The 56,470-nt window shown below is 68.7% G+C and carries 48 protein-coding genes (2 of these 48 only partly in view); 20 read left to right on the top strand and 28 right to left on the bottom strand.

The annotated features are described in order from the left end of the window. The 5 genes from pelF to CBM2586_RS27415 all read left to right on the top strand — a co-directional run. Positions 1-618, top strand: partial view of a GT4 family glycosyltransferase PelF gene (pelF, locus tag CBM2586_RS27435; protein WP_115690988.1) — the 3' portion only. The gene continues 975 nt to the left of window position 1, outside the view; 618 of the gene's 1,593 nt are visible here — the last part of the coding sequence; the start codon falls outside the window, past its left edge; it ends in the stop codon at positions 616-618. 2 nt (positions 619-620) lie between these two features. Further along, the gene (gene pelG / locus CBM2586_RS27430; RefSeq protein ID WP_115690986.1) at positions 621-1,991 is read left to right on the top strand and encodes an exopolysaccharide Pel transporter PelG; all 1,371 of its coding nucleotides are present in this window, start codon (positions 621-623) and stop codon (positions 1,989-1,991) included. A gap of 229 nt (positions 1,992-2,220) precedes the next feature. Further along, positions 2,221-2,946, top strand: coding sequence for a response regulator transcription factor (locus CBM2586_RS27425; protein WP_115666183.1), 726 nt, complete (start codon positions 2,221-2,223; stop codon positions 2,944-2,946). Next, entirely contained in the window at positions 2,939-4,624 is a 1,686-nt protein-coding gene (locus tag CBM2586_RS27420) for a FecR family protein (RefSeq protein ID WP_115690984.1), read from the top strand. Before CBM2586_RS27425 ends, CBM2586_RS27420 begins: the two co-directional genes overlap by 8 nt. After that, complete coding sequence (locus tag CBM2586_RS27415; protein ID WP_115690982.1) at positions 4,557-7,034, top strand: CHASE2 domain-containing protein; 2,478 nt, start codon at positions 4,557-4,559, stop codon at positions 7,032-7,034. Before CBM2586_RS27420 ends, CBM2586_RS27415 begins: the two co-directional genes overlap by 68 nt. A 216-nt stretch (positions 7,035-7,250) precedes the next feature. On the opposite strand, the gene CBM2586_RS27410 is transcribed toward CBM2586_RS27415, so the two are convergent. After that, positions 7,251-8,636: a heavy metal sensor histidine kinase gene (locus CBM2586_RS27410; RefSeq protein WP_115666186.1), complete on the bottom strand. Its 1,386-nt coding sequence runs from the start codon at positions 8,634-8,636 to the stop codon at positions 7,251-7,253. Next, positions 8,633-9,367, bottom strand: coding sequence for a heavy metal response regulator transcription factor (locus tag CBM2586_RS27405; protein WP_115690979.1), 735 nt, complete (start codon positions 9,365-9,367; stop codon positions 8,633-8,635). Before CBM2586_RS27405 ends, CBM2586_RS27410 begins: the two co-directional genes overlap by 4 nt. Before the next feature lie 189 nt (positions 9,368-9,556). On the opposite strand from CBM2586_RS27405, the gene CBM2586_RS27400 reads away from it, so the two are divergent. From CBM2586_RS27400 to copD, 4 genes are read left to right on the top strand one after another with little or no spacing between them, the layout of a single operon-like run. Next, entirely contained in the window at positions 9,557-11,470 is a 1,914-nt protein-coding gene (locus tag CBM2586_RS27400; RefSeq protein WP_240988040.1) for a copper resistance system multicopper oxidase, read from the top strand. A 26-nt stretch (positions 11,471-11,496) separates the two neighbouring features. Then, positions 11,497-12,549 carry a copper resistance protein B gene (locus tag CBM2586_RS27395; RefSeq protein ID WP_115691520.1) on the top strand — a complete coding sequence of 351 codons (1,053 nt, stop codon included), beginning with the start codon at positions 11,497-11,499 and terminating at the stop codon, positions 12,547-12,549. Positions 12,550-12,598: 49 nt separating this feature from the next. Further along, positions 12,599-12,985, top strand: a complete 387-nt coding sequence (gene copC, locus CBM2586_RS27390; protein ID WP_115666189.1) for a copper homeostasis periplasmic binding protein CopC — start codon at positions 12,599-12,601, stop codon at positions 12,983-12,985. Between the two features lie 3 nt (positions 12,986-12,988). Continuing rightward, positions 12,989-13,945 (top strand): copper homeostasis membrane protein CopD, encoded by a 957-nt coding sequence (copD, locus tag CBM2586_RS27385; protein ID WP_373424293.1) that lies wholly within the window; start codon positions 12,989-12,991, stop codon positions 13,943-13,945. Between the two features lie 39 nt (positions 13,946-13,984). Here the strand turns inward: copD and CBM2586_RS27380 are convergent, their stop codons facing one another. The 3 genes from CBM2586_RS27380 to CBM2586_RS27370 form a co-directional block, all read right to left on the bottom strand. After that, on the bottom strand, positions 13,985-14,497 hold the full coding sequence (locus CBM2586_RS27380; RefSeq protein ID WP_115666191.1) for a DUF6644 family protein: 513 nt from the start codon (positions 14,495-14,497) through the stop codon (positions 13,985-13,987). A 13-nt stretch (positions 14,498-14,510) separates the two neighbouring features. Then, positions 14,511-14,903, bottom strand: a complete 393-nt coding sequence (locus CBM2586_RS27375) for a DUF6152 family protein (RefSeq protein WP_115690975.1) — start codon at positions 14,901-14,903, stop codon at positions 14,511-14,513. Between the two features lie 90 nt (positions 14,904-14,993). After that, positions 14,994-16,328 (bottom strand): tetratricopeptide repeat protein, encoded by a 1,335-nt coding sequence (locus CBM2586_RS27370; protein WP_115690973.1) that lies wholly within the window; start codon positions 16,326-16,328, stop codon positions 14,994-14,996. A gap of 208 nt (positions 16,329-16,536) precedes the next feature. Between CBM2586_RS27370 and CBM2586_RS27365 the strand changes: the two genes are divergently transcribed. After that, positions 16,537-16,992, top strand: coding sequence for an FKBP-type peptidyl-prolyl cis-trans isomerase (locus tag CBM2586_RS27365; RefSeq protein WP_115690971.1), 456 nt, complete (start codon positions 16,537-16,539; stop codon positions 16,990-16,992). A gap of 47 nt (positions 16,993-17,039) precedes the next feature. Here CBM2586_RS27365 and CBM2586_RS27360 read toward each other — a convergent pair whose 3' ends face one another. The 7 genes from CBM2586_RS27360 to ispH all read right to left on the bottom strand — a co-directional run bounded on the left by CBM2586_RS27360 (position 17,040) and on the right by ispH (position 26,594). Continuing rightward, positions 17,040-19,688 (bottom strand): MMPL family transporter, encoded by a 2,649-nt coding sequence (locus tag CBM2586_RS27360; protein WP_115691518.1) that lies wholly within the window; start codon positions 19,686-19,688, stop codon positions 17,040-17,042. 207 nt (positions 19,689-19,895) lie between these two features. Then, positions 19,896-20,888, bottom strand: coding sequence for a lysylphosphatidylglycerol synthase domain-containing protein (locus CBM2586_RS27355; RefSeq protein WP_115666558.1), 993 nt, complete (start codon positions 20,886-20,888; stop codon positions 19,896-19,898). Positions 20,889-20,905: 17 nt separating this feature from the next. Then, positions 20,906-21,721 (bottom strand): hopanoid biosynthesis-associated protein HpnK, encoded by an 816-nt coding sequence (gene hpnK, locus CBM2586_RS27350; RefSeq protein ID WP_115690969.1) that lies wholly within the window; start codon positions 21,719-21,721, stop codon positions 20,906-20,908. 38 nt (positions 21,722-21,759) lie between these two features. Next, entirely contained in the window at positions 21,760-23,184 is a 1,425-nt protein-coding gene (gene hpnJ, locus CBM2586_RS27345; protein WP_115666197.1) for a hopanoid biosynthesis associated radical SAM protein HpnJ, read from the bottom strand. Beyond that, the gene (gene hpnI / locus CBM2586_RS27340) at positions 23,181-24,392 is read right to left on the bottom strand and encodes a bacteriohopanetetrol glucosamine biosynthesis glycosyltransferase HpnI (RefSeq protein ID WP_115690967.1); all 1,212 of its coding nucleotides are present in this window, start codon (positions 24,390-24,392) and stop codon (positions 23,181-23,183) included. Before hpnI ends, hpnJ begins: the two co-directional genes overlap by 4 nt. 10 nt (positions 24,393-24,402) lie before the next feature. After that, a complete protein-coding gene (gene hpnH / locus CBM2586_RS27335) occupies positions 24,403-25,575 on the bottom strand; it encodes an adenosyl-hopene transferase HpnH (protein ID WP_115690965.1) in 1,173 nt (390 codons plus the stop codon). A gap of 20 nt (positions 25,576-25,595) precedes the next feature. After that, positions 25,596-26,594 (bottom strand): 4-hydroxy-3-methylbut-2-enyl diphosphate reductase, encoded by a 999-nt coding sequence (gene ispH, locus CBM2586_RS27330; protein WP_115666200.1) that lies wholly within the window; start codon positions 26,592-26,594, stop codon positions 25,596-25,598. 258 nt (positions 26,595-26,852) lie between these two features. Between ispH and hpnA the strand changes: the two genes are divergently transcribed. Beyond that, positions 26,853-27,860, top strand: a complete 1,008-nt coding sequence (hpnA, locus tag CBM2586_RS27325) for a hopanoid-associated sugar epimerase (protein ID WP_115666201.1) — start codon at positions 26,853-26,855, stop codon at positions 27,858-27,860. Positions 27,861-27,873: 13 nt separating this feature from the next. Here the strand turns inward: hpnA and CBM2586_RS27320 are convergent, their stop codons facing one another. The 6 genes from CBM2586_RS27320 to CBM2586_RS27295 all read right to left on the bottom strand — a co-directional run bounded on the left by CBM2586_RS27320 (position 27,874) and on the right by CBM2586_RS27295 (position 34,512). Continuing rightward, the gene (locus tag CBM2586_RS27320) at positions 27,874-29,016 is read right to left on the bottom strand and encodes a glycosyltransferase (RefSeq protein ID WP_115690963.1); all 1,143 of its coding nucleotides are present in this window, start codon (positions 29,014-29,016) and stop codon (positions 27,874-27,876) included. Positions 29,017-29,026: 10 nt separating this feature from the next. Beyond that, positions 29,027-29,881, bottom strand: coding sequence for a ferritin-like domain-containing protein (locus CBM2586_RS27315; protein WP_115666559.1), 855 nt, complete (start codon positions 29,879-29,881; stop codon positions 29,027-29,029). A 217-nt stretch (positions 29,882-30,098) separates the two neighbouring features. Beyond that, positions 30,099-31,478, bottom strand: a complete 1,380-nt coding sequence (locus CBM2586_RS27310) for an amino acid permease (RefSeq protein WP_115666203.1) — start codon at positions 31,476-31,478, stop codon at positions 30,099-30,101. Positions 31,479-31,911: 433 nt separating this feature from the next. Beyond that, positions 31,912-32,856: a DUF808 domain-containing protein gene (locus CBM2586_RS27305; RefSeq protein WP_115666204.1), complete on the bottom strand. Its 945-nt coding sequence runs from the start codon at positions 32,854-32,856 to the stop codon at positions 31,912-31,914. Positions 32,857-33,225: 369 nt separating this feature from the next. Continuing rightward, positions 33,226-33,567: a YciI family protein gene (locus CBM2586_RS27300; RefSeq protein ID WP_172583415.1), complete on the bottom strand. Its 342-nt coding sequence runs from the start codon at positions 33,565-33,567 to the stop codon at positions 33,226-33,228. A gap of 27 nt (positions 33,568-33,594) precedes the next feature. Next, entirely contained in the window at positions 33,595-34,512 is a 918-nt protein-coding gene (locus tag CBM2586_RS27295) for a LysR substrate-binding domain-containing protein (RefSeq protein WP_115690961.1), read from the bottom strand. A 314-nt stretch (positions 34,513-34,826) separates the two neighbouring features. On the opposite strand from CBM2586_RS27295, the gene CBM2586_RS27290 reads away from it, so the two are divergent. Together CBM2586_RS27290 and wrbA are read left to right on the top strand one after the other, a co-directional pair. Next, a complete protein-coding gene (locus CBM2586_RS27290) occupies positions 34,827-35,777 on the top strand; it encodes a ring-cleaving dioxygenase (protein WP_115690959.1) in 951 nt (316 codons plus the stop codon). Between the two features lie 17 nt (positions 35,778-35,794). Beyond that, positions 35,795-36,421 carry an NAD(P)H:quinone oxidoreductase gene (wrbA, locus tag CBM2586_RS27285; protein WP_115666207.1) on the top strand — a complete coding sequence of 209 codons (627 nt, stop codon included), beginning with the start codon at positions 35,795-35,797 and terminating at the stop codon, positions 36,419-36,421. Between the two features lie 91 nt (positions 36,422-36,512). Here wrbA and CBM2586_RS27280 read toward each other — a convergent pair whose 3' ends face one another. From CBM2586_RS27280 to CBM2586_RS27265, 4 genes are read right to left on the bottom strand one after another with little or no spacing between them, the layout of a single operon-like run. Next, the gene (locus CBM2586_RS27280; RefSeq protein ID WP_115690957.1) at positions 36,513-37,559 is read right to left on the bottom strand and encodes a glutathione S-transferase family protein; all 1,047 of its coding nucleotides are present in this window, start codon (positions 37,557-37,559) and stop codon (positions 36,513-36,515) included. Between the two features lie 25 nt (positions 37,560-37,584). Further along, positions 37,585-38,499 (bottom strand): tryptophan 2,3-dioxygenase, encoded by a 915-nt coding sequence (locus CBM2586_RS27275; RefSeq protein WP_115666209.1) that lies wholly within the window; start codon positions 38,497-38,499, stop codon positions 37,585-37,587. Beyond that, positions 38,496-39,914, bottom strand: a complete 1,419-nt coding sequence (locus CBM2586_RS27270; protein ID WP_115690955.1) for an amidase — start codon at positions 39,912-39,914, stop codon at positions 38,496-38,498. The genes CBM2586_RS27275 and CBM2586_RS27270 overlap by 4 nt, the downstream gene beginning before the upstream one ends. Beyond that, the gene (locus CBM2586_RS27265; protein ID WP_115690953.1) at positions 39,914-41,032 is read right to left on the bottom strand and encodes an iron-containing alcohol dehydrogenase; all 1,119 of its coding nucleotides are present in this window, start codon (positions 41,030-41,032) and stop codon (positions 39,914-39,916) included. Before CBM2586_RS27265 ends, CBM2586_RS27270 begins: the two co-directional genes overlap by 1 nt. Before the next feature lie 256 nt (positions 41,033-41,288). Between CBM2586_RS27265 and CBM2586_RS27260 the strand changes: the two genes are divergently transcribed. Continuing rightward, positions 41,289-41,972: a nitroreductase gene (locus CBM2586_RS27260; RefSeq protein WP_115666212.1), complete on the top strand. Its 684-nt coding sequence runs from the start codon at positions 41,289-41,291 to the stop codon at positions 41,970-41,972. Positions 41,973-42,022: 50 nt separating this feature from the next. On the opposite strand, the gene CBM2586_RS27255 is transcribed toward CBM2586_RS27260, so the two are convergent. Next, positions 42,023-42,736: a GntR family transcriptional regulator gene (locus tag CBM2586_RS27255; RefSeq protein ID WP_115666213.1), complete on the bottom strand. Its 714-nt coding sequence runs from the start codon at positions 42,734-42,736 to the stop codon at positions 42,023-42,025. 137 nt (positions 42,737-42,873) lie between these two features. Here CBM2586_RS27255 and CBM2586_RS27250 point away from each other — a divergent pair, with 137 nt between their 5' ends. The 4 genes from CBM2586_RS27250 to CBM2586_RS27235 all read left to right on the top strand — a co-directional run bounded on the left by CBM2586_RS27250 (position 42,874) and on the right by CBM2586_RS27235 (position 47,374). Beyond that, positions 42,874-43,599, top strand: a complete 726-nt coding sequence (locus tag CBM2586_RS27250; protein ID WP_115690951.1) for an alpha/beta fold hydrolase — start codon at positions 42,874-42,876, stop codon at positions 43,597-43,599. A 36-nt stretch (positions 43,600-43,635) separates the two neighbouring features. Next, on the top strand, positions 43,636-44,910 hold the full coding sequence (locus tag CBM2586_RS27245; protein WP_115666215.1) for an iron-containing alcohol dehydrogenase: 1,275 nt from the start codon (positions 43,636-43,638) through the stop codon (positions 44,908-44,910). 148 nt (positions 44,911-45,058) lie between these two features. Next, entirely contained in the window at positions 45,059-46,438 is a 1,380-nt protein-coding gene (locus CBM2586_RS27240) for an MFS transporter (protein ID WP_115690949.1), read from the top strand. Between the two features lie 129 nt (positions 46,439-46,567). Continuing rightward, positions 46,568-47,374 (top strand): fatty acid hydroxylase family protein, encoded by an 807-nt coding sequence (locus tag CBM2586_RS27235; RefSeq protein WP_115666217.1) that lies wholly within the window; start codon positions 46,568-46,570, stop codon positions 47,372-47,374. A gap of 30 nt (positions 47,375-47,404) precedes the next feature. Here CBM2586_RS27235 and CBM2586_RS27230 read toward each other — a convergent pair whose 3' ends face one another. From CBM2586_RS27230 to CBM2586_RS27210, 5 genes are all read right to left on the bottom strand, one after another. Beyond that, entirely contained in the window at positions 47,405-49,261 is a 1,857-nt protein-coding gene (locus CBM2586_RS27230) for an ABC transporter ATP-binding protein (protein WP_115666218.1), read from the bottom strand. Between the two features lie 124 nt (positions 49,262-49,385). Further along, a complete protein-coding gene (locus CBM2586_RS27225; RefSeq protein WP_115666219.1) occupies positions 49,386-50,414 on the bottom strand; it encodes a tripartite tricarboxylate transporter substrate-binding protein in 1,029 nt (342 codons plus the stop codon). 106 nt (positions 50,415-50,520) lie between these two features. Beyond that, positions 50,521-50,892, bottom strand: coding sequence for a DUF4387 domain-containing protein (locus CBM2586_RS27220; protein WP_115666220.1), 372 nt, complete (start codon positions 50,890-50,892; stop codon positions 50,521-50,523). Between the two features lie 26 nt (positions 50,893-50,918). After that, complete coding sequence (locus CBM2586_RS27215) at positions 50,919-52,280, bottom strand: acyclic terpene utilization AtuA family protein (protein ID WP_115666221.1); 1,362 nt, start codon at positions 52,278-52,280, stop codon at positions 50,919-50,921. Between the two features lie 194 nt (positions 52,281-52,474). Continuing rightward, on the bottom strand, positions 52,475-53,479 hold the full coding sequence (locus CBM2586_RS27210) for a sigma-54 interaction domain-containing protein (RefSeq protein WP_115691514.1): 1,005 nt from the start codon (positions 53,477-53,479) through the stop codon (positions 52,475-52,477). A gap of 454 nt (positions 53,480-53,933) precedes the next feature. On the opposite strand from CBM2586_RS27210, the gene CBM2586_RS27205 reads away from it, so the two are divergent. Both CBM2586_RS27205 and bcsS read left to right on the top strand, forming a co-directional pair. Beyond that, a complete protein-coding gene (locus CBM2586_RS27205) occupies positions 53,934-56,078 on the top strand; it encodes a glycosyltransferase (RefSeq protein WP_115691512.1) in 2,145 nt (714 codons plus the stop codon). Positions 56,079-56,094: 16 nt separating this feature from the next. Continuing rightward, positions 56,095-56,470: the 5' portion of a cellulose biosynthesis protein BcsS gene (gene bcsS, locus CBM2586_RS27200; RefSeq protein WP_115691510.1), read on the top strand. It continues 347 nt past the right edge of the window; only the first 376 of its 723 coding nucleotides appear in the window; it begins with the start codon at positions 56,095-56,097; its stop codon lies beyond the right edge, outside the window.

Here is a 56,470-nt window from a genome sequence, read left to right as displayed (position 1 = left end):
GTGGTGCCGATCAAGGACGTCAAGACCTTTATCCGCGCGATGCTGACGGTGGTGCGCGAATACCCCGAGGCCGAGGGCTGGATCGCCGGCCCGGAGGACGAAGACCCCGAATACGCACGCGAATGCCGCAGCCTGGCCGAAAGCCTGGGGTTGGGCAAGAAGGTGAAATTCCTCGGCTTCCAGCGCATCGACGCGCTGCTGCCGCAGGTTGGCGTGCTGGTGCTCAGTTCGATCAGCGAGGCGCTGCCGCTGGTGGTGCTGGAAGGCTTTGCCGCGGGCGTGCCGTGCGTGACCACCGACGTGGGCTCGTGCCGCGAGCTGCTGTTCGGCCTGCCCGGCGAGGACGCCGCGCTGGGCGCGGCCGGCGAGGTGGTGCGCATTGCCGACCCCGCCGCGCTGGCCGCGGCCGCGCTCGGGCTGCTGCGCGACCCGGCGCGCTGGCAGGCGGCGCAGGCCGCCGGCGTGGCGCGCGTGGAGCGCTACTACACCCAGGAGCGCATGGTGGGCAGCTACCGCGAACTGTATCAACGGCTGATGGCGCAGGCCGGCGGCGCCGCGCCTGACGGAGCCCGGGGCGGCGGCAATCCCGCGCGCTGCCCGGTCCACGGAGGAGCCTGAGCATGGCTGGCATTGGATTCGAGCTGCGCAAGATGCTGCGGCGGGACAACCTGTCGGGCATGCTGAGCGCCTATGCGTATGCCGGCATCATCAGCTCGGGCCCGTGGATCCTGTCGATCGTCGGCATCCTGCTGATCGGCATGCTGAGCCTGCCGTTCGTGGTGCCGGGCACGCTGATCACGCAGTTCCAGGTCTCGGTGACCTACCTGATCGCGAGCAGCCTGATCCTGACCGGGCCGATGCAGCTGTCGTTCACGCGCTTTACCTCCGACCGGCTGTTCGAGAAGCGCGACCACCTGATCCTGAGCAACTACCACGCGGTGGCGCTGCTGGCCACGGGGCTGTCGGGCGGAATCGGCGTGGCCTGCGCGGTGTTCAGCTTCGGCGAGCAGTCGGTGCTGTACCGGCTGCTGATGGTGGCCGGCTTCGTGGTGCTGAGCAACATCTGGATCGCCGCGATCTTTCTGTCGGGCATGAAGCAGTACAAGGCGATCGTTTGGACCTTCCTGCTGGGCTACGCGGTCTCGGTGGCGGCCGCGCTGGGGCTGCGCGGCTACGGCATGGAAGGGCTGCTGGGCGGGTTCGTCGCGGGCCAGCTGTGCCTGCTGACCGGCATGGTGACGCTGATCTACCGCAACTACACCAGCCGCCAGTTCATCTCGTTCGAGGTGTTCCAGCGCCGCTATGCCTACCCCAGCCTGGTGGCGATCGGCCTGCTCTACAACCTGGGCATCTGGATCGACAAGTTCATGTTCTGGTACGCGCCGTCCACCGGTCACCAGGTGATCGGCCCGCTGCACGCGTCGATCATCTACGACATCCCGGTGTTCCTGGCCTACCTTGCCATCATTCCCGGCATGGCGGTGTTCCTGGTACGCATCGAGACCGATTTCGTCGAGTACTACGACGCGTTCTACGATGCGGTGCGCGGCGGCAGCTCGCTCGAGCATATCGAGGACATGCGCAACACCATGGTCCAGACCATCCGGCTGGGGCTGTACGAGATCGTCAAGGTGCAGGCCATCGCCGCGCTGCTGCTGTTCGCGGTGGGTACTTGGGTGCTGCGGCTGCTGGGCATTTCCGAGCTGTACCTGCCGCTGCTGTACGTCGACGTGATCGGCGCCAGCCTGCAGGTGGTGCTGCTGGGCGTGCTCAACATCTATTTCTACCTGGACCGGCGCCGCGAGGTGCTGCTGCTGACCGCGCTGTTCGTGGTGCTGAACTTCGCCCTGACGCTGGTAACGCTGCAGCTGGGGCCCGCCTGGTACGGCTATGGCTTCGCGGTGTCGCTGCTGGTGGTGGTGGCGCTGGCGCTGGCCATGCTCGACCACAAGCTCGAGCGGCTGGAGTACGAGACCTACATGCTGCAATAGCGTCCGGGAGCACGCCGGCGCACCCCTCGTCGGGGCGTCTCGACGGAACGGGCCGCGATTGGGTAACATTGCGGCAGCCGGCGGGCTTCGGCCTGGCCCGCCGGTTCAGATCGACGGCCGCGCCCCCTTGCCAGGGTGAAATACAAAGAATGACTTGCCGGCCGGGCCGTCGACACGCCGTGGCAAAGACCGCAGTTGCAGTCGGAAGCTGGCAGAAGGGTGTAGAGGTATGCGAATTGCATCCGTGGAGGATGATCCGGATCAGGCCGAACTGATCCGTCAGATTTTGGGCGAAGCCGGTTTCGAGTGCGAATCCTTCGCCAACGGCGCCGACCTGCTGCGCGCGCTGCGCGAGCGCGCTTACGACCTGCTGCTGGTCGACTGGCAGCTGCCGGGCACCAGCGGCTATGAACTGGTCAGCTGGGTGCGGCAGAAGTCCGGCAACATGCCGCCGATCCTGTTCGTCACCAGCCGCACCGCCGAAGCCGATATCGTCGACGGCCTGACGGTGGGCGCCGACGACTACATGCTCAAGCCCATCCGCGCCGGCGAGCTGGTCGCGCGCGTGCGCTCGCTGCTGCGCCGTGCCTACCCCGAGGCCGCGCAGGAAGTCGAGCTGATCCGGCGCGGCAACTACACCGTCGACACCCACGCGCGCACCATCACCGTCGGCGACGCAGCGGCGGTGCTGTCGCCGCGCGAATATGAGCTGGCCCTGTTCCTGTTCCGCAATACCGGGCGCCTGCTGGCGCGCGAGGTGATGGAACAGGCGGTGTGGGGCCGCGCCATGGGAGCGGGCTCGCGCACGCTCGACACGCATATCTCCCGCTTGCGCCTGAAGCTGGCGCTGCGCCCCGAGAACGGGGTGCGGCTGACCTCGGTGTATTCGCACGGCTATCGTTTCGAAGAGATTTCCGCGGCCGAAGCGCAGGCGGACGAGCACCGCGATGCGTAGGGTCGTGCGCGGTATCGCGCTGGCCCTGCTGGCCGGTGCGGCGGTGCCGGCGCAGGCCGGGCCCGCCGGCGCGCAGGGCGCCGACTTCATCTACGTGGTCGAGCCGGGCGATACGCTGATCGGGCTGGCCTCGCGCTACATGGCCTCGGAACAGGGCTGGCGCACGCTGCAGCGCCTCAACGGCGTGGCCGATCCGTACCGGCTGGTGCCGGGCTCGCGCGTGCGCATCCCGCTCAGCCAGATCCCGGAACAGGCGGCGTCGGCGCGCGTGGTCTACGTGAGCGGCGCGGTGCGCGCCAATGGCCGGCCGGTGCAGGTCGGCATGAACCTGGACGAGGCCGCGCGCATCGAGACCCCCGCCGGCGCCTCGGTCACGCTCGAGCTGCCGGACCGCACCCGCGTCACCTTGCCGCCCGCGACCACGGTGGCGGTGAAGCGGCTGCGCACCTTCGCGCGCAGCGGCCTGGTCGACACCGTGATCGGCATCGACCAGGGCGCGGCCGAGACCCGCGTCGCGCCCGAGGGCGGCGGCGTCGGCCGCTTCGAGATGCATACGCCGATGATGGTGACCGGTGTGCGCGGCACCCGCTATCGCGTTTCGGCCGACGCGGGCGGCAGCCGCAGCGAGGTGCTGCAGGGCCGGGTCGGCGTCAGCGCCGCGCGCGCACGGTCCGCAGCGGCACCGCAGCGCGCCATGACCGCGGCGGCGTCGCTCGAGGCCGGCTATGGCATGGGCGTGTCGGCCGGCGGCAAGCTGTCGCAACCGGTGGCGCTGTTGCCTGCGCCGGCCTTGTTGCCGCCCGATGAAACCGTGCTGGGGCGGTCGTTCGAGGCGGCCTGGCAACCGGTGCCGGGCGCGGTGGCCTACCGCGTGCGGGTGGCGCGCGATGCGGCGCTGAGCGAACTGGTCTGGACCGGCACCGCCAGCGGCGCCGATGCCGCCAGGGTGCGCGTCGATGGCCTGCCGGAAGGCACGCTGCACCTGAGCGTCAGCGCCATCGACCGGCACCAGCTGACCGGCCACGAGGCGCAGGCGCCGGTGTCGGTGCGGCTGAACCCGCCGGCACCGTTCACGCAGCAGCCCGCCGCGGATGCGGTGCGCTATGCCGATGCCGTGAGCTTCGAATGGGCCACGGTGCCGGGCGCGGCCCGCTACGAGCTGGCGCTTGCCACCGATGCCGCCTTTACCCGCGACGCCGCGCTCCACGCCGCCGCCGCGTCGCCCGCCGCGCAGGCGCTGGCGCCGGGCCGCTGGTGGTGGCGCGTGCGCAGCGTCGATGCGGCGGGACTGCCGGGGCCGTGGTCGGACGCGGTGCCGTTCCGCGTCGAGCCCAAGCCGCCGGTGCCGAGCCTGCAGGACCACGGCGGCGCGTTGCACATCGGCTGGCCCGATGGCGGCGGCGGCCCCGGCTACCGGGTGCAGCTGGCGGCCGACGCGGGCTTCGCCACGCTGCTGGCGGACGAACACACCGCCAGCAACGCCATCGACCTGCCGCGCCCCGCGCCGGGGGTCTATTTCATCCGGGTGGCGCGCGCCGCGCCCGGCGTGGCGCCCGAGCCCGCCGCGTTCTCGGCGCCGCAGCGCATCGACGTCATCGCCTTGCTGCGCGATGGGCAGGGCGGCGCAATCGGCTCGGGCGACCGGCCGGACGGCGGTGGCCGCGTCCGGCTCCGCTGACGCAAGCCGCCGGCCGGGCGTGCGCGCGGAGTCGCGCGCGACGGGACGCGCCTTCGGCCGGCGCACGCTGGTCGAATGGTGCCTGCTGGCCGCCGCGGTACTGGCGCTGGTGATGCTGGCGGCGCGCCAGGGCTGGACCGAACGCGCCGACCTGGCCGCCTACGACATCGCCATCGGCGCCCAGCACCATCCCGCCCGCAACGACATCGTCATCGTCGGCATCGACGATGCCAGCATCACCGCGATCGGCCGCTGGCCGTGGCGCCGCGCGGTGCTGGCGCAGCTGATCGAACGCATCGCCGCCGGCGGCCCGCGCGTGATCGGCGTCGACGTGATCCTGTCGGAGCGCGATACCCGTTATCCGCATGACGACGCCGTGCTGGCGCGCAGCATGGCGCTGGCCGGCAACGTGGTGCTGCCGGTGCTGGCCGAGCCCGGCCCCGCCGGCATGCTGGTGCGCTACCCGCTGGCCGGACTGGGTGCCGCCGTCGGCCATATCAACATGGTGGTCGATACCGACGGCGTGGCGCGCCAGGTCTACCTGCGCGAGGGCCCCCACCCGGTCGCCGCCGCAGGCGTGCCGCACCTGGCCGCGGTGATGGCGGGCTTCGGTCGCGCCGGCGCGCTGCCCGACGGCGTGCGCCACGAGCCGGCCGTGGTCACCGAGGCCAATGGCTGGGAACGCAGCGGCCGCCTGCGCATTCCCTATGCCGGCCCGCCCGGCACCTTTGCCCGCGTGTCGGTGCGCGACGTGCTGGAAGGCCACATCGATCCGGCCAGGTTTGCCGGCAAGGCGGTGCTGATCGGCGCGCTCGCCACCGGCATGGGCGACGTGCTGCCCACGCCGGTCTCGCGCGATGGCCGCGGCATGAGCGGCGTCGAGATCCTGGCCAACACCGTGCAGGCGGTGAGCGACGGCGATGCCATTGTCGCGGTAAGTCCGGCATGGCAGGCCGGCGGCACGCTGCTGGCGGTGCTGCTGGCGGCGCTGGCCGCGCTGCGGCTGCCGCCACGCGGCGCCCTGCTGGCCACCGGGCTGCTGCTGGCGGGCCTGCTGCTGGGCTCGCTGGCGATGCTGGCGCTGGCGCGGCTATGGTTCGCCCCGGCCGCCGCGGTGCTGGGCTGCGTGCTGTTCTATCCGTTGTGGAGCTGGCTGCGCCAGGAGGCGGCGCTGCGCTTCCTGAGCGACGAGCTGGCGCGGCTGGAGCGCGAGCCCGGCGTGATGCCCGCGCCGCGCCATCCGGGCGCCACGCTCGACAGCCGCATGCGCGCGGTCTACGCCATGAGCGCACAGCTGCGCGGCCTGCGCCGCTTTCTTTCCGACGGGCTGGAAAGCCTGCCCGATGCCACCGCCATCTGCGACCTGGACGGCGGCGTGCTGCTGGCCAACCGGCGCTGTGTGGCGCTGGCCCCGGCGGTGCTGGCGCAAGGATCGCCGCGCCCCGGCATCCGCGCCCTGATCGAGGCGGTGTGCCCGGCGCCGGCGTCGGCGCTGGCCTACTGGCAGGCGCTGCACGAGCGCTACGCCGGCGCGCCGGTGGTGCCGGTGCCGGTGCCCGAGGGCGGCATCGAAGTGTCCGGGCGCGGCGACCGCCGCTACCTGCTGCATGGCGCGCCGCTGCACGGCGAATCCGGCGCCGTGGCGGGCCTGATCGTCAGCGTCATCGATATCACCGCGATCCGCCTGGCGGAGCGCCAGCGCGAGCAGATGCTGCGCTTCCTGTCGCACGACATGCGCTCGCCGCAGGCGTCGATCCTGGCGCTGATCGAACTGGAACAGCGCCGCGCGCAGCTTGCCGGCGCAGGCCCCGGCGATGCGGCCGCGGAGCGCGGCGTGCTGGTGCGCATCGCCGCGCATGCGCGCCGCACCCTGACGCTGGCCGACGATTTCATCAGCGTCGCGCGCGCGGAGTCGAAGGCGCTGGCGTTCATGGAGGTGGAGCTCGGCGGACTGGTGCTCGACGCCACCGACCAGCTGTGGGCGCTGGCCAAGGCACGCGAGTTGTCCTTGCAGATCGACCTGCCCGACGATCCCGCGGTGCTGCAGGGCGAACCCGCGTTGCTGGTGCGCGCCATCGCCAACCTGGTCAGCAATGCGATCAAGTTCAGCCCGGCGGGCGCGACCGTGACGGTCTCGCTGACGCGCGAGGCGGAGTGCTTCGTGGTGGCCGTGCAGGACCATGGGCCAGGCATTGCCGAGGCAGACCAGGCCCGGCTGTTCGAGCCGTTCGCGCGGCTGCACCAGGGCCCGCAGGGCGCGCCGGAAGGGACCGGGCTGGGCCTGGTGCTGGTGCGCGCGGTGGCCGAGCGGCATGGCGGCCGGGCCAGCGTGCGCAGCCGGTCCGGCATGGGTGCGGTGTTCCGCCTCGAGCTGCCGTTTTCCCGGGCCGCGCAGCCCACTCCGCAATGATCGCGGCGCAGCGTGGGACGCGTTCAGGGGCATTGCCTGTTACGGCCACCGACACAATTGTTGGCAGTCGCAAACGGGGCATTTGCGTAGCATCGGAGCACCGCTGGAGCCGCATCCGGCGGTCTTCTCGCCCACGCCAGCTCCCCCACGGCTGTAACTGGCGTGGGCGGCTTTTTTGCCCCAGGCGCGAAACCGAGGGCAGAACCAGGCCCAGCCCTAAGCGCGCAATGTCAGGGTAAAGCGCGTCTTGCCCGCCTCTGACGACACGCCGATTGCGCCACCGTGCGCGGCGACGATGGCCTGCGTGATCGCCAGCCCCAGCCCCAGTCCCGCGCCATCGGACTCGGGCCGCGCGCGCGACTTGTCGGCGCGGAAGAAGCGATCGAACAGCACCGGCAGCAGCTCCGGCCGGATGGTCTCGCCTTCGTTCTCGACCACCACCTGCACCGCGTCGGCACCGGGCGTGATTTCCACCACGATGCCCTTGCCCGCGGGTGTATGCCGGAGCGCATTCGACAACAGGTTGCTCAGCGCGCGGCGCAGCATCAGCCGGTCGCCGGTGATGCGGCCGCGGCCGCGCAGCGTGAGCCGCACGTCCTTGTCCTCGGCGAGCGCATCGTAGAAATCGAACAGCGCCGCGACTTCGTCCGCCACCTCGATCGGTTCCGCGCTGGGCAGCGTGATGCCGTGCTCGGTCTTGGCCAGGTACAGCATGTCCGAGACCATGCGCGAGAGCCGCTGCAACTCTTCCACGTTCGAAGCCAGCACGTCGCGGTAGCGCGCGGCATCGCGCGGTTGCGACAGCACCACCTGGGTCTGGGTCATCAGGTTGGTGATCGGCGTGCGCAGCTCGTGCGCCAGGTCTGACGAGAATTCCGACAGGCGGGCGAAGTCGCGCTGCAGGCGCTCCAGCATCGCGTTGAGGGTGGCGGCGAGGTCCGCCATCTCCACCGGCACGGCGTCGACCGGCATGCGTTCGTCCAGCTTGTGCGCGGTCACGGCGCGCGCGCGCGAGGCCATGGTGCGCAGCGGCGACAGCCCGCGGCGCGCCGCCCACCAGCCCAGCAGCCCGCTCGCCAGCGCCGCCAGCGTGCCGTAGAAGGCCAGCGTGCTGCGGAACGCGTGCAGGAAGTGGTCATGCAGCGCCGTGTCCATGCCGACCAGCACCTGCAGCGCGCCCGGCTGGCTGCCGGCCGGCGCCACCGACAGCTGCGCGCGCAGGCCGCGGTAGGTCTGGCCCGCCTGTTCCCAGGCAAAGGCGCCGTTTCCGGCCGGCACCCGCGCGGCGGCGGCCAGCGCCGCGCGGAAGTCGAAATCCCGCGTGGCGTACAGGCGCTTGCCATCGGCGCCACGCACCTCGGCGACGAAGCCGGCATGGTGCTGCAGCGCCGGCCCCAGGCGTTGCGGCAGCGACGCCGCCGGGCCGTCGGCCGCGATTTTTTCGATCAGCCGCACGTTGTCGTCCAGCACGGCATAGTCCTCGTCGGCGAAATGATCGTCGATCGCCAGCCAGATCAGCACGCCCAGGCCCAGCAGCACCGCCGCCGACGACAGCGAAAAAAGGATGGTGAGCCGCGCCGTCAGCGACAGGCGGGGCTTCATCGGTGCTGCCCGTGCGGCCCGTCAGCCGCGTCGGCCGCGTCGGCCGCTTCGGCGGCGTCGGGCGCCTCCAGCACATAGCCCATGCCGCGCACGGTCTGGATCAGGCGGGCCTCGAAGCCGTCATCGATCTTGGCGCGCAGGCGCCGGATCGCGACGTCGATGACATTGCTGTCGCTGTCGAAGTTCATGTCCCACACCTGCGAGGCGATCAGCGAGCGCGGCAGCACCTCGCCGCGGCGGCGCGCCAGCAGTTCCAGCAGCGCGAACTCCTTGCTGGTCAGCGTGATGCGACGCCCGGCGCGGGTGGCGCGGCGGCGCGTCAGGTCCAGCACCAGGTCGGCCACCTGGATGCGGTCCAGCGTCATCTGCGCGGTGCCGCGGCGCAGCAGCGTGCGCACGCGCGCCAGCAGTTCGGAGAAGGCGAACGGCTTGACCAGGTAGTCGTCGGCACCCAGCTCCAGCCCCTTGACGCGGTCCGCCACGCTGTCGCGCGCGGTCAGGAACAGCACCGGCACGGCGTTCTGCCCCGCGCGCAGCGCCTGCACGATGCGCCAGCCGTCCACGTCCGGCAGCATTACGTCCAGGATGATCAGGTCGTAGGGCTCGGTCATGGCCATGTGCTGGCCGTCCAGCCCGTTGCGCACCAGGTCGACGACGAAGCCGGCCTCGGTCAGCCCCTGGCGCAGGTATTCGCCGGTCTTGGACTCGTCCTCCACCACAAGCAGTTTCATCAGTACTTTCCTTACGCGATCGGTCCGGCCGATTGCTCTCAAGACTTCTTCATGACGGCCGGGCAACTCTACGCCGGCATTGCCGGCGCCAACATGACCGCAAGATTACCGGATTGTCATGTTCCGGTCAGACCGCGGTAGGGTGGCGCTGGCTACGCTTGGCGTGCTGACTAACCGAACCGATGTGACATGCGACGCCATCCAAGCCCAGGCCGCCCAGCGCTGCCTCATTTGCTGCCTGATCCGCTCTGCGCCTTGCCCGACCTGCGGCGCCGCCGCTTCGTGCAGGGACTGGCCGCCGGCGGCGTGGTCGCCGGCCTGGCCGGGTTTGGCGGCAGCGCCTGGGGCCAGCATGCCGGGCACGGCGGTGGCGCGCGCGACGGACAGCCTGGGCCGGCCGGCAGCGGTGCCGGCCCGGTGCTGCGCGGCACCGAGTTCGACCTGGTGATCGGCGAATCGCTGGTCAACTACACCGGCAAGCCCGCCATCGCCACCACCATCAACGGCATGCTGCCCGGCCCGACGCTGCGCTGGCGCGAGGGCGACACCGTCACCATCCGTGTGACCAACCGCCTGCGCGAGGCCACCTCGATCCACTGGCACGGCATCATCCTGCCTTACCAGATGGACGGCGTGCCCGGCATCAGCTTCCCGGGCATACCGCCCGGCGCGACCTTCACCTACCGCTTCAAGGTGGCGCAGACGGGCAGCTACTGGTATCACTCGCACTCCGGCTTCCAGGAGATGACCGGCGTGTACGGCGGCATCGTCATCGATCCGGCCTCCGGGCACGAGCGCGCGCATGCCGACCGCGACCATACCGTGCTGCTGTCGGACTGGACCGACGAAGACCCGATGCGGGTGCTGAACAAGCTCAAGATCCAGGGTGACTACTACAACTACAACCAGCCCACGGTGGTCGATTTCTTCCGCGACGTGTCGCGCGACGGGCTGAAGCAGGCGCTGGACAAGCGCCGCATGTGGAACCAGATGCGCATGAGCCCGACCGACCTGGCGGACCTGTCCAGCGCCACCCTGACGCACCTGGCCAACGGCGTCACGCCGGCGGGCAACTGGACCGGCCTGTTCCGCCGCGGCGAGACCGTGCGGCTGCGCTTTATCAATGGCTCGGGCAACACCTTCTACGATGTGCGCATCCCCGGGCTCGAGCTGCGCGTGGTGCAGGTCGACGGGCAGGATATCGAGCCCGTCAGCGTCGACGAATTCCGCTTCGGACCCGGCGAGACCTGCGACGCCATCGTGACGCCGCGCGAAGACGCCTACACCCTGTTCGCGCAGTCGATGGACCGCACCGGCTATGCGCGCGGCACGCTGGCGGTGCGCGAAGGCCTGTCGGCGCCGGTACCCGCGCTGGACCGGGCCGAATGGCTGACCATGACCGACATGATGGGCGCGATGACCAGCCACGGCGGCCACGGCGGTCACGGAGGACATGGCGGCCATGGCGGCCATGGCGGAGAGGCCGGCCAGGGTGCCATGCAGATGGCGGGCATGGACCACGCCGGCATGGACCACAGCCAGCACGCGATGGCGCCCGCCGATGCGCTGCGGGTGCCCAGCAAGACCGCGCGCCATGCCCGCACCGAATACGGCGCCAGCACCGACATGCGCGTCGACATGGCCCGCACCAACCTGGACGACCCCGGCATCGGCCTGCGCAACAACGGCAGGCGCGTGCTGACGCTGGCCGACCAGCACACCATCGGCGGGGCCATGGATGCGCGCGGGCCGGGGCGCGAGGTCGAGCTGCACCTGACCGGCAATATGGAGCGCTACACGTGGTCGTTCGACGGCGTCGAGTTCGGCAAGTCGACGCCGATCTACTTCAAGCATGGCGAACGGCTGCGCGTGATCCTGCACAACGACACCATGATGACCCACCCCATGCACCTGCACGGCATGTGGAGCGAGCTCGAGGCGCCCGACGGCAGCTTCCAGGCGCGGCGCCACACCATCCCGGTACAGCCGGCGCAGCGCATCAGCTTCCTGGTCACGGCCGATGCCCTCGGGCGCTGGGCCTGGCATTGCCACCTGATGCTGCATATGGATGCGGGCATGTTCCGCGAAGTGGTGGTGGCGTGATGAAGCAAGCTGAACTCTCGATGCCGATGCCCGGATTCAAGAAGACCATGCTGGCCGCGGCGCTGGCGCTGGGCGCCATCGGCGCAGCCTTTGCGCAGGACCCGCAAGCCGGCCATGCGCACGCCCACGGTCAACAAGCTGCGCCCGCGGCGCCCGCCACGGTACAGGGCATGGGCCATAGCCAGATGCAGGGCATGGACCACGGGCAGATGGAGGGCATGGACCACGGCCAGATGCAAGGCATGGACCAGCAGGAGATCCAGACCATGGACGGCGACGGCGCGCCGCCGCAAGAGGCGGCCGCGGCGATGGACCATGGCGACATGAAGATGCAGGGCGGCAGCGCGCCGCCCGACGCCCGCGATCCGCACGCCTATTCCGGGGGCTACCAGCTCGGCGTCGGCCAGTACGCGCTGGGCGACAAGCGCCAGCTGGTGATGGCCGACGAGCACCTGTTCGCGTCGCTGCTGGTCGACCGCCTGGAGTGGGCCCACGCCAACGGCAGCAATGCCGCCGCCTACGAGGCACAGGCGTGGTTCGGCAACAGCTTCGACAAGCTGGTGCTCAAGGCCGAGGGCGAGGCCTCCGGGGGCAAGCTGCACGAAGCGCGCACCGAACTGCTGTGGGGCCATGCCGTGGCCAGCTACTGGGACACCCAGCTGGGCCTGCGCAACGACGCCGGCAGCGGGCGCCCGGCGCGCAACTGGCTGGCGTTCGGCGTGCAGGGCCTGGCGCCGTACTGGTTCGAGGTCGACGCCACCGCCTATGTCGGCACCAGCGGGCGGACCGCGCTGCGGCTGTCGGCGGAATACGAGCTGTTGCTGACCCAGCGCCTGATCCTGCAGCCGCGCATCGAGGCCAATCTCTACGGCAAGAACGATCCGGAAGTGGGCATCGGCAGCGGCTTGTCCAACGGCACCGTAGGGCTGCGGCTGCGCTATGAGTTCAGCCGGCAGTTCGCGCCGTATATCGGCGTGGAGCGCTACCAGACCTTCGGCAATACCGCGGACATGATCCGCACGGCCGGCGGCAAGTCGGGCGAAACGCGCTTCGTCGCCGGCGTTCGCGCGTGGTTCTGACGCGGTCGCCTGGACCATCACACTTCTACATCCCTCAGCGGAGACCACCATGCATGCCAATCGCCCCCTGATCCACGCCATGACTGCGGCCATCGCCGCGCTGGCCAGCAGCCTTGCCTTCGCGCATCCCAAGCTGGAATCATCGACGCCTGCCGACAAGGCCGAGGTGCCTGCGCCGCAGAAAATCGAGCTGCGCTTCTCCGAGAATCTCGTCACCCGGTTTTCCGGCGCCAACCTGGTGATGACCGGCATGCCGGGCATGGCCGATCATGCGCCGATGAAGATGGCGGTGAAGGTCGCGGGCAGCGATGACCCCAAAACCATGGTCATCACCCCGACCCAGCCGCTGCCGCAGGGCAGCTACCGGGTGGACTGGCGCGCGGTTTCTTCCGACACCCATCCCGTCAATGGCAACGTCACCTTCACGGTGAAGTAATTGGTGCAGCCGCAATGGCTGGCCGCCGGGCTGCGCCTGGCGCTTTATCTCGACCTCGCCCTGGTGTTCGGGCTGCCGCTGTTCTGCCTCTACGCGCTGCAACGGGACGAACTCTGCGGCCGCTTCGCGCGGCGTTGCCGGGCGCTGGCGCTGGGCGGCGCCGGCGCCGGCATCGCGCTGTCGCTGCTGGCCCTGGTCGAGATGGCGCGCTCCATGACCGGCGCGTCCGACTATGCCGCCGTGCAGAGCCATGTGCTGGCGATGATCGTCACCGGGACCGATTTCGGCGTGGCCTGGTGCGTGCGCGTGGCGGCCCTGCTGTTGTTCGTGCTGGCCGGCATCAACCTGCGCCGCTTGCACCGCTTGCACCGCTTGCACCGCTTGCGCGCGCCCAGCGCCGTGCTCGCCGCGTTTGGCGGCGTGGCGCTGGCCACGCTCGCATGGGGCGGGCATGGCGCGATGCACGATGGCGCGGTGCGCTACCTGCACCTGGCGTCGGACGTGATCCACCTGCTGGCGGCGGGCGCGTGGGTGGGGGCGCTGGCGGCGTTCCTGCTCCAGGCGTGGCCCGGGTCGACGCCGCACGGCGCCGCGCTCGCGCTGCTGAGCCGCAGCGCCAACGGCTTCGCGCGCATCGGCACCCGCATCGTGGCCTTGCTGGTGGTCACCGGCGTGCTCAACTACTGGCTCATCGTCGGACCGGCCATGCCGGAGTTCACGCCGATGTCCTACGGCGGGCTGCTAGCCGCCAAGCTCGCGCTGTTTGCCACCATGCTCGGCCTGGCGGCGGCGAACCGGTTTGCGCTGGCGCCGCGCCTGGCAGCGGCCGCGCGCACGGGCGCACCGGCTCCGGCGCTGCGGGCGATACAGGCGCTGCGGCGCAGCCTGCTGCTGGAAGCCGGCATCGCCGCGCTGGTGCTGGCGCTGGTGGCGGTGCTGGGCATGCTGTCGCCGGCGTGACGCCACGGCCGGCGCATGCGACCGCGTCGGCGCACAGCGTCAGACATAGGCGATCAGCCGTCCGGCGCAGATCACCAGCAGCCAGGCGGCAATCGACAGGATCGCATTCAGGCGTGCGCCGACAGGCGGCGCTGCGTCGGCGTCCCAGCCGCGCTCGCGGTGGTGCAGGCTGCGGCCAGGTCCGGCGTGGAACCACAGCACGTTAACCAGCGCCAGCACGATCAGGCCCAGCTTGGCGAGGAATGCCGGATTGCCGGCGAGCTCGTCGGCATGGGCCACGAACAGCAGCACGCCGCTGGCCGCGACGGCGATGAAGGCGCCGACGGTGAAGGGCAGCGCATGGCGCAGCAGCAGGCTGACCGGCAGCCGCCGGCCAAGCCCGGCCAGCCGCATGTCGACCACGAAGATGGAGCCGAACAGCAGCGCCATGCCGGCGAGGTGGACGATCTCCACCGCGGGATAGGCCCAGGCCGAACTGCGCAGCGCCGTCGCGAACGGCAGCCGCGCCAGCGTGCCGGCCCATTCGGTCCATGCGGTGAACAGCGCCGGCATGCGGCGTGCCGGCTCAGCGCAGCTCTACCGTCTTGCCGTCCACGTTGATGCGCTCCGCGCGCAGCTCGTCCGGCTTTTCCTTGCTGGCGTAGCCGACCAGCGTGACCTCGCGGCCCACCGCGACCTTGTCCGAGGTCGCGCCGCGCGCTTCCATGCGCGACACCGGGGCCAGCACCGCCAGCCAGCGCTTGCCGCCGGCATCGACGCGGATGTGCGCGTGCGGGTTCTCGTAATGGCTCTCGACGATCTTGCCGGTCAGCGTCATGGGCCTGGTCTCGTCATAGGTAGACCAGCCGTGGTGGGCGCCGGCCGGCATGGCTGCCATGGCCAGGGCGGCGGTGCTCAGGGCGGTGCTCAGGGCGGGGCGGAACAGGGCGGCACGGAACAGGGCGCGGATGCTGGGCATGGCGGGTCTCCGGTCAGGACAGGTGCAGTATAGGCGCCGATTCCCGCCCTCGCCGCCCTCGCCGTCCTTGCCACCGCGCCCGCGCGTGACTCAGGGCTGCGCGCGGCAGCTGTCGGCGCGCTGCACCAGGAGGCGCAGGCTAGGGCTGACGGGCTTGAGCGCGGCGCGCTCGGCCGTGAGCGCGAGCGCCAGGTTGCCGCTGCCGCTGCGCAGCGCCGCCTCGAGCAGGGTCAGGCCGATCACGTCGCGCTGCGCGTGGCTGCCGCCAAAGCGCTGGGCCACCAGGCGCACCGGCATCAGCAGCTCGATGGCGGTGGCGTAATCGCCCTGTGCGAACGCGATCAGGGCATCGGCCACCGGCAGCCCCACCTCGCGCGACATCATCGCGTTGGTGCCGTTGCCCAGCGCGGCACGCTCCAGCGCGGCGCGCACCTGGTCGGCCGCCGCGGGGCGTTGCGCTCCGAGGCTGGCCATCACCGCATGCACGTCGTTGAAGGCGTAATAGCCGGCCGCGCCGCGGCCGAGCCAGTCATCCGCCACCGCGTGCCAGCGCCGGCCCAGGTCCACGCCGCGCAGGTGCAGCCGCCACAGCAGCGCGGAGGCATCGACCAGGTCCAGCGCGATCGCCGGCGCAGGCCGGCTGATGGCGCGGTCGTACAGCGCCAGCACCTCGTCGGTCCGGCCGTCTTCCAGCAGGAACAGCGCCAGGTGCCACCAGTTATGCACCGCCAGCATGTTGTCGTCGGCCCAGTCCTGGCGCCGGCCTTCCAGCCAGGCAATCCCATCGTCGAGCCGGCCCTGCATCTCCATCACGTGCGCCACCGCGTGCACCGCCCATGGATCGCGCGGCTGGCATTCCAGCGCGCGCCGTCCGGCCTCCTCGGCGCGCTCGTAGAGCTGGGTTTCTTCCAGGCCGAACGCGTGCATGCCGAGCAGGAAGCCGTAACCGGGCATGCCGGCATCCCAGTGCGGCAGGGCCTGCGCCACGCGGTCGCGCAGCATGGTCGACTGGCCCAGCAGGAAGTCGCCCAGGTGCGCAGTCTGCAGCGCCAGCAGGTCGCGTGGATAATCGATCACGATGTCGCCATAGCAGCGCACGGCACGCTCGAAATCCCCGTCGAGCCAGGCGCGCGCCGCGGCGATATGGCGGCGCTCGCGCTCGTTGGCGCGGGCGTGCAGGGCTTCGCCGGCCTCGACGCTCTGGCGCAGCATGGGCTCGGCGGTGCCGTCGCCGGAGGTCACCATCAGCGCGGCGCGCAGCGCGTGGCCCATGGCGAAGCCGGGCTCGTCGGCCAGCGCCGCGTCGATCACTGCGAGCGGGTCGCCGTAGTAGCCGTTCAGCAGGCGCAGGGCGGTCTCGTACCGCGCCACCGAGCGCGTGTTCAAAGTCGAGACCGCGAGGTCCCTGGAATCCGTCAGTGCCATGACCGTCTCCGTGCGCCCGCGCGGCAGCGGGCTGTCACGAACCATCGTAGACGGCAAAAGGCCCGGTGTAACGGGCGCGGCGCGGTGCGGCGCACCATCACTGCACCCGGCGCGGCAGCGGTGCGCGATATGCCGCCGCCGCCATACCGGCGGCGCGCGTCGGTTAAACTGCCGCATCCCCAATCACCACCTCGAGAGCAGGCCTTCCATGAAAACACTCGCGCTTTTCCTTGGCACCCTGACCCTTGCGGGCGCCGCCTGCGCTGCCGGGCCGGCCGCGTCGGCGCCTGCCACCGCCGCGTCGGCGCCTGCCGCCGCGGCATCGGCGCCGCAGACGCTGGCGTCAGGCATGACCATCCAGCACCTGATCAAGGGCACCGGCGCCTCGCCCAAGGCCACCGACACGGTGCAGGTGCACTACCGCGGCACGCTGGCGGACGGCACCGAATTCGACAGCTCGTACAAGCGCGGCCAGCCGATCTCGTTTCCGCTCAACCGCGTGATCCCGTGCTGGACCGAGGGCGTGCAGGCCATGCAGGTGGGCGGCAAGGCACGGCTGAGCTGCCCGCCCGGCACCGCCTACGGCGCGCGCGGCGTGCCGGGCACGATCCCGCCGAACGCCACGCTGACCTTCGAGGTGGTGCTGCTCGGTATCGGCAGCTGAGCGCCCCGGCGCGGCGCCAGGATCGGTCGCGCGAGCAGAAAAAATTTTCAGGGACGGGCCGGCTGGTCCGGCCGGTGATGGCCACCCTCGTGGCCATCGCCGCGCGGGCGGCCCATCAGGATCGGCTGGAAGAACACGGCGCCGACCAGCGTGCAGGCCAGTGCCAGCGCCAGCAGCTTGCCCATGCTGGCGGTGCCGGGATGCTGCGACAGCCACAGGCTGCCGAAGGCGACCGCGGTAGTGGCGGCGCTGTACAGCACCGCGTGCGTCAGGCTCGACTGCAGCAGCTGGGTCTTGCCATGCCGCCAGGCAATCACGTAGTAGATCTTGAACGCCACGCCCACGCCCAGCAGCAGCGGCAGCGCGATCACGTTGGCGAAGTTCAGCGCAATGCCGAACACCACGCACAGCTCCAGCGTGACGATGGCCGATACCAGCAGCGGGATCAGCGTGCGCAGCACGTCGCCGAAGCGGCGCAGCGTGATCCACAGCAGCAGGGTGATCGACAGCACCGCCCAGGCACCCGCCTGCGCGAACGCGGTCATGATGGTATCGGCCGAGCCCCGGATCGCGATCGGTCCGCCGGTGGCGGCGGGCGCCACGCGCTGCACCGCGGCGATAAAGCGTGCCAGCGCGGCTTCGCGCTGCGCGCTGGCGGGCGGCGGCAGGCGCGGGCTGACGTTGACCAGCGCGCGCCCGTCCGGGGCAATCCAGTCGCGCACCAGCTCGGGCGGCAGGGTCTGCTGGCTGACCGCTTGCGGCGTCAGCGCCAGCTTCAGTCGCGCCAGTGCCAGCTGCAGCGGCAGGGCGATGGCGCGCTCGGCGCGGTCGCGCGCGGGCGCATCGGCCGCGGCCAGCTTTTCCAGCGTGGCGGAAAGATGCGCCGCTTCGGCGGCGCCAGGACCGGGATGCTGGTCAGCGGCGATTGCCAGCTGCCGCGCGGCCTGTCGCAGCGCATCGACGCGCGCGCTGTCGGTGGCGGGCGCCGCGCTCGGCTGCGCCAGCGCCGGCATCAGCGCGGCCGAGGCCTGGCCGATGGCCTGCAGCTTGGGCGGCTGGTCGTCCGGAATAAAGCTCTGCAGCGTGACCGCGCGCGCGACTTCGGGCAGTGCCGCGAGCTGGCCCGCCAGCGCATGCGCGGCCGGCAGCGACGGCGCCAGTACATTGACATCGTCGGTGCCGGCCTGCGGCGCATCCTGCAGCGCCAGCAGCGTGGCCATCGATTCGGACTGCGGATCCTTCAGGTGCAGCGGGTCGAAATCGAAGCGCAGGTGCGGCAGCAGCGGCGCGCCCGCCAGGATCGCGAGCAGCGTGATCAGCAGCACCGGCTTGCGGTAGCGGTCGAAGAAGCGGTCCGCCGGCGCCAGCCAGGCAAAGCCCGGCGAGGCGGATTCGCCGCCGGGCCTGAGCACCGCGATCAGCGCCGGCAACAGCGTGAAGGTGGTGGCGAACGCGACCATCATGCCGACGCCGGCGATCAGGCCCAGTTCGGCCACGCCGCGGTAGTCGGTGGGCAGGAAGCAGAAGAACGCCGCCGCCGTGGCCGCGGCGGCCAGCGCCAGCGGCGCGCCGACGGCGCGCGCGGCCAGCCCCAGTGCATCGACGATATGGTCGCGGTCATGGCGCTCGGCGCGGTAGCGCACGCCGAACTGGATGCCGAAGTCCACGCCCAGCCCGACGAACAGCACCGCGAAGGCCACCGAGATCATGTTCAGCGCGCCCACCATGGCCAGCCCCAGCGCGGCGGTGATCAGCAGTCCGGCGAACAGGCTCGCCAGCACCGCCACGATCAGCCGCGCCGACCGCAGCGCCAGCCACAGGATCAGCACCACCGCCAGCACCGTCAGCACGCCGTTGAGCAAGGCGCCATCGCTGACCGAGGCGAATTCGTCGTCGGCCAGCGCCTGCGGGCCGGTCAGGCGCACCGAGGCTTGGAAGCGCTGCGCCAGCTGCAGTTCGTCCGCGGCGTGGCGGATCGCGCGCGCGGCCTCGGCGCCGGCTTTGAGGTCGCTGTAGTCGAGCACTGGGCTGAGCGCGACAAAGCGGTAGACGTGACCGTCGGCGCCGGGCTTGAGGCTGTCGTCGAGCAAGCCCGCCCACGACAGCGCGGCGGGCTTGCGCGCCAGCACCTGGTCCAGCGTGCGCGCGCTGCTGCCCAGCAGACCGGCCATGTCGCCCAGCTTGACCTGCCCCATCTGCAGCGGCAGCGCCAGCGTGGTGGCGAGCACGTCGGACAGGCCGCGCAGCGTCGGGTCGTGCGCGAGGGCGTTGAGCAGCGGGCGCGCCTGCGTCAGTTGCTGCGTCAGCTGGCGGACCTCGTCGGTGCCGGCGAACAGCAGGCCGTTGCGCGCGAAGAAGGCGCCGCCGCCGGGCTGGCTGACCGCGGTGAAACGCGCCGGCTGCTGGCGCAAGGCTGCGGCCAGCGCATCGGCGGCGGCATCGGCCAGTTCCGCGGCCGGCGCCTGCACCACCGCCAGGATCATCTGGCCGCGCTGGGGAAAGGCCTTGGCGATGGCCTCCTCGCGCAGCGCCCACGGCGCGTCGGAATCCAGCAGGCGGCCGATGTCGGTGTTGATGGCAAAGTTGCGGACCACGTAGACGCCGCTGGCGGCGGTCACCAGTGCCGCCAGCAGGATGACGTGCCACGGCCGGGCGGTGGCAAGCCGGACGATGCGTGTCAGCAGCGAGGTCAGCATGGACAGATCCGGAAGGAGCACGAACCGCGAGTATATCGGCTGGGGCCATGCCGCACGCGCCATGCGGCGCCGCCGCGCCATCTTCAATCATTTCCCCGCGCTTGTATCCATGACGATTCACCGCTTGCCTTCCGTGGCGCCGCTTGCAGTGGCGTCGGAGATCCGAGCGGTCTGCTGCCCTGGCGGCCCGTTGCCTGCGGCGGTGCGCTAGGGGGCGGCCTGCCCGCGCCGCCAGCGGCGCAGTTCGAGCCACTGCCATGACAGCAGCGCGGGCACACCGAACAGGATCTCACGCGCGCGTTTGACCAGCGCCAGCGCCAGCGCCACTTGCGCATCCATCCCCAGCACCTGCCCCAGCAGCATCACCACCGCTTCCTGCACCCCCAGCCCGGCCGGCACGAAGAACGCCACGTGGCGCGCGGCCTGCGTCAGCGACTCGATCGCCAGCGCCTGCCAGAACGGCACCGGATGGCCCAGCAGCCACAGCGCCAGCCAGATCTCGAGTGTGCCGCTGAGCAGTCCGGCCAGCTGCCAGAGCAAAGCCTTTGCCAGTTCGCGGTGGCGCCGGTTGAGCGCGCGGATATGCGCGTCCAGGCGCGCACCGTCGATCAGCGCGACGATGCGGTGGTCGGCGCCGAACAGCCGGCGCGCCGCGCCTTCCAGCTTCTCGAACAAGGCGGCGTGGCGCAGCGACAGCGCGAACAGAACCGGCACCGGCAACGACAGCAGCAGGCCGGCCAGGATGATCCACGCGCTGGCGCGCTGCTGCAGCGCGACCACCAGCATCAGCACCCCGGTGGCGGCGAACAGGTACTGCGAGAACATCGTCAGCATCACTTCCACCACCACGCTGGCGGTGACCGCGGTGGTGTCATGGATGCGCAGCCGCGTCAGGCGGATGCCGACCAGTTCGCCGCCGACGCCCACGGTGGGCAGCAGGCGGGCTACCGCCTCGCGCACGGCTGCGACCCAACACAGGAAGCCCAGCCCGGCACGTTCGTCGGGATCGGCGGACGTCAGCAGCACGCGCCAGCCCTGCGCGTCGAGCAGCAGCGGCAGCGCGTGCAGCGGCACCAGCAGCAACAGCGGCCAGCCGCCCTGGGCCATCACCGCGGCGATATCGCCGGCGCCCTGGTGGATCACCAGCGCGGTCAGCGCCAGCAGGCCGAGCAGTCCGGTCAGGTAAGCCAAACGTTTCATCGGCGCATCGGCAAGCATCAGGACAACGCGCGGCCGGCGAACACATCGGCGAAGCCACCACGCCGCAGGGCCGCCTGATCCAGCGCGGCGCGCACCCGCGGCGACAGCAGCGCGGCGAGTTCCTCGGCGTGGCGGTAGCCGTGCATCGACGGGGCGATGGCTGCGCCGGACACCACCGCCGGATGCAGGTAGATCTCGACCACGCCCGCGGGCAGTTGCGCCAGCGCCTGCAGCAGCGCGGCCTCGTCCATCTGGCCGCTGCGCGCAATGCCGATCACGTAGTCATTGTGCGCAATGCCGGCGCGCTCCAGCCGGCGGCGCAGCAGCGCCAGCCACGGCCGCAGCAGCCACGGCGCACCCGCCTCGCGCGGCAGCCGCATCGCGCGCAGCCCGTAGTCGCGCCCGATCGACAGGATCAGCGACAGCACGGTCGGATGCAGGTGGAAATGCTTGTGCGTATTGACATGGTCGAGCGCCAGGCCGGTGGCGGCGAAGGCCTCGAACTGGGCGCGGATTTCCGCGGCGAGCTGGCGACGCACCGCGGGCAGGAAGAAGAAGCGGCAACCGTCCAGCGCCATGGCCGAGCCGAAGCGGCCGTGCGCATCGACCAGCGCGGGGATGCGCGCGCGCGGCAGCATGGCCGGGCCATCGGCCAGCACCACGTGCAGCCCCACGCGCAGCGCCGGCAGCCGGCGCGCGCGCGCCACTGCATCCGCCAGTGCGGGCGCGCCCACCATCAGGCTGGCGGTGTTGAGCACGCCGTCGCGGTGGGCCAGCTCCACCGCCTCGTTGACGGCCGGGTGCAGCCCGAAGTCGTCGGCGGTGACGATCAGCGCGCGTTGCGCCGCAAGCGGAAGCGCCCGGGCCAGGATCAGGCCTCGTGCGAGCGCAGGAAGCGGAAGAACTCCACGCCCTCGCGCAGGCGCCGCTTCATCATGTCCCAGCTGCCGAGCATCTCGCGCACGATCTCCCAGATCTTGCGGGGGCGGAAGTAGAAGCGCTTGTAGAAGGTCTCGACGCCGTGGTAGATGTCCTCCTTGGACAAGTGCGGGTAGCTGATCGCCGCCAGCTGGACGCCCTGGTCGTTGACCAGGTTGATGACCTTGTTTTCCTCGAGCCAGCCGTTTTCCACCGCCTGGCGGTACAGCGTGGTGCCAGGGTAGGGCGCCGCCAGCGAGACCTGGATGGTATGCGGGTTGATTTCCTTGGCGTACTCGATGGTCTTCTCGATGGTCTCGCGGGTTTCGCCCGGCAGGCCCAGGATGAAAGTGCCGTGGATCTGGATACCAAGCTTGCGGCAGTCTTCGGTGAAGCGGCGCGCGATGTCGGTGCGCAGCCCCTTCTTGATGTTCAGCAGGATCTGGTCGTCGCCGGACTCATAGCCCACCAGCAGCAGGCGCAGGCCGTTTTCCTTCATGATCTTGAGCGTGCTGTAGGGCACGTTGGCCTTGGCATTGCAGGACCACGTCACGCCCAGCTGGCCCAGCCCGCGCGCGATCTCTTCGACGCGCGGCTTGAAGTCGGTGAAAGTGTCGTCGTCGAACATGATCTCCTTGACCTCGGGCATGTTCTCCTTGATCCATTTCACCTCGGCGAGCACGCTTGCCGCCGAGCGCGTGCGGTAGCGGTGCCCGCCCACCGTCTGCGGCCACAGGCAGAAGGTGCAGCGCGAACGGCAGCCGCGGCCGGTGTAGATCGATACGTAGGGATGCTTCAGGTAGCCGATGAAGTAGTTCTCGATCTTCAGGTCGCGCTGGTAGACCGGCGCCACGAACGGCAGCTGGTCCATGTCCTCGATCATCGGGCGCTGGCCGTTGTGTTCGAGCGAGCCGTCCGGCTGGCGATAGCTGAGCCCCAGGATGTCCCTGAGCGGCTTGCCCGCGGCCACGTCCTGGCAGGTGTAGTCGAATTCCTCGCGGCAGACGAAGTCGATGGCGTCGCTCGCGCCCAGCGTGCCGCCGGGATCGACCGCGGGCTTGGCGCCGACCATGCCGATCATCACGCCGGGATGGCGCTGCTTCAGCGCCTCGGCGAACCTGGCGTCGGTGGGAAACGACGGCGTGCTGGTGTGGATAATCACCAGTTCATAGTCCGCGGCGATCGCCAGCGTCTGCTGCACGCTGAGGCCGTCGGCCGGGGCATCGAGCACGCGGCTGCCGGGCACCAGCGCGGCCGGCTGCGCCAGCCAGGTGGGGTACCAGAACGACTTGATCTCGCGCTTGGCCTGGTAGCGCGAACCGGCGCCGCCGTCGAAGCCGTCGAACGACGGGGCCTGCAGGAACAGGGTTTTTTTCATAGCGGCCTCTTGGTATGGATGCCGGTGAAAGCCTGGGTGTCGGGAGCGGGCTTCGGCTGTTTTCTCCCCTCTCCCGCTTGCGGGAGAGGGGTGGGGGAGAGGGCCGGCGCCCGACCGGAGTGCTGCGCTTCACCTACCGCCAGCACCTGCTCCCGCCACCACACCCTCTTGCCAGCCAACGCCAGCGCCCAGCACGCCAGCAACAAGCCATCACGCAACGGCGCCCGCAGTGCCGCCGCGACGCTGCCCGCCAGCACGCTGCGCGCCATCACACCGACGAGCGCCGCGGCGATCACCAGCGGCAGCGGTGCCAGCCACACGCCCAGCGCCAGCATCGGCCAGGTGAAGGTGATGAAGCTGAACGCATAGCCCATGGCGTTCAGCGACGCAATCGTGCGCATCCAGCGCAACTCATGGCGCCATAGCGGCGTGAAGCGGTCTTCGGTGATATCGGTCGTCACCACTACCTCCGACAGCACCGTGCGCAAGCCCAGCCGCCGCGTCAGCTCGCCGAGCCAGTAATCGTCAGCCAGCCGGTCGCGCAACGCCCCGAAACCGCCGATGGCCGCCAGCGCGTCACGGCGCAGCGCGATGGTGGCGCCAAAGGCAAAGCGCCGCGAGCCGCCCGCATGGGCGATGCGCACCGCCGGCGCGAACCAGTCATCGACAAACTGCGCGCCCAGGCGCGACCAGAAGCCGCCGATGGCATGGCCGCGGTACAGGCAGGTGACCACGCCGACGCCGGCCTGCGCCAGCGGCGCCGTCACGCGCGCCAGGTGGTCCGGCGCCACCGCGACGTCGCTGTCGGCGATGACCAGCGCATCGTGCCTGGCCGCGCCGGACAGGTTGATCAGGTTGCTGACCTTGAGGTTGCTGCCGTGCACCCGCGGGTCGATCACCAGTGCGATGTCGCAGGCCGGGAAGTCGCGCCCCAGCCGCTCCACCACGGCGATGGCGGGATCGTCCGCGGCGCGCACGCCGAACACCAGCTGGAAGCACGGATGCCGCTGCCGGCAGAACGTCGCCAGGTTGGCGTAGAGACGGGGTTCGGCGCCGCACAGCGGCTTGAGCACGCTGACCGGCGTGCTGGCCACGGCCCCGCCATGCGCCGGCTTGCGGCGCGACAACCAGGTCGCCGCCAGCGCATAGCCGGCCGTCACGCAGACCAGCGCTGCGCCGGGCAGGATGGCGGCAAGTCCGGCGGCCATCGCAAAGGCTTCAGTGCGTGGCGGCGCTGGCCGGCGCCTCGGCCGGCCGGGGCTGCCTGGCGGGCGGCCGGGCGCGCTGGATTTCCTCGAGCTTGATCTCGACGTGGCGCGAGAACACGTATTCGGCCGGCCGCTGCCGATCCAGCGCAATGTCCGGCGCCATCGGGCCGCTGGTGCGCACGCCGCGCAGGCTGACGCCGAGCGCCTTGAGCGGATGGGCAAAGGTGTCGGCCACGGCGGTGGCTTCGTAGCCGCTGTGCACCATGCAGTCGGCGCATTTCTCGTAGTTGCCGGTGCCGTAGGCGTCCCAGTCGGTCTCGTCCATCAGTTCGCGGAAGCTCGCGGCATAGCCTTCGCCGACCAGGTAGCACGGGCGCTGCCAGCCGAACACCGTGCGCGCCGGGTTGCCCCACGGGGTGCAGTGGTAGGTCTGGTTGCCGGCGAGGAAGTCGAGGAACAGCGTCGACTGGCTGAATGCCCAGTTCTTGCCCGCGCGGCCGCGGCTGAGGATGTCGCGGAACAGCTGGCGGGTCTTGCCGCGGTTCAGGAAGTGCTGCTGGTCCGGCGCGCGTTCATAGGCATAGCCCGGCGACACGGTGATGCCATCGACGCCCAGCGCCTTGACCGAGTCGAAGAACCTGGCCACGCGCTCGGGCTGCGCATCGTTGAACAGCGTGCAATTGATATTGACGCGGAAGCCGCGTGCCTTGGCCGCGCGGATCGCCTCGACGCAGCGGTCGTACACGCCTTCCTGGCACACCGAGCGGTCATGCATCTCGCGGTCGCCGTCCAGGTGCACCGACCAGATGAAATACGGGCTGGGCTGGTACTGGTCCAGCTTCTTTTCCATCAGCAGCGCATTGGTGCACAGGTAGACAAACTTGCGCCGGGCGATGATGCCTTGCACGATCTGCGGCATGTCCTTGTGCAGCAGCGGCTCGCCGCCGGCGATGGACACCACCGGCGCGCCGCACTCGTCCACCGCCTCCAGGCATTGCTGCACCGACAGGCGCTGGTTCAGGATCGGGTCGGGGTAGTCGATCTTGCCGCAGCCCGAGCAAGCCAGGTTGCAGCGGAACAGTGGTTCCAGCATCAGCGCCAGCGGATAGCGTTTCTGCCGCGACAGGTGCTTGCCGACGATATAGGCGCCCACGCGGGCAACCTGCAGGAGCGGAATGGCCACGACAGCTTCCTCTGGTTGGTTCAGCCTGCAATGTTCTCGTTGGCGGAAGCCGGCGCGGCCTCCGTGCCGGCCTCGGCCGGTGCCGCCGGCGGCTTCGCGTCGGCGAGTTCGGCCGGCAGCCTGAACTCGGCATGCTCTTCGCGCCCGGCCATGGTGCTGACCTCGACCGGCCCCAGCCGGCGCAGCGCGGCGATCACGTCTTCGACCATGGCCTCGGGGGCCGAGGCGCCCGCGGTGATGCCGACCACGTTGGCGTCGCGCACCCAGGAGGGGTCGAGCTCGCTGCCTTCGGCGATCAGGTAGCTGGGCACGCCGCTTTCGGTGCCGATCTCGCGCAGGCGGTTGGAATTGGAACTGTTGGTCGCGCCGATCACCAGGATCACGTCGGCCAGCTTGCACAGGTCGCGCACTGCGCTCTGGCGGTTCTGCGTGGCGTAGCAGATGTCGCGGGTATCGGGGCCGACCAGGTTGCTGAAGCGCCGTCCGAGCGCGGCGATGATGTTGCGGGTGTCGTCCACGCTCAGCGTGGTCTGGGTGACGTAGGCGACCGGGGTGTCGTCGGGCAGGTCGAGCTTGCCGACGTCGGCCTCGTTCTGCACCAGGATCACCTTGCCGGGAATCTGGCCCATGGTGCCTTCGACTTCGGGGTGGCCGGCATGGCCGATCAGGATCACGGTGCGGCCGCTGGCGGCGTACTGGCGGCCCTGGGTGTGGACCTTGATCACCAGCGGGCAGGTGGCGTCAATGGCATGCAGCTGGCGCTGGCGGGCATCGGCGACGACTTCGCGCGACACCCCGTGCGCGCTGAAGATGGTCACCGCGCCGGCCGGCACTTCGTCCAGCTCCTCGACGAAACGCGCGCCCTTGTCCTTCAGTCCCTGCACGACGTGCTTGTTATGCACGATTTCATGCCGCACGAACACCGGCGCACCATGCTTCACGAGGGCGCGGTCGACGATCTCGATCGCGCGCACCACGCCGGCACAGAAGCCCCGGGGCTGAGCAAGAATCACCTGCATGGAGTAGCCCCCGACCCATTTGCTACGGGTTTCAGTGTTTGGGATCGCGCAACGGAAAACGATGCCCGACAACGATCCCGACAGCGCTGCCCGGATCCGAACCAGACCCACCGGAGCCAGGACCCACCGGAGATCCGCCGCGGATCACATTTTCCTCGCACGGTGGTTACTATATACCCGACACGCCGGCTTTGTCTGGCGCCGCCACGATCGGCGCAGGGCCGGCCCGGCGACGCCGCCTTGCGAGGAAACGGGTTGATGAGCAAAAACGATGACGTGCTGGTGACCGGTGCAGCGGGTTTCCTGGGCTCGGCGGTGGCGCGCCAGGCGCTGGCGCGCGGCTGGCGGGTGCGCGTGCTGGTGCGCCCGCAGAGCCCCCGCACCAATCTTGCCGGGCTGCCGGTGACCCTGGTCCAGGGCGACATGCGCGATGCCGCCGCGGTGGCCGCGGCGCTGCAGGGCGTGCGTTACCTGTTCCATGTCGCTGCCGACTACCGGCTGTGGGCGCGCGATCCGGAAGACATCGTGCGCACCAACGTCGACGGCACGCTGACGGTGATGGAGGCCGCGCAGCGGGCCGGGGTCGAGCGCGTGGTCTATACCAGCAGCGTGGCGACGCTGCGCGTCGCCGGCGCGCAGTCACCGGTGGACGAGACCGCGGCGCTGCGCCCGCACGAGGCCATCGGCGCCTACAAGCGCAGCAAGGTGCTGGCCGAACGCGTGGTCGAACAACGGGTGGCCGGGCACGGCCTGCCGGCGGTGATCGTCAACCCGTCCACCCCCATTGGCCCGCGCGACGTGCGGCCCACGCCGACCGGCCGCATCATCGTCGAGGCCGCCACCGGCAAGATCCCGGCCTTTGTCGATACCGGGCTGAACCTCGCCCACGTCGAAGACGTCGCCAACGGGCATTTCCTGGCGCTGGAACGCGGCCGCACCGGCGAGCGCTATATCCTGGGCGGCCAGGACGTGATGCTGCAGCAGATGCTGCGCGATATCGCCCAGCTGTGCGGCCGGCGCGCGCCGACCCTGCAGCTGCCGCGCTGGCCGCTGTATCCGCTGGCCTACGGCGCGGAAGCGGCGGCGCGGCTGACCGGCAAGGAGCCGTTCCTGACGGTCGATGGACTCAATATGTCCCGCTACCGGATGTTCTTTACCTCGGACAAGGCCCGCAAGGAACTGGGGTATCAGCCGCGCCCGTACCAGGAGGGGCTGCGCGATGCGCTGGCATGGTTCCGCGCGCACGGTTACCTGGGCCACTCCTGAGCCGCCACCGCGCTCAGGGGCGCATCGGCGCCTGGCTCCGGCCCTTCCATTGCCCGCCGCGACGCAAGCGGTAGCGCCGTGCCGAGTCGATGGTCGCCCCCAGGTAGAACAGTGCCGTCACCGGCAGCAGCGGCGCCAGCCACCACGGCTGCCGGTATTCGCGCAGCATCGGCAGGTAGGCCAGCGCCATCGCGGCCCAGGCCAGCCATGCCGGCCACAGCCGCCAGCCGAGCGCCAGCACCGGCGGCACCAGGTAGGTCAGCACCATGCCCGCGACCGCGCCCGCCAGCCACAGCGGGGAATGGCGCAGTTGCGTGTAGGCGCTGCGCGCGATCATGTCCCACAGGCTGCGCCAGTCGTCGTAGGGCCGCAGCGACACGCTGTCGTCCGCCAGCTCCAGCGATATGGCGCCGCCGGGCTTGATGCGCGCGGCCAGGCTGCAGTCGTCGATCAGCTCGCCGCGGATCGTGGCGAAGCCGCCGATGCGCGCCAGCGCCGCGCGGCGCGCCAGCATGCAGCCGCCGGCCGCGGCGGCAACGCGGCTGCGCGGATCGCGCACGCGGGCGAAGGGGTAGAGCTTGGCGAAAAAAAAGACGAAGGCCGGCACGATCAGCCGTTCCCATGCCGACGCACAGCGCAGCCGCACCATCAGCGAGACCAGGTCGCGCCGTTCCGCCTCGGCGCGCGCCACCAGGCCGGCCAGCACGCCCGGTCCGTGGCGGATGTCGGCATCGGTCAGCCAGACATAGCGCGCCTGCGGCGCGATGCGGTCGGCGGCGGCCAGGCCTTCGGACTGCGCCCAGACCTTGCCGCTCCATCCGGCCGGCAGTTCGCGTGCGCCGATGACGGTGAGGGCCCGCGGGCGCGCGGTGGTGGCCGCGGCGGCGCGGGCGATATCGGCGGTGCCGTCGGCGCTGTGGTCATCCACCACCACCAGCGCCAGCCGGCCGGGGTAGCGCTGGCCGAGCACCGCGGCGACCGCGCTGCCGATGACCCCGGCCTCGTCACGGGCGGGGATGATGGCGACCACCTCGGGCCAGGTCGCCGGCGCCGGCCCGGCCGGTGGCCTGCGCACGCGCCAGAATCCGGCGCGCCCGAACAGCAGCACGCCCCAGATCGCGAGCGACAGCAGTGACAGCGCCATGGCAATGCGCATGGCGCGTCCCCTATTTCAGCAGGCGCCGGGCCAGCCGGGCCAGCCGCGGCACGGTGTCGGGGCGCAGCAGGCGGGCGTCGTAGCCGGCCATGCGCCGGTCGTTCTCGGCCAGGCACAGCCCGATCATCGCGCCCGGCGTCAGCGCTTCGCCCAGCGCCGCGGAGCCGTTCATGGTGAAGTTGGCATCCTGCGCCACGCCGTCGGCGTCGATGCCGCGGGCGATGCCGATGCGCTCCCAGATCAGGAAGGCCCACACCCGCGCCACCTTCAGCGCAAACAGCGGGCGCCGCCACCACGGCAGGTTGCGCCGGTACCACGCGGCCCAGTTGACGAAGAACAGGATGTGCCGGCCTTCTTCCTGGATCACCGGCTCGAAGGTTTCCACCAGCTCGGCGGGGAAGAAGCCGGAGCGCCGGGCCGCGGCAAACAGGCCAAAGGCGAAGAAGCTGTCGATGCACTCGCTGTAGCCCGTGACCAGCCAGCCCCACTCGGGATCGCGCGGCGGCGGGTAGTCCGGCTCAGGCGCCAGCGCGATGCCGTAGGCCTCGACCAGCTTCGACAGCACCACCTTGTGGCGCGCCTCTTCGGCGCCGTCCATTTCCAGTGCGCGGCGCAGCAGCGGGTCGCTGACGGTCGCGGCAAAGGTCTGGACCCGGATCGAGGCGCGGCCCTCGGTCTGCACGGCGATATCCCAGATCGGCAGCGAAGTGACGCGATGCAGCGCCTGCGGCGCCAGCGCCGGCCAGTCGATGACGGCGGGCTTGTAGGGGTTGTGGGTTTGCAGCAGCATGTTGCAGAACAGCTGCAGGTGCCGCGCCGAGCCGATGCGTATCGCCCCGGGGCTGGGATCGGTCCAGTGGCGCATGGCGTGATCGGCAAGTTCGGCCTGCTCGACGCTGAGGGCGGTCGTGGCGCAGGCCTGCGCGGCGCTGCCGCGCAACCGCGCCGCCACCGGATCGGCGGTATCGGACGTCTTGGACATTCAGCCCCCTGGCGATGGATTGCCCGGGGGCCATTGTAGCGAGGCGCGCCGCGCGGCGCACGTCCGCGTCAGCGCGCCACGGTGCCGCGGTGCCGCAGGCTCAGGCGCGGTAGCTGACCGGCCCGCGCGAGCGCATGTCGAGCGCGTAGTAGCACACCGTCAGCAGCACCAGCCAGCCCGGGCCCACGTACAGCGCCACGCGCGTATCGGGGAAATAAGCCATCAGCGCCACCACCAGCGCCAGGAACGCCAGCGCGATATACGAGCCATACGGCCAGAACGGCATGCGGAACGCCAGCGCCTGGCGCGCAGCCGGGGCCAGGCCGCGGCGGAACTGGATCTGCGTGACCAGGATGATGGCCCAGGTCCAGACCGCGCCGAAAGTGGAGATCGCGGTCACCCAGACGAAGACCTTTTCCGGCACCAGGTAGTTGAGCAGCACGCCGGCCAGCAGCGCGGCGATCGACACCAGCAACGCGCGGCGCGGCACGCCGTTGCGGTCGACCCGGGCGAAGGCCGCGGGCGCCTGGCCCTGCAGCGACAGGTTGTACAGCATGCGCCCGGTGCTGAAGATGCCGCCATTGCACGACGACAGCGCCGCGGTCAGCACCACGAAATTGATGATGCCGGCAGCGGTCTTGATGCCGAGGCGCTCGAAGGTCAGCACGAACGGGCTGCCCTGCGCGCCGATCTCGTTCCACGGGTACAGCGCCAGGATCACGAACAGCGCGCCGACGTAGAAGATCAGGATGCGCCAGAACACCGAGTTGATCGCCTCCGGGATCGACTTCTTCGGGTTGCGCGCCTCGCCGGCGGTCAGGCCGATCATTTCGACGCCGAGGTAGGCGAACATCACCATCTGCAGCGACATCAGCACGCCCGAGGCGCCGTTGGGCATGAAGCCGCCGTGCGCCCACAGATTGGAGATGCCCGTGGCGACGCCGCCGTTGCCGAAGCCGAACACGATCATCGCGCCGCCACCGATCAGCATCAGCACGATGGTGACGATCTTGATCATGGCGAACCAGAACTCGAACTCGCCATAGGCCTTGACCGCCATCAGGTTGACCGAGCCCATCGCCGCCAGCGCGGCCAGCGCCCAGATCCAGCGCGGCACGTCGGGAAACCACATGCCCATGTAGATGGCCACGGCGGTGATCTCCGCCACGCAGGTCACCAGCCACAGGAACCAGTAGTTCCAGCCGGTCAGGTAGCCCGCCAGCGGGCCCATGTGGTCCTGCGCGTAGCGGCAGAATGAGCCGGCTACCGGGTTATGCACGGCCATCTCGCCCAGCGCGCGCATGATCAGGAAGATCACCGCGCCGCCGATCAGGTAGGCCAGCATGATGGCGGGCCCGGCCATCTTGATGGCATTGCCGGCGCCCAGGAACAGGCCCACGCCGATCGCCGATCCCAGCGCCATCAGCCGGATATGGCGTTCGCCCAGGCCGCGTTGCAGATGTTCTGCGCTTGCACTCATGTGTCGTTGTCTCCGTGTCATCTGAATGGCCGCGCGGCCCTTGTGGGGCTGGCGCGGGCAGCGGGATTTTCACGTCTGCATGGGGCCGTGGGTGAGGCCGGAGCGCGGGCCGCGGCGGGCAAGCACCGGGGCGCCGCTGACAGGCGCCGCGATCGACGGACCGCCGGCCGGGCGCTGCAAACGGAAAATAGCGGGCAGGTTAATCAGATCGAGGGGACATTTGTTGCTGAATTCGACATGAAATTCAGAAAAAAATGCTGGCCACGCGCGCCGGCCACAGTGGCGCGCAATCTCCTGCTGGGGGCAATTCCTGAGGATGTCCTGAAGCCGGCGTGGTGTGCAACAAGCCCACCTGTCAAGGCCACGTGTGCGGCCTTGCAAGATTGCGCGCGTCCGGCACCGCGCTCACTACCGGGGGCGCCGGCCCCCGCGCCTAGCGCGCCGAAGGCCGCACCGCCCGCACCCCGGCCTTCACCATGCTCACCGCCGCCAGCACCAGCCCGCCGGCGACGATGCCGGCAATGCCGTCCAGCAACACCGGCGCGAGCACCGCCAGCACGCCGCCGATTGCCGGCACCGAAGCCGCGCCCAGTGCCGCGGCTTCGGTCAGGTGGTGCATGGCCGGGATGCCATGCATCAGGATGCCGCCACCCACCAGGAACATTGCCGCGGTGCCGGCAACGGACAAGGTTTTCATCAGCAACGGTGCCAGCCGAAGCAAGCCTTGCCCCAGCCACCGAAGCCCGGCCGAGGCCCGCTGGCTCAGATACAGTCCGGCGTCATCGAGCTTTACGATGCCCGCCACCAGGCCATAGACGCCGGCCGTCATGATGACCGCGATCGCGCACAGGACCGCGAGTCGCTGGCCGAAGGGCGCGTTGGCGACGGTGCCCAGCGAGATCACGATGATCTCCGCCGAGAGGATGAAGTCGGTGCGGACCGCGCCCTTGATCTTCTCTTTCTCGAACGCCACCATGTCGACGGCCGGGTCCGACACGGCCTGGACTTCGCGAGCGTGGTGCACGGCGTCCTCGGACTTGCTGTGCAGGAACCGGTGCGCCAGTTTTTCAAAGCCTTCGTAGCAAAGAAACGCGCCGCCGACCATCAGCAACGGCACCACGGCCCACGGGGCCCAGGCGCTGATCGCCAGCGCCGCCGGCACCAGGATCACCTTGTTGCGAATCGACCCCAGCGCGACCGCCCATACCACCGGCAACTCGCGCTCCGCCTTCACGCCGCTGACCTGCTGCGCGTTCAGCGCCAGGTCATCGCCCAGCACGCCAGCGGTCTTCTTGGCCGCCATTTTGCTCATCACGGCGACATCGTCCAGGATGGTGGCGATGTCGTCGATCAATACCAGCAAGCTTGAGCCGGCCATGTCAGGACCTCCGCGCGCGGCAAGGTTGCCGCTGATGCAGCGAAATTGTCATTCGGTCATGCTCCTCGATGTTTGGGTCCAGCCAAGCAGGATTCGTACCTTCCACCCGTTGATGCTGCACCGCTGCGCGGCATTGTAAAACACGGGACCAGTCCTGCACCGGTAGGTATTCCGGCTGGATAGAGCTTGCTGTTCCGGGTTTTCCGCAGACTTGCGCGTCCGGAGTCCGGATACCGAACGGTCCACCGCGCGAAGCAAGTCGCTCCTGGCGACGGCTATCGATTTAGCCCTTTTGACGTTGGCTGAGCCGCGTGGGCGCAGGCAAGGAGCGGCGCCGCTATGGCGTCGGCTCTCCCGGGGCGCTGGCCGTCAGCTCTCAGGGTCATATCCAAACTCGCGGAGCTCCTGCGAGCAGCGGCAAGCTTTGGCGATCTTTGCCGCCCACAGGGTGGCGTCTTCGCGCGACGGGAGTTCCAGCACGCAGAAGCCGCCGTCGAACTCCTTCGTCTGGGGATAGGTTTCGTTTGTGACCGTGCCGTCCGAGGCAACCATGCATGGTGCGACAGCCGCATTGATGCCCCCACCGAACACGTACACGCCTGCAGCCTTCGCCTCGCGTATGACCTCGCGTGCGGCTTCACCGACGGCGGCAACGTCCTCGGCAGGGACTTGCATCGCGCTTGCAGGAAAGGAGATCAGGTATTTCGTCATGGTTGGATCCTTCCGTTGAGGCCGGTCCTATCTGTAGTGGTGGTCGAACGCCGTCACCCTCGGCAGCACCACGGCGAGATAGTCCACCATCGTGCGGACCGCTGGAAGCAAGCCAGTGCGATAGGGGATGAGGGCAGTGATACGAGCGTCCGCCGCAATCCATTCCGGCAAGATCTGCCTGAGCGAGCCGGCCTTCAGCTCCGCCTGGCACGCGTACACCGGCAGCGCGGCGACGCCAACGTTGGCGCACGCCGCCTCTTTCAGCGAGATCAGGCTATTGCTGAGGAATCGCGGTTCGAACGGCACTGTCGCCACGCGCTTGTCCGGTCCCAGCAGTTGCCATTGCGACGCGCTCTTGCCCGCCATGGCGATGATGGCGTGAGACGCAAGCTCCTCGGGCTGCGCCGGCACCGAGGTCCGTTCCAGATAGTCGGGGCCCGCGAACAGATACCACGGCGTCCTCGCCAGCGGATGCTGGACCAGATTGGAGTCCTGCAGTTGCCCGACATGGCCCCGGATCGCCAGGTCGAAGCCTTCTCCGACGATGTCCACGATCCTGTCCGTGGCAGTTTCCTGGATCCTCACCTTGGGATGGTCGGAGAGGAAGGTCGGCAAGACGTGGCGCAGCGCGAACTGGGCGATGTCGGTTGCCGTCGTCACGCGAATGACGCCGCTTGGCTCCGCCAGGCGCTGACGCATGGCTTCCTCTGCAAGGTCGGCGCTGCGCATCAGCGCCATGGCGTACTGGTAGAACTCGTGACCCACCTCAGTCACTGCGAAATGGCGCGATGTCCGGTTGATCAGCCGCACGCCTAGCGAGCCCTCCAGTTCCTTTACGCGGTGACTCAGCGTTGACTTCGGAAGCCGCAGTGCTTCGCCAGCCGCCGTGAATCCGCCACGGTCCACCACCTGTACGAAGTAATAGACGTCCTTCAGGTCGAGCATGGCATGGCGACTCACCGGCCATACCGATGGCGGCGGCGATGATCGGGAAGCGAGTTGGTGTCGCGGATCATACTCCATGGCCGCGATCCGGCGCCACCCGCACAAGCCCTTGGCGCCGCCGCGTCAGCGCCGGCGTCGACCAGGCATTCTCCCGCCCGGCGGATGCACCATGCCACACAGGACGCCATCGTCCAAGTTTGCCGAACCCTGCGTGCAACCCCGGCGGCTGCCCAAGCGAAATCCGTCGTCATAAGCTGTTGCGCAGGAGCGGCGCCACGCTGTTTCCACATGCCAATGCCAAACTGGAGAGGACAATGACCATACTCAAGGGATTTCATCACCTGACCGTCGGCGTGCGCCACGCGCAGGAAGATGTGGACTTCTATGTCAAGCTGCTCGGACAGAGCCTCGTGAAGAAGACCGTGCTGCTCGATGGCGAGGATCCCATCTACCACCTGTACTACGGCAACGCGAACGGCGATCCAGGCACGCTGGTGACGTCGTTTCCGTTTCGCCAGCGAGGCGTCATGGCGCGCCAGGGGTCGGGCCAGGTGAGAATCATCAACTACTCGGTGCCTGTGGGCTCGCTGGAATTCTGGCGCCGCCGCTTCGATGCCATGGCGGTGCCGTACGACCGCGAGATCGTCGAGCGTTTCGGCGAGCGTCGACAGCGGTTCCAGCATCCATGCGGCATCGAGTTTGACCTCGTCGAATCGGACCTCGACGCGCGTCCGGCGTGCCTCGCCAGCGATATTCCCGAGGCCCATGCCATCCGCGGCGTCCATAGCATCACGCTGTCGCTGCGCGATGTCGCCGAATCGATCCGCTTCATGAACGAAGTGATTGGCTTCCGCAGCGTGGGACAGGCCGGATCCTACTACCGCTTCGAGACCTACACCGGCGGCCCGGGCATGATCGTCGAGTTCCTGCATGAGCCGGACCGCCTCCAGGGGTCGTCGACCTACGGCGAAGGCACGATCCATCATGTGGCCTTCGCCGTGGACAACGTCGAGCAGCAGGCGATCCTGAAGGAAAAGCTGTTCGCGCTGGGCTACATCGATACCTCCGAATCGGTGCACCGCAATTACTTCCGCTCGATGTACTTCAAGATGCCGGGCGGCGTGATGTTCGAAGCGGCCACCACCGACATCGGCTTCGCCATTGATGAAGACCCCGGCCATCTCGGCGAAGCGTTCCACCTCCCGCCCTGGCTGGTGGACCGCAAGGATGAACTGCTGGGCCGGCTCGAGCCCATTTCAGCATGACATTGCCGGAGACCGACATGCGCAAGCCAAAGGTACTGATCGTTTTCTATTCACGGAACAGCTCCACCGAGGTGCTGGCCAAGGCTGTCGCCGAAGGGGCGCTCGAGGCTGGCGCTGAGGTCCGCATGCGGCGGGCGCGGGAGGTGGTTGGCCCCGACGTCATGCGGCAGGCGCCGGGCTGGCTCGAGAACGCCACCGAGATGAATGCGAAATACGATGCGCCGACCGAAGCGGATGCCGAATGGGCCGACGCCATCGTGTTCGGCACGCCGACGCGGTTCGGCACCATTTCGACCGAACTGAAGGCCTTTATCGACGGACTTGGCGGCCTCTGGTTCGCGGGCAAGCTGAACGGCAAGGTGGGGTCCGTGTTCGGCTCGACGTCCTCGCGCCACGGCGGTAATGAAGCCACGCTGCTGGCGGCCTACACCCCCATGGCGCACCTGGGGCTGATCATCGTGCCGCTGGGCTACGCCGACGCCGCGATGTTCAAGGCCGGCACCCCGTACGGCGCAACGCATGTCTCGCACCGCGACACCGTCAAGCCCGACGACGACCACCTCGACGTTGCGCGGTACCAGGGCCGCCGGGTGACGACCGTCGCCCGTGCTCTGCGCGTTCAGCCGGAGCCGGTGGCGGCCTGAAAGCAAGGCGTTGACGAAAAGAATGGGCGGAGACTGGCTGTCTCCGCCCGATGTCGTCATCGGCACACACCGATGACAGGATGGTTGCCGTTCAGGCCGGCGCCGCCTCCGCGCGGGCGCCAAGGGCATCCATGTGTGGCGATGGCGGGAGCGAGTCGATCGTGGCGCGGACCGCCTCCCTGCAAAGCGAGGGTCGCTTGGCCAGCAGGTTGATATAGCGGCCAACGTGGGGCAGGTCGTCCCACATCGGCGCCAGCCCCAGATACGACAGCCGCACCAGGTTGACGCCCCACAGCACGTCCCCCAGAGAGAACGCATGTCCCGCAACATATGGAGATGGCGAGGCCAGCAGGGTGCGCTCCAGCTCCTGCAACGCGGCTGCGGCGTGTTGGCGGGCCGCGCGCTGGAATGCGGCATCGCGGCGGACCGCCCGCCCGCCTCGCTCCTTGGCGAGCTTGGCAAGATAGGCTGTAACGAGTTCGGCGTCTTCGGCATTGCCGTCGAGCATGTCCTCGATCGCTGCGATCTTGTGGTCGTACACGGTTTCCATGACCGTCTTGAGGGCGTCCGGCCGCCGGTCGGCATCGGGGTGCGCGCCGTAGAGCATGGCGCCGTTCGGCATCTGGTCAACGATCTGCATTTGGCGCACCACCGCGGCACGCGCCCCCTCTTCGTCGGGCATGAGCTGGACCGGTGCGCGGGAGACCGCGTCCAGATAGCAGCAGATCCGCCGCGAATCCGCGATCACGCGCGAGGCTTCGTAGTCGACGAGCAACGGCACGGCGCAGGGATCGAAACCGTCGGTGTCCACGGCAGGGCGCCCGCTATAGCCGCTGACGAAGTCGCGCCCGATTTCCCGTCCGGCCATCAGCCGCAGGCGGACATAGGGCGGGTGATAGTGCTCCGCCGGAATAACGCCGTCCGGACCCATCGCGCTCAGGATCAGCATGTCGTTCGACCGGTATGGCAACTGCTTCTCGAACAGCACTGTGCGGACCTTCTGGGAACACAGGGAACTGGCCGCATGGAACAGCTCGAAGCGCGGGTTTGCATCGTTTCCCACGATGGTGATCCGCGCGGAATCGGCGATGGCACCGCGGGCACTGGCCGCCAGCTTGCTCATGAAAACATTGGGCATGGGTTTCCTCCTGTTCGATGGTCAGTTACGTTGTCCCATTTTCCGGGGCGTGTTGCTGCCTGCTGCCGTGCGGACACACCGCGGGCGCATCGCCGATGAGGCCACGCGCAGACCACAGTTCGGGGAACGGGATCTCGTTCATGGTGGGCAGCAGCCAGGCAATGCCTTCGGTGCCGAAGTACGCCGGCCGGGCGCCGAAGGTGCGGCGCGTTGCCATCAGGTGCAGGTGCTTCCATGCGCAGAATCCCTCCGCGATATCGGCCAGCGTTTCACCAAGCTGCTGCAGTTCGCGGTGCCGGTCCGGCACGGCGTAGACCTCGCGCCAGACCTTCTCTACCGCCGGGTCCGGCGTGTAGGGCACGCTAAAGTCCCGCTCGAGTGCCGTCACCGGCACGGCGAAGCCCTGGCGGGCTAGGTGGGCAAGCACGTCGTCGTACAGGCTTGGCTGTGCCAGCGCCGTGCTGAGCTGCTGCCAGCGCTGGGGTTGCGGCAGGAAGTGCTGCAGGTGCTCGCCCTGCTTGATGCCGAGCAGGTACACCATCTGGCGGAACGTCCAGCCCTGCAGCGCGGTGTCCTTGCCGTACCTGGGCCCAACGCATGACAGGATGGCCAGCAGGTCGACGGGCGTCATCCAGGCGATGGAGCGCCAGGTGGCATTGAGCGGCTCGTGGTGGGCAACGACACGCCGCAGCGTGCGGCAGGCCCCGGCCAGGTCGTCGGCGCGCAGTTGCGCCTGCGCGGCCTGGATCTCGCGGATGATCAGCATCCAGTAGAGCTCGGACACCTGCGCCGATACGATCCAGGCGTACTCGCCGGGATGGTCGCTGACGGGGTGCTGCAGCGAGTGGAGCAGGTCGGTCTGCAACCAGTCGCTGTATGGCGTACGTCCGGCGGGCGCATCCGCCGGCGCCAGCGATGCGGACTTGACGGTATCGTTCATTCTGGTCTCCTTGTGGTGGTGTGGCCAGGCGAATCCTGGGCAACCGAGGCAGGCGCCAGCATGGATTCCACCTGCTGCGCGACCTGCAGCAGCGCGCCGTCGCCGCCGGGCCTGGCGACAATCTGCAATGCCGCCGGCAGGCCGCCGTGGCGGGACGGCAGGGGAATCGAGATGGCGGGAAACCCCGCGAGGTTGAACGGGGCGGTGTAGGTCATCAGGGCCTCGCGGACGGTGCCGGTCCAGGCGCCGATGTCGACCGTGCCAGCATCGCGGGGTGGGGCGGTGCAAGGGCAGGTCGGCAGCACGAGAAAGTCGAGGGTCGACATCGCGCCATGCAGCCGGGCGGTGAAGTCCCGCCTCGCCTGCTGGGCCGTCGCATAAGCGCGCAGGTCCATGGCCTGCGCGCGCCGCAGCCGGTCGACTGTCTCCGGGTTGTATTGCGTGGCGATGCGTTCCCAGTCGTGGCGGCGCAGATGCTCGATGCCGCCTTCGATAAGGACGATGGCCGCGAAGGCATCGAACACGGTGGCGAACATGGCATCTGACCGGCTCCCGCTCAGGTCCTCGCAGGCATAGCGCTGTGCCATTCGCTCCACCGCCGCATCGAAAGCACTCGCAACTTCCTCGCTCCGCGGCACCGGCGCGATGTGCCTGACAATGCCAAGCCGGGCGCGAGGCCTGGCATCCACTGGAGGCGCCGCTACGCCGACTGCATCGGCGAGCATCCGCACGTCATCGACCCGTGCCCCCAGCAGGCCGACATGGTCGCAGGTGGGCGCCAGGGGAAACACGCCGCGCGTGGAAAGCATGCCCAGCGTCGGCTTGAAGCCCACGACACCACAGAGCGCGGCCGGAATCCTGACCGAGCCGCCGGTGTCGGTGCCTGCGCCCGCCAGGACCGCGCCATGCGCGATCGCCGCCGCGGCGCCACCGCTGGAGCCGCCGGGAATGCGGGCATGGTCGAGGGGATTCAGGGTGTCGCCGAAGCTTGGGCTGGCGGTCGTCACGCCCCATGCAAATTCGTGGGTGGTGGTCTTACCAATGACGATGGCGCCGCATGCCGTCAATGCCTTCACGATGTCGGCATCGGCAGCCGGAACATTGCCGCGGCACGCCGCCGATCCGTACCTTGTTTCGATGCCCTGGGTGTCAATCAGGTCCTTGATCGTGATCGGCAGACCCTCCAGCGGACGCTGGCTGCCTTCGCCGTAGCGGCGGTCGCTTTCCGCCGCGGCCTGCAAGGCGCGTTCCGCGTCAATGGCGGCGAACGCATTGAGCGCTTGCTTGCAGGCTTGCGCACGGCGGATAGCCTCTTCGATCAGGCCTTTCGCGGTGATCTGCCGGCTGGCCAGGGCCTCGAGGGCGTCGCGCAGGCCAGCGGGGTGCGGGAAGCTGTCGGCGGGCTGGCGGTTCATCACCACAGGCTCTCCAGCAGCGCATCCAGCCCGGTGTCCGCATTGTCGGCGAGGTCGCCGACCTCGGCCGGATAGTTCTGCTTGAGCAGCGCCGCCACCTCGGGAAGCCTGGCCCGATCGAAATCGAGGTCGCGGAGGCGGCTCGGCAGTTGCAATGCGTCCACGGCGGCTTCGATGCGGTCCGCGAGGAAGGCAGCCGGCGTGCGGCGGCCGCAGTCCGTGGAGAAGATATCGAGCTTGCCGCCATAGGCGCCGGCACAGGCACGGATGACGGGCGCCAGCGATATGCATGATGTCAGGCTGTGAGGGACGCCGAAGGTGCCACCGAGGATGTGTCCGATGCGATGGCTCAGCCCGTAAATGACCGATGCGGGGTAGAAATAGCACTGCCACGCGGCCAGTTGAAGCTGCAGCAGGTCGTCGGTCGAGACCAGGCCGCCCGCCATGGCTTCGCGCGTTTCCAGCTTGCGCGGCCACTGCTCCAGTACGGCCAGGAAGCGCTCCACGCCCCGGGCGGCCAGGATGGCATGGGGATGGTCAACGTCCACCCGGCGCATGCCTTCCACGGCATGGTCGATGCCCTTGATGGCCGAACTCAGCAGCAACATGCGTGGAGTGTCGACAATCATCCGCGGGTCGAGCACCACCAGCCTCGGCGTGGTTTCGCGAACGGCATGGCTGCGCTTGAACTTGCGTCGACCATCTGTCTCGGTCACGCCGAAATAGTGGGAGAACTCCGAACCCGACAGCGTCGTCGGAATCGCCGCAATCGGCAGATAGCGGCCGGTCTGCTGGAAGTGGCGGTGCGAGACTGCCTTGGCGGCGTCGAGCACGGAGCCGCCGCCAAGGGCGATGATCGATTCCGCATGGGCCCCGATGCACGCGCGCAGCCCCTCATGGACGGCAACATCGGGAACATGCGCCGGCAGGGCGGTGAAAGTACCCACGCTGTCGCCAATGGCCGGCTGCAGGTGCTCGCGGTTCAAGGCGTCGAGGAACTCGACGGTGAACGTGATCGGGCGGCGGATGCCGTAGTTTCCCATCGAGGCTGCGACGTTTTGCAGCACGTCGAGTCCCCAGACAATCTCTTCCTGCGGCAGGCATTTCAACTGATTCATTCCACATCTCCACCATGTGTTCGTATGGGATCGGGGTTCCGACCTGAGTGGGAAGATAGGCGAATCGGCTGTGCGCGTGCGCGCGGAATCGCGGAACGCAGCGTCCCGGAATCTGGACGCTGGCCTGGGCGGATGGGTGCTGGTCGTTCGCAGTTTCCGGACGGAGCTTTCCAGGCTTGCTATCTTCACAAGGCCGAAGAGATGTCTATGATTTTTTCCATCCCAGCGACCCCACTACTAGATCGGAGGCATGACGATGGAGGCAATTCAATTGACGGAAGCGCTGATTCGCGGACGCCACAGCAAGCGCGGTTTCCTTGACCGCCCGGTGTCGACCGAGACTGTCAAGGACATCCTGTCCGTTGCGAAATACGCGCCGAGTTCCAGCAATACCCAGCCCTGGCGGTGCTATGTGCTGACCGGCAAGGCGCGCGACAAGATCGCGGAAGCCGCGGTTGAAGCGTACCGCGCCGCGCCCACGGGACTCGCTCCCGAATATCCGTTCTTTCCCAAGGAGCTGCCGGCGCCGTTCGCTTCGCGTTTTAATGCGTTTCGCGGGATGCTGGGCGATGCGCAGGGCGTGCCAAGGAGCGATATCGTGGGGCGCCGCCGCGACGTCGAACGGCAGTTCCGGTTCTTTGATGCGCCCGTGGGGCTGATCTTCACCATGGACAAGCGCCTGGAATGGGCGAGCTTCCTCTGCTATGGCTGCTTCTTGCAGAACATCATGCTGGCCGCGCGTGCGCGCGGGCTGGATACCTGTCCGCAGCAGATCTGGTCGCTGCAATCGGCGGTGCTTCGTGAGGGCCTTGGCATCCCCGGTGAAGAAATGATCGTGGCCGGCATGTCGCTCGGCTACGCGGACAACAGTATTCCGGAGAACAACATGGAGCTCCACCGGCTGGAACTGGAGGACTTTGTCTCGTTTGTGATGAGCTGATGCGCGGACTGCCAGGCGGATGGGCGCCAATGGCGTTCCCACCCTGCGGACTAGCGATAGTCCCCCAGCACTGTCGCTCGCGTGAACTCCTCGATATTGTCCAGCAGCGCGTCGAGCGCAGCGCCGGCGCCGTCGACTTCGCCGCGCGCAATGGCCGAGGCCACGGCGGCGTGCAGCTTCGACATGGTGGGCAGGTCGGCAGCTTCCTTGTAGTGCAGGTACCAGAACCGGCGCGACAGGCCGTGCATCAGCCGCATGGCGCCATCGGCGAATTCATTGCGCGCCGCCACCAGGCAGAGTTCGTTGAATTCGCGATCGGCGCGGACGAAGGCGACATCGTCGCCGTTGCGTGAGGACTGTTCGAATTCCCTGGCCAGCCGCTTGAAATGATCGCGCTGCTCGGGCGTGGCGCGCCGGGCGGCGCTGCGGCAGATCAGGCGTTCGACCTCGCGGCGGGTCTCGAGCAGGCGCAGCTGCTTGCCGACGTCGATCGGCGCGATCAGCAGGCCGCGCTGTGGCAGCACCATGATCAGGTGCTCGCGCGCCAGCCGCTGGATCGCTTCCCGGATCGGGGTACGACCGATGCCGGTCATGTCGCTCAGCTGCAGCTCGGACACCGAGCTGCCTGGCGCCAGCTGCAGCGTCACGATGGCTTCCTCGATCTGCTCGTAGGCCAGGTCGGTCAGCTTGCCGCGCTGGCTGACGGCCTCTTCAGGCTCTGGTGAGGCCGCGGCGCGCGGGCGGGTGGCGGTTCTTGCATTCATGGCCAGGGGTCTGTGGGCACGGAAAGCCCATTGTATATGAGCCATACGTAGCTTCTATGCACAGCACATCCGAGGCTTGCGCAGGCGGTGCATTCTGCTACTATCCTACTAATATATTAGATGTGTGGGGAGGCGGCATGACCAATGATGACGTACTGGTCACTGGGCACGGCCCGGTGACGGTGGTGGCCGTGCATGGCATCCAGGGCACGCGCGCCGCGTGGCTGCCGTTGGCGCAACAACTGGCCGATCGCTGCACTTTCGTCCTGCCCAATCTCCCCGGGCGCGGCAGGGCGATGCCGCCTGCCGACGCACACGCTTGCTCGCTCGATGCCGGCGCCGAAGTGCTGCGCCGCACGCTCCGCAACCACGTGCGCGGTCCGTTCGTGCTGGCCGGCTGGAGCATGGGCGTCTCCGTGGCGCTGGCTTATCTTGACGGTGCGAACAAGAACCCGGCACAGCCGATGCCAGCAGAGCTGTTGCTGGTATCCGGCACGCCGCGGCTGAACGCGGTGCGATGGTTCGAGGCCGCGCCCGGCGAGACCTTGCTCGAAGCCATTGCCACGCGCGAGCGGCGGCTCGGACTGCGCGAGGCAGCAGACCATCGCACGGTGGCGTGGACCTGGGAGTCGATCCGCCACACAGACCAGCGTGACGCGCTGGGCCGGGTGCGCTGCCGCACGCTCGTCATCCACGGCAGCGACGACGACGATTGCCCGCTGGCCCACGGCGAGATGCTGGCCAACGGCATTGCCGATGCCGAACTGCTCGTGCTGCACGGCGCCGGCCATGGCGTGCTGACGCAACGCATGCGGCAGATCGGCAGTCAGCTGCGGGCGCGCTGGCCCGCGCAGCTGGCATAGCCCCCGACAAGCCGAAATCACCCCACAGGAGACAGCATGAGAGTGGAAGACCTCGTATATTTCTGCGCGCCGTCGCGGCTGGTCATGGGCGCTGGTTGCCGCAAGCAATTGCCCGCGCTGCTGCGCCGGCTCGGTTATCGCCGCGGCCTGCTGGTGACGGACACGTTCTTCACGGGTGCCACGCCGTGGGTGGATGAACTCGTCGCCGGCGCCCGCGCGCACGACGTGGAGCTGCTGGTCTGTGACGGCGGCATGCCCGATCCCACTACCACGCTGTGCGACGCAGCCACGGCGGCGGTGCGCGAACGCCTGGACGGCATGCCGGTCGACCATGTGATTGCGCTGGGCGGCGGCAGCAATATCGACCTGGCCAAGGCGCTGTGCCTGACCCTGCCCGGTGGCAAGCCGGTGCGCGCGTTCCTTGGCAGCATCGACCCCGGCACGCCGATCCTGCCGCTGGTCGCCATGCCCACCACGGCCGGCACGGGCTCGGAAGCAACACCCGGTGCCATCCTGGTCGATCCGGACAACGCCACCAAGGTGGCAGTCATGGACAACCGCTTGCGCCCGGCCGTGGCGCTGGTCGATCCCGAATTCACCTACACCTGTCCGCCGCGGGTCACTGCGGATGCCGGCATCGATGCGCTGACCCATGCCATCGAGTCCTACCTGACAATCGATTCCGCCAGCTTTGACCGCGGCGGCGAAGCGGACCCGGGCTACAGCGGCCGCAACGCGCTGACGATGCTGTTTGCGCACGAATCGATCCGCCTGTGCGGCCGCTACCTGTTGCGCACTTACCAGGACGGAAGCGACAGCGAAGCGCGTATCGGCATGAGCTACGCCAGCGTCTATGCGGCGCTGTCATACGGCAGCGCGGGACTCAATGCCGTGCATGGCATTGCCTACGCCGTCGCGGGCCAGACGCACCTGTCGCACGGGACCACCAACGCGGTGATGCTGCCGTATGTGCTCGATGCGCTGGCCGACGTGCGCCGCGAGGAATTGCTGGCCATTGCGCGCCTGCTGGACATCTCCGACGGCGATGCCGGTATCGCCGTGGCACGCGTGCCGGTCGTGGTGCGCGAACTGGTCGCGGCCGTCGGCCTGCCGACCACGCTCCAGGCTTGCGGCATCGGACCGGGCGACGTCGATGCGCTGGTGCGCGACGCCCTGGCGGTCACACGCCTGGCCAAGGCGTTTCCTGTGCCCGACGTTGCCGCGCGATACGGCGCCATGGTACGCAAGGCGTGGGCCGGCACGCTGTCCGGGGCCGCGCACGCCCTTGCGCAACCGCGCCGGGTGGCATAGGGCGCCGACAGGGCGCATTCCCGACTTGACGTTTCCCTGGCCGGAGGCTGTCTGGCGGTAAACCATTACTTGCACATCCGCAATGTGCAACTAATATATTACGAAGCGCGCCACCACAGAGCGCGTCTCATTGACACAGGAGACAACCATGGATATGTCTGCAGGCGCCCTCAAGCTGGAGGCGGGTATCGCGGCACGGCTGGAACGATTGCCGATGACCGGCTACCAGCGCTCGCTGTTCGGCATCATCGCCACGGCGTGGTTTTTCGATTCGATGGATCTTGGCCTGATGACGTTCGTGCTGGGCTCGATCAAGGCGGAGTTCGGCCTGAGCGCGGCGCAGGCCGGCCTGCTGGCCAGTTCCAGCTTCCTCGGCATGTTCCTGGGCGCGGCGATCGCCGGGCTGCTGGCCGACCGCTTCGGCCGCAAGCCGGTGTTCCAGGTCAGCATGATCTTCTGGGGCGTGGGCAGCCTGATGTGCGGGCTGGCGGACAGCGTGACCTCGCTGATGATCTATCGGGTGCTGCTCGGGTTCGGCATGGGCATGGAGTTTCCGATCGGCCTGTCGATGGTGTCCGAGATCGTGCCGGCCAAAAGCCGCGGCAAGTATGTCGCGGTCCTGGAGGGCTTCTGGCCGATCGGCTTTATCACGGCGGGCGCGCTGACCTACCTGTTGCTGCCGGTGATCGGCTGGCGCGGCATCTTTATCGCTCTGGCGGTGCCGGCCGTGTTCGTGTTCGTGGTGCGCCGCGTGGTGCCCGAGTCCCCGCGCTGGCTGGAGGATGTCGGCCGCAAGTCTGAGGCGGATACGGTGATGGCGGGCATCGAGCAGCGCGTGCAACGCGCCTCGGGCCGTCCGCTGCCGGCGGTGTCGGCCACCTTCGGCGGCACGCAGGCGCCTAGCCGCAAGGCACGCTTCATGGAGTTGTGGAGCGGCCCCTATGCGCGCCGCACCATCATGCTGTGGTCGGTCTGGTTCTTTGCGCTGCTGGGCTACTACGGGCTGACCACGTGGCTCGGGGCGCTGCTGCAGCAGGCCGGCTATGCCGTGACCAAGTCGGTGCTCTACACGGTCTATATCTCGCTGGCTGGCATTCCCGGGTTCATCTTCTCGGCATGGCTGCTGGAGAAGTGGGGCCGCAAGCCGACCTGCGCGCTGATGCTGATCGGCAGCGCCGTGGCCGCGTATGCCTACGGCCAGGCGGCCGTGCACCGGCTGCCGGTGGAGCAGCTGATCGCCGCGGGCTTGTGCATGCAGTTCTTCCTGTTCGGCATGTGGTCAGTGCTCTATGCCTATACGCCCGAGCTGTACCCCACCCGCTCCCGCGCGACCGGCTCCGGCTTTGCTTCGTCGATTGGCCGCATCGGCTCGCTGGCCGGACCCTACCTGGTCGGCGTGCTGCTGCCGGTGACGGGGCAGGGCGGCGTCTTCACGCTTGGCGCCTTGTCCTTTGCGGTGGCGGCAGCGGCGGTGCTGCTGCTGGGGGTCGAAACCCGCGGCAAGGCGCTCGAGGAAGTCTCGCATTAACGGTTCGCCGCGCGGCGTCCAGCCGCGCCTGCCTTGGCGCCCCTGGCCTGCAGGGGCATTTTTTGGGTCGCCGCATTTTTATATCCAACTGATATGTTAGTGCGGCGCAGTGTGAGGGAGTTTGCAATCATGATGACGGAACGCCAACGCAAGTTCAGGGAACAATACAAGGCCGATATCAGCCCGCTCTACAACGGCCTGCTGCATATCGCGGTGATTTACGGGGTCGGCATCGGCGCGCTGTGGTGGGCGATCCAGCGGCTCGAGGGCGTGAGCTGGGAGTGGGCGCTGATCCTGCCGGTATTCCTGGCGGGAAACTTCGTGGAGTGGTTCATGCACGGCTATGTCATGCACCGCCGCATCAATGTCTTTGCGCTGCGCGCCATCTACGAGCGCCACACGCGCCAGCACCACCAGTACTTCACCGACCAGGAGCCCACCATCGACACCACGCGCGAATTCCGCATCGTGTTCTTCCCGTGGCGCGTGCTGGCGACGCTTGGCGTGGGCGGCGGCGGCCTGGGCTACCTGGCATCGCTGATCTTCAACGCCAACGCCGGCTACTTCGTCTTCATCACCATGGTGGCGCAGTACCTGATCTACGAAACCTTCCACTATTGCTGCCACGTGCACGACAACTGGTTCGTGCGCAACATGCCGTTCATCAACACGATCCGGCGCCACCACACCGCGCATCACAACATGGGCATCATGATGAAGTACAACATGAACCTCACCTTCCCGATCGCCGACTACATCATGGGCACGTCGGACCTGCGCCGCGGCCTGCTCGGGCACCTGTTCAACGGGTACTCCGAAGCGCACGTCAAGGAAGAACTGAAACCGATCATCCGGAAGTTCCGCACCGACCATTCGCGCGTGACGCTGGACGGGCCCGTGCTCGACGAAGAGGAACGCCGGGCGATGGCCGCCTAGCCGGCCGCGTGCTGACGATCGCCAGCCGCGCTACGCCACCGTGTCCGTCGCCTCGTCCTGCTCTTCACCCAGGAAGCCGCCGCTCTGGTGCCGCCACAGCCGCGCATAGGTGCCGTTCTTCGCCAGCAATTCGGCGTGCGTGCCCTGTTCGATGATGCGCCCCTGGTCCATCACGATCAGGCGGTCCATGGCGGCGATGGTCGAGAGGCGGTGGGCGATCGCGATCACGGTCTTGCCTTCCATCATTTCGTCCAGGCTTTCCTGGATCGCGGCTTCGACCTCGGAGTCCAGCGCGCTGGTGGCTTCGTCCAGCAGCAGGATCGGCGCGTTCTTGAGCATCACGCGCGCAATCGCGATGCGCTGGCGCTGTCCGCCCGAGAGCTTGACGCCGCGTTCGCCGACCAGCGTGTCGTAGCCGGTGTGGCCATGCTGGTCGCTCAGCTGGCGGATGAAGTCGTCGGCCTGGGCGTGCACGGCGGCGTGGCGGATTTCCGCGTCGGTGGCGTTGGGGCGGCCGTAGGCGATGTTGTCGCGGATCGAGCGATGCAGCAACGAGGTGTCCTGGGTGACCATGCCGATGGCGCCGCGCAGGCTGTCCTGTGTCACCCTGGCGATGTCCTGCCCGTCGATGCGGATGCGGCCGCTGTCCACGTCGTAGAAGCGCAGCAGCAGGTTGATCAGCGTGGACTTGCCCGCGCCGGAGCGGCCCACCAGCCCGATCTTCTCGCCGGGACGCACGGTCAGGCTGAGGCCGTCGAGCACCTGGCGTTCGCCGTTGTAGTTGAAGCGGACCTGGTCGAATTCCACTTCACCGCGCCGGATCTGCAGCGCCGGCGCGCCGGGCGCGTCCTGGACCTTGGCCACGTGCGTCAGCGTGGCAATGCCGTCCTGCACCGTGCCGATATTCTCGAACAGCGAGGCCATCTGCCACATGATCCAGTGCGACATGCCGTTGATGCGCAGCGCCATGGCGGTGACCGCGGCCACCGCGCCGGTGCCGATCTCGGCCCCATGCCACAGCCACAGCGCATAGCCGCCCGCCGCCAAAATCAATCCCACCACCAGGGCCTGGTTGACGACCTCGAACTGGCTGACGAGGCGCATCTGCCGGAACCCGGTTTCCTTGAAATCCTCCATCGCCGCTCGCGCGAAGTGGGCCTCGCGCCGGGTGTGCGAGAACAGCTTGACGGTGGTGATGTTGGTGTAGGCGTCGGTGACGCGGCCAGTCATCGACGAGCGGGCATGGGCCTGCTCCTGCCCGACCTGGCCCAGGCGCGGCACGAAATACAGCATGGCCAGGCCGAACAGCACGATCCAGCCGATGAAGGGCAGCATCAGCCGGAAATCGAAGCCGCCCGCCAGCGCGATGATGGTGATGAAGTACACGCCGATGGCGAGCACGATCTCGATGAAGGTGAACAGCACCTCGCGCACGGCCAGCGCGGTCTGCATGACCTTGGTGGTGACGCGCCCGGCAAATTCATCGGAGAAAAACGACAGGCTCTGCCTGAGCATCAGCCGGTGGAAATCCCAGCGCAGCCGCAGCGGCAGGTTGATCGCCAGCACCTGGTGCTGCACCATGGTGCGCAGCGCCACCAGGCCGATGCTGGTGAGCAGCACGATGCCGATCCCCCACAGCACGCGCTGTTCCTGTGCCGATGCGTCGCGGTTACCCTGCCACGCCGCCAGCAGATCCACCACTTGCCCGAGGAAGGAGAACAGCCACGCTTCGTAGATCGACACGCCGGCACTGAGCAGCGCCAGCGCGACGAAATAGCGGCGGGTGCCGCGGGTGCAGGCCCACAGGAAGGCCGCCAGGCCCTTGGGCGGCGGCGGTGCCTCGTCGGGCGGGAAGGGATCAAGCAGACGTTCGAACGCGCGCAGCACGGGGTCCTCCGAAACGACAGAAGGCCCGCCATTCAGCCGGCATGCGGACCAGGTTGGCCTTCTTCGGTGTGAGGCGCAGATTCTACCCCCGCGGGCGCGGCGGTGCAGGGCGTGCAGGCAGCGTCTATTCCGCGACGATCTTGCGTTCCACGGCGATGCGCTTCCACTGCGCAAGATCCTGCTTCATGCGCGCGCCGAACTCGGCGGGCGTCGCGGCCAGCGGACGCGAGCCGTCCGGCTCGAGGATGGCGCGCACCTCCGGCGACGCGGCGATCTCGGCAATGTCGCGATTGAGCCGCTGCACCAGCGCGGCGGGCGCGCCCGCCGGCGCCAGCACGCCGACCCAGATCTCGATGCCATAGCCCGGCACCGATGCGGCCAGCGGCGGCAAGTCCGGAAACGCGGGATTCGACACGGCGGAGGTAACGGCCAGCGGCCTGACCTTGCCGGACTTGATCTGCGTGGCGATGGAACTGTAGTTCGACATCATCACGTCGATCTGCCCGGCGGCCAGGTCGATCAGCGCGTTGGCGGCACCCTTGTACGGCACGTGCATCATCTGGACCTTCGAGGTGTCGCACAGCAGTTCCGTCGCGAGCTGGCCGAGCGAACCCACCCCGGCCGAGCCGTAGCTGATCGTTCCCGGCCTGGCCCGCGCCGCGGCGATAAGCTCGGTGGGGGTGCGGATCGAGCGGGATGCCGCGCTGGTGGACGACACCGCGAGCAGCAGCGGGCCGTCGGCCACTAGCGCCACCGGCGCGAACGCGGTCAGCGGGTCATATGGCGAGCGCGCCTGCGTGGCCGCAGCGGTCAGGAAGGTCGATGAGGTCAGCAGCAGCACCGAGCCGTCGCGCGGGCCCTTGGCGACGTAGTCCGCGCCCAGCACGCCCGCGACACCCGGACGGTTCTCCACGATCACGGTGTTGCCGAGGCGCTTTGCCAGCGCCGGCGCGATCGCGCGCGCGATCACGTCGTTGCTGGCGCCCGCCGAGAACGGCACCACGATCCGCATCAGCGGCGGCACCGCGGCCGCTTGCTCCGCCGGCGCGGCGGAGGCGGGCAGTGCAGAGGCGGCCAGCACGGCCGCGGTCAGCGCCGCGGGCAGGCGGTATGCCAGCCGTTGCCAGGTGCGCTTGAAAAGGGTCTTGTCCATAGGTCTTCCCCGAAACTCGTCGTGTTGCAGCAAGGCAGCGGGCAACGCTGCGGAAGCGGCCGGCGTGCCCCGGAGCGGGCCGGGCACGCCAGGCCGCGCGGAAGCATCAGGCCGGGATCTCCAGCGTCAGCAGCGGCGCATACTGCTGCGCCCCGAAAATGTCGCCATCGCCGGCGCTGCCGCTGGGCTGCGCGCGGTACATGGTGAACTTGATGGCGAAGGCCGGATCGTATTCGACGAAATCGGAAATGCGCGCCACCGGCACGCGGAACAGCGCGGCCACGCTTTCGCGGGTCAGCACGCGCGAGCGCTTGACCCGTTCATACTCGGCCTGCTCGCGGAAAATGATGTCGAACGTGATCTTGTTGACGCCGGCGTTCTTGCTGCGGATGGTCTTGGCGAGCGCTTGCAGCGGCTGCGTCGGCGCTGCTGCGGCCGCGGTGGCCGGGGAGGGCGAGGGGTGGTTGGCAATGGTCATGGTGGTTTCCCTGGCAACGTGGCGCGTCAGACGCCGGCTTCGACGATATGGGTGGGGAACAGCGCGAGCGGATCGCGCACTTCCATCGTATGGTTCAGCGTCCAGCGATAGGCGGCGCTGGCGTGCAGCACCTCGTCCAGCGGGAACGACACCGAGCCGGCGGTGCCCTTCACATCCGGCAGCCGCGCGTAGAACATCTGGCGCAGGCCGATCATCGTGACTTCCTCCGCCATCTCGCGCGTGGGCGCCACGCCCTGCACCATCACGCAAAGCTCGTGGCCGGGGCGGTCGCGCAGCGGTTCCAGTTCGCCCATCACCCCGTCGCGCCCATAAACGTTGTAGTGCAGCGAATAGCCGGTGTCGCCGAAGCGCGCGCGCACCTGTTCGCGCGCCCACGCAATGACGCGGTCGACGTTGGCAATGGTGTACGGGTCGCGGATGCCGCACAGGCCCACGTAGCGCTCGCCGACCTTGCCCGAGCCCTCCAGCTTGACGCGCACCTGCGGCGCGGGCTCGAAGCGGGCGCCGGTGATGCGGGTGGTGCGCGGGTCGAGCTGCTCGTAGCGGCACTGGCTCATGTCGAGCCTGCCGCCAGCGACGAATTCCTCGAACGGATTGGAGCGCTCGTACATCGCATGCCCGGCCACCGAGGCAATGGTGCAGCGCTGCTCGGGATGCATGGCCGTCACGCGGACGTCGTCGTGGGTGATTTCGCCCAGCACGGTCTCCTTGCCGCCGTACGGCTCCGCGCAGAACGAGGCGCACTCCAGCACCTTGCCCAGGTAGTAGGCATGGTCGGCGGCAAAGCCATGGTGCAGCGCCGGCGCGGCGAACACCGCGGCATCGGAGCTGCGGCCGCCGATGATGACATCGACGCCCTGGCGCAGCAGTTCCAGGTAAGGATGCACGCCCGCCATGGCGACGATGCGGTCGGTGGCATCCAGTTCCGCCAGGGTCAGGTCGGCAAAGCCGTCGAGGCCGCGGATGGTTTCCCCGGCGTTCAGCTGTTCCCGCACCAGCGACTTCGGCACCTCGGAATAAAAGTAGCCGATGCGAAAGCGCGGCAGGCGATGCCGTTGCGCGAGGTCGCGCAGGATCTCGACGTAGCGGTCGACGCGGCTGTTGGTGCCGGTATCGCCGGCCGAGCCGATGATCATCGGCACGCCCAGCCGCCGCGAGGCCAGCAGCATGTGCTCGAGATCGTGGCGCTGCCACGCTTCAGGACTGGTGGAGGTATCCGAGCCGAGCGGCACCGGACCGACATCATCGCTGCCCGAATCGGCCGCGATGTAGTCCGGTGCGGCGGCAACGCCGATCTCGAAACTGCCCGTGCGCAGCGGGGCAAAGCCGAGATGGCCATTGGGGCAAATGATCTTCAGCGACTGCATTCAACATTCTCCGGTTAGGTGTCGCTTCGTTAAAGCGAGTCACGTGACACCCAATACGCAGAAGCTGTGCCAGCCGGACGATGAAGCAAATTTCCTTCAGGATCAAAGGCCTGGGACTGCAAGGCGGCTCTCCGCGCGAAAGTCACGCACCTGGATTGCGTGCATTTCACGCCATTGCGTGCGACACGCGCGGCTCAGCCCGAGGGCAATCCCAGCTTGCTCATCTGGTGCCGCAGCGCATGGCGGCTGAGTCCGAGCCGGCGCGCGGCCTCGGCGAGATTGCCGCCGCAGGCCGACACGGCCTGTTCGATCAACCCGGCCTGGAAGCGCGCGGTGGCGGCGTAGTAGTCCAGCGGCCCCGCTGGCGCCTCGCGTGCCGGCGGCGGGGCGGTCAGGGGCAGGGCGCTGGCCGGGGTCGCAGCGACGTCCAGCTCGCGCAGGATGCGCGCTGGCAGGTGTGCGGGCAATACGCAATTGCCGGTCTCGAGCAGGCAGATGCGCTCCAGCAGGTTCTCCAGTTCGCGCACATTGCCGGGCCAGCGGTAGGCCCGGAAAATGCGCTCGACTTCGGGGTCGATCCGCTCCATCCGGCTGCCGTACTGGCGGTTGTAGCGCTGCAGCGCATGGTGCGCCAGCAGCAGGATGTCGTCGCCGCGCTCGCGCAAGGGCGGGATATTGATCGAGATGACCTGCAGCCGGTAGTACAGGTCCTCGCGGAACTTGCCGGCATTCACTTCGCTGAGCAGGATCTTGTTGGTGGCGGCGATAAAGCGCACATCGACACTGATCGGCCGGATCGCGCCCACGCGGCGGAAGCGCCGGGTATCCAGCAGCGTCAGCAGCTTGGACTGCATCACCAGGTCCAGTTCGCGCACCTCATCCAGGAACACCGTGCCGCCATTGCCGGCCTCGACCAACCCTTCCTTCTTGCCCACCGCGCCGGTGAACGCGCCGCGTTCATGGCCGAACAACTCCGACTCCAGCAGCTGGCCCGGTATGGCCGCGCAATTGATGTCGATGAACTCTGCGTGCGCGCGGCTGGATTGCTGGTGCAGCATGCGCGCCACCAGGCTCTTGCCGGTGCCGGTCTCACCGTAAAGCAGGACGGTGCGCGCCTGGCTTCTTGCCACGCGTGCCACCAGGTCGCGCAAGGCGGCGACCGACGGATGGTTTCCGACGAGTTCCAGGGGGGCGGTCATGGCGAATGATTGATGGATCAGGGTGTGTGGCGAACCCATCCGGATCGCCTCGCACGCGCAAAATTCTAAACGAGCCGCCAGAGTGGGGCCGGGTGGTGGCGGTATCCGCCCGCACACCATTTGCGCGCACGCGGCCGGCGCATTCACTGAACTCTGAGATTAGCGCGATTTAAATCCGCCGCACGCTGCCGCAAGGTTCATGGATACCGCGCCGGTTTTCGTCTTCGCACGACTTACGGAATGCGCCAATTCTTTATATGCTGTAACCGGACGGCGTTGCGGTCTTGCACCGTGGGATGCATCCGCATGACGGCCCCGATCGGGCCATCCGCAATGGATTCCCCCGGATGGCAGGGAATCGCTGATGCCTTCTGTATTGGTCAACGTCGCTTGACCTCTTGCGTTCTTGTCCCATGGTCCTGGTGACCGAAGAAAAATAACAATGAACGAAGACATGACAACTGAACAGCCCGGCCGGGCCATCAGGCTGCTGGTGCTGGCGTACGTGCTGATGGGGTTGGCGTATCTCGCCTGGCGGATCGACACAATCAATCTTTCGGTCCCGCTGTTCTCCATTCCGCTCTATGCGGCGGAGGTCTACGGCTATCTCAGCGGCCTGCTCTTCGTGCTGATGACGTACCGGCTTTCGGTGCGCGCGCCGCCGCCGCCTGAGCCGGGCCTGGCCGTCGACGTCTACGTGCCGACCTATAACGAGTCGGTCGAGCTGATTCGCCGCACGCTGCTGGCGGTGATACGCATGGATTATCCGCATGCAACCTGGCTGCTTGACGATGGTCGTCGGGAATCGATGCGGGCGCTGGCGCAGGAACTGGGTTGCCGCTACCTGGCGCGTGGCGACAACGCCCACGCCAAGGCCGGCAACCTCAATCACGCGCTGCAGCACAGCAGCGGCGAATTCATCGCGATCTTCGACGCCGACCACGCGCCGCGCAAGGATTTCCTGGTCAAGACGCTGGGCTATTTCCGTGACGAGCGGGTTGCCTTCGTGCAGACCCCGCAGGATTTCTTCAACATCGATTCCTTCAACCACCGCCTGGGCAAGAAGCGGGTGTGGGACGAGCAGGCGTTGTTCTTCAAGGTGATCCAGCGCGGCAAGGATGCGCTCAATGCCGCGTTTTTCTGCGGCAGCTGTGCCGTGATCCGGCGCGCCGCGGTGGCACGGATCGGCGGCTTTGCGACCGAGACCGTGACCGAGGACGTGCACACCGCGATCCGCATGCACAAGCTCGGCTACCAGTCCGTGTACCATGCCGAGTCGCTGGCGTTCGGCCTTGCGCCGCACAGCATCGATACCTACCTGAAGCAGCGCATGCGCTGGGGCATGGGCTCGATGCAGGTATTCCGGCGCGAGAACATCCTGTTCGGGCGCGGGCTCACGCTCGGCCAGCGCCTCAATTACCTGGCCTCGGCATTGTTCTTCTTCGAGGGCTGGCAGAAGCTGGTTTTTTTCCTGACGCCGCCGGTGGTGTTCCTGACCGGCATGCTGCCGATCATCTCGCCGCTGAACACGTTCCTGCTGCTGTTCTGCCTGTATTACGTGCTTTCGATCCTGGTCCACCTGGAACTGGGGCGCGGCTACAACTCGCTGTTCCTGAGCGAGCAGTACGCCATGGCGCGGTTCTTCGCCTTCATGTCGACCAGTGTCGGCCTGTTCCGTAAAAATATCCCATTTGCGGTCACCGACAAGCAGATGTCGCAGACCGGCAAGATGTGGCTATGGCTGTCGCCGCTGCTGGTCCTGTGCGCGCTGGCCGCCGTCAGCGTGCCGGTCGGCCTGTATCGGATTTACACGGGCAGCCTCGCGCTTGGCGCCGGCCTGGTGACGCTGTTCTGGACGCTGATGACGTTGGGCTCCGCCATTGCCGTGGCCGCCTACGCGCGCAAGCACTCGCGCAATCGCCGCACGGAATACCGCTTTCCGCTGCGCGTGCCGACCACGCTGACCATCAACGACAAGAGCTATCTCGGGCTGACCGCTGACCTGTCACCGAACGGCGCGCTGTACCTGGGCGAAGCGATGCCGGGCCTGGCATTGGGCGACGTGGTGGGCGTTGCGGTGCATCTGCCCAACCTCATTGTCCGCGACACCGCTGTCGCCACCTTTGTCAAGGCGTCCCGGCCCGGCGTTTCCTACGCCATGTCGGTCGGCCTGCGCTTCAACTGGACCGCGGATGGCAACACCGGCGCGCTGGAAACGTTCCTGTTCGGCAGCCGGCTCCAGCTCGAGATGGGCGCGCTGCGCGAGACCGAGACGCCGCCGCTGACGCGTCTTGCCGAGGTACTCAGGCGTGACGAGGGCCGGACGTCGGCCGCGTATATCTGGGCCGCGGCGTTATTGATGCAGCCGTTGCGCGTCGGTATGCTGCCGGTTGCCATCGCCACCATCGAAGGCGCGGCGCCGCTGCTGTTCAGCAGCATCGAACTGGACCTCAACGCCGCCGCCACCCTGCGCCAAGCGCAGGCCGCCCACGCGGGCGCCACCCATGACCAGGCCATCCGGCTCACGCCCACGGGGCGGGTGACCACGCCGACCGGCGACTTCCACCTTTACAACATTGCACCGCATAGCGCGGCTTAACCCGGGAAAATCCATGATGGCGTACAGAGGCCAAGGCGCAGCGTGCCGACGGCTTGCGGCGACACTCCTCGGCGGCTTGCCGCTGGCCCTGCTGCTGGCCTCGTTGCCGGCGGCGGCGGGCCCCTTCCTGTTCGGTGGTGCCAGCTTTGCCGGCGGTGGCGAACGCAGCGAATACGCCGGCATCGCCGGCAACCTCACGCCGGTGCCGTTCCTGACGCAGAAGCTGGTGGTCAGCGATTACCACTACAAGTACGGTACGAACGGTACCACCGTGTCGGTAAACGGACAGGCCGCCGAGGCGGCGCTGGGCGTGCAGAAAGGCTGGGCCACCGGCTGGGCCGAGGCCTCGGTCGGGGCACGCTACCGCTACAACCGAGTATCGCCCCAGGGCG

The sequence above is a fragment of the Cupriavidus taiwanensis genome, assembly GCF_900250115.1.
Classification (GTDB): domain Bacteria; phylum Pseudomonadota; class Gammaproteobacteria; order Burkholderiales; family Burkholderiaceae; genus Cupriavidus; species Cupriavidus taiwanensis_B.
Note: the sequence above shows the minus strand (reverse complement) of the source record. Positions and strands in the feature narration are given on the sequence as shown.

What these genes read in the sequence shown, in the direction of transcription:
- CBM2586_RS27400 (WP_240988040.1), top strand. Translation starts at nt 9,557, where the DNA reads ATGCGACGCCATCCAAGCCCAGGCCGCCCAGCGCTGCCTCATTTGCTG.
- pelG (WP_115690986.1), top strand. Translation starts at nt 621, where the DNA reads ATGGCTGGCATTGGATTCGAGCTGCGCAAGATGCTGCGGCGGGACAAC.
- CBM2586_RS27310 (WP_115666203.1), bottom strand. Translation starts at nt 31,478, where the DNA reads ATGAGTGCAAGCGCAGAACATCTGCAACGCGGCCTGGGCGAACGCCAT.
- CBM2586_RS27265 (WP_115690953.1), bottom strand. Translation starts at nt 41,032, where the DNA reads ATGAATCAGTTGAAATGCCTGCCGCAGGAAGAGATTGTCTGGGGACTC.
- copC (WP_115666189.1), top strand. Translation starts at nt 12,599, where the DNA reads ATGCATGCCAATCGCCCCCTGATCCACGCCATGACTGCGGCCATCGCC.
- CBM2586_RS27420 (WP_115690984.1), top strand. Translation starts at nt 2,939, where the DNA reads ATGCGTAGGGTCGTGCGCGGTATCGCGCTGGCCCTGCTGGCCGGTGCG.
- CBM2586_RS27235 (WP_115666217.1), top strand. Translation starts at nt 46,568, where the DNA reads ATGATGACGGAACGCCAACGCAAGTTCAGGGAACAATACAAGGCCGAT.
- CBM2586_RS27220 (WP_115666220.1), bottom strand. Translation starts at nt 50,892, where the DNA reads ATGACCATTGCCAACCACCCCTCGCCCTCCCCGGCCACCGCGGCCGCA.
- CBM2586_RS27225 (WP_115666219.1), bottom strand. Translation starts at nt 50,414, where the DNA reads ATGGACAAGACCCTTTTCAAGCGCACCTGGCAACGGCTGGCATACCGC.
- CBM2586_RS27280 (WP_115690957.1), bottom strand. Translation starts at nt 37,559, where the DNA reads ATGCCCAATGTTTTCATGAGCAAGCTGGCGGCCAGTGCCCGCGGTGCC.
- CBM2586_RS27270 (WP_115690955.1), bottom strand. Translation starts at nt 39,914, where the DNA reads ATGAACCGCCAGCCCGCCGACAGCTTCCCGCACCCCGCTGGCCTGCGC.
- CBM2586_RS27360 (WP_115691518.1), bottom strand. Translation starts at nt 19,688, where the DNA reads ATGCTGACCTCGCTGCTGACACGCATCGTCCGGCTTGCCACCGCCCGG.
- CBM2586_RS27425 (WP_115666183.1), top strand. Translation starts at nt 2,221, where the DNA reads ATGCGAATTGCATCCGTGGAGGATGATCCGGATCAGGCCGAACTGATC.
- CBM2586_RS27275 (WP_115666209.1), bottom strand. Translation starts at nt 38,499, where the DNA reads ATGAACGATACCGTCAAGTCCGCATCGCTGGCGCCGGCGGATGCGCCC.
- wrbA (WP_115666207.1), top strand. Translation starts at nt 35,795, where the DNA reads ATGCGCAAGCCAAAGGTACTGATCGTTTTCTATTCACGGAACAGCTCC.
- hpnJ (WP_115666197.1), bottom strand. Translation starts at nt 23,184, where the DNA reads ATGAAAAAAACCCTGTTCCTGCAGGCCCCGTCGTTCGACGGCTTCGAC.
- ispH (WP_115666200.1), bottom strand. Translation starts at nt 26,594, where the DNA reads ATGCAGGTGATTCTTGCTCAGCCCCGGGGCTTCTGTGCCGGCGTGGTG.
- CBM2586_RS27370 (WP_115690973.1), bottom strand. Translation starts at nt 16,328, where the DNA reads ATGGCACTGACGGATTCCAGGGACCTCGCGGTCTCGACTTTGAACACG.
- CBM2586_RS27380 (WP_115666191.1), bottom strand. Translation starts at nt 14,497, where the DNA reads ATGCCGGCGCTGTTCACCGCATGGACCGAATGGGCCGGCACGCTGGCG.
- hpnI (WP_115690967.1), bottom strand. Translation starts at nt 24,392, where the DNA reads ATGGCCGCCGGACTTGCCGCCATCCTGCCCGGCGCAGCGCTGGTCTGC.
- CBM2586_RS27320 (WP_115690963.1), bottom strand. Translation starts at nt 29,016, where the DNA reads ATGCGCATTGCCATGGCGCTGTCACTGCTGTCGCTCGCGATCTGGGGC.
- CBM2586_RS27375 (WP_115690975.1), bottom strand. Translation starts at nt 14,903, where the DNA reads ATGCCCAGCATCCGCGCCCTGTTCCGTGCCGCCCTGTTCCGCCCCGCC.
- CBM2586_RS27205 (WP_115691512.1), top strand. Translation starts at nt 53,934, where the DNA reads ATGACAACTGAACAGCCCGGCCGGGCCATCAGGCTGCTGGTGCTGGCG.
- CBM2586_RS27315 (WP_115666559.1), bottom strand. Translation starts at nt 29,881, where the DNA reads ATGCGCCACTGGACCGATCCCAGCCCCGGGGCGATACGCATCGGCTCG.
- CBM2586_RS27300 (WP_172583415.1), bottom strand. Translation starts at nt 33,567, where the DNA reads ATGACGAAATACCTGATCTCCTTTCCTGCAAGCGCGATGCAAGTCCCT.
- CBM2586_RS27295 (WP_115690961.1), bottom strand. Translation starts at nt 34,512, where the DNA reads ATGCTCGACCTGAAGGACGTCTATTACTTCGTACAGGTGGTGGACCGT.
- CBM2586_RS27245 (WP_115666215.1), top strand. Translation starts at nt 43,636, where the DNA reads ATGAGAGTGGAAGACCTCGTATATTTCTGCGCGCCGTCGCGGCTGGTC.
- CBM2586_RS27305 (WP_115666204.1), bottom strand. Translation starts at nt 32,856, where the DNA reads ATGGCCGGCTCAAGCTTGCTGGTATTGATCGACGACATCGCCACCATC.
- hpnA (WP_115666201.1), top strand. Translation starts at nt 26,853, where the DNA reads ATGAGCAAAAACGATGACGTGCTGGTGACCGGTGCAGCGGGTTTCCTG.
- CBM2586_RS27290 (WP_115690959.1), top strand. Translation starts at nt 34,827, where the DNA reads ATGACCATACTCAAGGGATTTCATCACCTGACCGTCGGCGTGCGCCAC.
- CBM2586_RS27365 (WP_115690971.1), top strand. Translation starts at nt 16,537, where the DNA reads ATGAAAACACTCGCGCTTTTCCTTGGCACCCTGACCCTTGCGGGCGCC.
- CBM2586_RS27255 (WP_115666213.1), bottom strand. Translation starts at nt 42,736, where the DNA reads ATGAATGCAAGAACCGCCACCCGCCCGCGCGCCGCGGCCTCACCAGAG.
- CBM2586_RS27240 (WP_115690949.1), top strand. Translation starts at nt 45,059, where the DNA reads ATGGATATGTCTGCAGGCGCCCTCAAGCTGGAGGCGGGTATCGCGGCA.
- CBM2586_RS27415 (WP_115690982.1), top strand. Translation starts at nt 4,557, where the DNA reads ATGGGCAGGGCGGCGCAATCGGCTCGGGCGACCGGCCGGACGGCGGTG.
- CBM2586_RS27410 (WP_115666186.1), bottom strand. Translation starts at nt 8,636, where the DNA reads ATGAAGCCCCGCCTGTCGCTGACGGCGCGGCTCACCATCCTTTTTTCG.
- CBM2586_RS27405 (WP_115690979.1), bottom strand. Translation starts at nt 9,367, where the DNA reads ATGAAACTGCTTGTGGTGGAGGACGAGTCCAAGACCGGCGAATACCTG.
- CBM2586_RS27250 (WP_115690951.1), top strand. Translation starts at nt 42,874, where the DNA reads ATGACCAATGATGACGTACTGGTCACTGGGCACGGCCCGGTGACGGTG.
- CBM2586_RS27395 (WP_115691520.1), top strand. Translation starts at nt 11,497, where the DNA reads ATGCCCGGATTCAAGAAGACCATGCTGGCCGCGGCGCTGGCGCTGGGC.
- CBM2586_RS27210 (WP_115691514.1), bottom strand. Translation starts at nt 53,479, where the DNA reads ATGACCGCCCCCCTGGAACTCGTCGGAAACCATCCGTCGGTCGCCGCC.
- CBM2586_RS27260 (WP_115666212.1), top strand. Translation starts at nt 41,289, where the DNA reads ATGGAGGCAATTCAATTGACGGAAGCGCTGATTCGCGGACGCCACAGC.
- CBM2586_RS27355 (WP_115666558.1), bottom strand. Translation starts at nt 20,888, where the DNA reads ATGAAACGTTTGGCTTACCTGACCGGACTGCTCGGCCTGCTGGCGCTG.
- CBM2586_RS27215 (WP_115666221.1), bottom strand. Translation starts at nt 52,280, where the DNA reads ATGCAGTCGCTGAAGATCATTTGCCCCAATGGCCATCTCGGCTTTGCC.